Annotated in this window: 56 protein-coding genes, 3 tRNA genes and 2 pseudogenes (1 of these 61 cut by a window edge); 30 read left to right on the top strand and 31 right to left on the bottom strand. The window is 59.3% G+C overall.

The window, feature by feature from the left end:
- Positions 1 to 589: pseudogene (locus ACOMDU_RS04685) on the bottom strand (Fic family protein); the annotation flags it as partial.
- A 194-nt stretch (positions 590 to 783) separates the two neighbouring features.
- Between ACOMDU_RS04685 and ACOMDU_RS04690 the strand changes: the two are divergent.
- The 4 genes from ACOMDU_RS04690 (at position 784) to larC (ending at position 4,159) form a co-directional block, all read left to right on the top strand.
- Positions 784 to 1,101: a hypothetical protein gene (locus tag ACOMDU_RS04690; protein ID WP_421129285.1), complete on the top strand. Its 318-nt coding sequence runs from the start codon at positions 784 to 786 to the stop codon at positions 1,099 to 1,101.
- A gap of 334 nt (positions 1,102 to 1,435) precedes the next feature.
- A complete protein-coding gene (gene larE / locus ACOMDU_RS04695) occupies positions 1,436 to 2,185 on the top strand; it encodes an ATP-dependent sacrificial sulfur transferase LarE (RefSeq protein WP_421129286.1) in 750 nt (249 codons plus the stop codon).
- Positions 2,178 to 2,933 (top strand): nickel pincer cofactor biosynthesis protein LarB, encoded by a 756-nt coding sequence (gene larB, locus ACOMDU_RS04700; RefSeq protein ID WP_421129287.1) that lies wholly within the window; start codon positions 2,178 to 2,180, stop codon positions 2,931 to 2,933. Before larE ends, larB begins: the two co-directional genes overlap by 8 nt.
- A complete protein-coding gene (gene larC, locus ACOMDU_RS04705; RefSeq protein WP_421129288.1) occupies positions 2,930 to 4,159 on the top strand; it encodes a nickel pincer cofactor biosynthesis protein LarC in 1,230 nt (409 codons plus the stop codon). Before larB ends, larC begins: the two co-directional genes overlap by 4 nt.
- A gap of 114 nt (positions 4,160 to 4,273) precedes the next feature.
- Here the strand turns inward: larC and ACOMDU_RS04710 are convergent, their stop codons facing one another.
- The 6 genes from ACOMDU_RS04710 to ACOMDU_RS04735 form a co-directional block, all read right to left on the bottom strand.
- Positions 4,274 to 4,681, bottom strand: a complete 408-nt coding sequence (locus ACOMDU_RS04710; RefSeq protein WP_421129289.1) for a DUF3842 family protein — start codon at positions 4,679 to 4,681, stop codon at positions 4,274 to 4,276.
- Positions 4,682 to 4,789: 108 nt separating this feature from the next.
- Positions 4,790 to 6,085 (bottom strand): glucuronate isomerase, encoded by a 1,296-nt coding sequence (locus ACOMDU_RS04715; RefSeq protein ID WP_421129290.1) that lies wholly within the window; start codon positions 6,083 to 6,085, stop codon positions 4,790 to 4,792.
- Positions 6,086 to 6,107: 22 nt separating this feature from the next.
- Positions 6,108 to 7,379 carry a nickel-dependent putative hexonate epimerase gene (locus ACOMDU_RS04720; RefSeq protein WP_421129291.1) on the bottom strand — a complete coding sequence of 424 codons (1,272 nt, stop codon included), beginning with the start codon at positions 7,377 to 7,379 and terminating at the stop codon, positions 6,108 to 6,110.
- 1 nt (position 7,380) lies between these two features.
- The gene (locus ACOMDU_RS04725; protein ID WP_421129292.1) at positions 7,381 to 8,217 is read right to left on the bottom strand and encodes an SDR family oxidoreductase; all 837 of its coding nucleotides are present in this window, start codon (positions 8,215 to 8,217) and stop codon (positions 7,381 to 7,383) included.
- Between the two features lie 12 nt (positions 8,218 to 8,229).
- Positions 8,230 to 9,681 (bottom strand): decarboxylating NADP(+)-dependent phosphogluconate dehydrogenase, encoded by a 1,452-nt coding sequence (gene gnd, locus ACOMDU_RS04730; protein WP_421129293.1) that lies wholly within the window; start codon positions 9,679 to 9,681, stop codon positions 8,230 to 8,232.
- An 11-nt stretch (positions 9,682 to 9,692) separates the two neighbouring features.
- Complete coding sequence (locus tag ACOMDU_RS04735) at positions 9,693 to 10,775, bottom strand: PfkB family carbohydrate kinase (RefSeq protein WP_421129294.1); 1,083 nt, start codon at positions 10,773 to 10,775, stop codon at positions 9,693 to 9,695.
- 137 nt (positions 10,776 to 10,912) lie between these two features.
- On the opposite strand from ACOMDU_RS04735, the gene ACOMDU_RS04740 reads away from it, so the two are divergent.
- A complete protein-coding gene (locus ACOMDU_RS04740) occupies positions 10,913 to 11,728 on the top strand; it encodes a helix-turn-helix transcriptional regulator (protein ID WP_421129295.1) in 816 nt (271 codons plus the stop codon).
- 102 nt (positions 11,729 to 11,830) lie between these two features.
- On the opposite strand, the gene ACOMDU_RS04745 is transcribed toward ACOMDU_RS04740, so the two are convergent.
- Positions 11,831 to 12,871: a LacI family DNA-binding transcriptional regulator gene (locus ACOMDU_RS04745; protein ID WP_421129296.1), complete on the bottom strand. Its 1,041-nt coding sequence runs from the start codon at positions 12,869 to 12,871 to the stop codon at positions 11,831 to 11,833.
- Between the two features lie 327 nt (positions 12,872 to 13,198).
- On the opposite strand from ACOMDU_RS04745, the gene ACOMDU_RS04750 reads away from it, so the two are divergent.
- The 9 genes from ACOMDU_RS04750 to ACOMDU_RS04790 all read left to right on the top strand — a co-directional run bounded on the left by ACOMDU_RS04750 (position 13,199) and on the right by ACOMDU_RS04790 (position 20,741).
- On the top strand, positions 13,199 to 13,921 hold the full coding sequence (locus ACOMDU_RS04750; protein WP_421129470.1) for an amino acid ABC transporter ATP-binding protein: 723 nt from the start codon (positions 13,199 to 13,201) through the stop codon (positions 13,919 to 13,921).
- Positions 13,922 to 13,953: 32 nt separating this feature from the next.
- Positions 13,954 to 14,694, top strand: a complete 741-nt coding sequence (locus tag ACOMDU_RS04755; RefSeq protein ID WP_421129297.1) for a cupin domain-containing protein — start codon at positions 13,954 to 13,956, stop codon at positions 14,692 to 14,694.
- Positions 14,695 to 14,699: 5 nt separating this feature from the next.
- Positions 14,700 to 15,539 carry a sugar phosphate isomerase/epimerase family protein gene (locus ACOMDU_RS04760; protein ID WP_421129298.1) on the top strand — a complete coding sequence of 280 codons (840 nt, stop codon included), beginning with the start codon at positions 14,700 to 14,702 and terminating at the stop codon, positions 15,537 to 15,539.
- Complete coding sequence (locus ACOMDU_RS04765) at positions 15,530 to 16,366, top strand: sugar phosphate isomerase/epimerase family protein (RefSeq protein WP_421129299.1); 837 nt, start codon at positions 15,530 to 15,532, stop codon at positions 16,364 to 16,366. The genes ACOMDU_RS04760 and ACOMDU_RS04765 overlap by 10 nt, the downstream gene beginning before the upstream one ends.
- Positions 16,367 to 16,416: 50 nt before the next feature.
- On the top strand, positions 16,417 to 17,268 hold the full coding sequence (locus tag ACOMDU_RS04770) for a transporter substrate-binding domain-containing protein (protein ID WP_421129300.1): 852 nt from the start codon (positions 16,417 to 16,419) through the stop codon (positions 17,266 to 17,268).
- Positions 17,269 to 17,347: 79 nt separating this feature from the next.
- Positions 17,348 to 18,034: an amino acid ABC transporter permease gene (locus ACOMDU_RS04775; RefSeq protein WP_421129301.1), complete on the top strand. Its 687-nt coding sequence runs from the start codon at positions 17,348 to 17,350 to the stop codon at positions 18,032 to 18,034.
- Between the two features lie 16 nt (positions 18,035 to 18,050).
- Entirely contained in the window at positions 18,051 to 19,313 is a 1,263-nt protein-coding gene (locus tag ACOMDU_RS04780) for a nickel pincer cofactor-dependent isomerase, group 22 (protein WP_421129303.1), read from the top strand.
- Between the two features lie 238 nt (positions 19,314 to 19,551).
- On the top strand, positions 19,552 to 20,058 hold the full coding sequence (locus tag ACOMDU_RS04785; RefSeq protein ID WP_421129304.1) for an aminopeptidase P family N-terminal domain-containing protein: 507 nt from the start codon (positions 19,552 to 19,554) through the stop codon (positions 20,056 to 20,058).
- Entirely contained in the window at positions 20,055 to 20,741 is a 687-nt protein-coding gene (locus ACOMDU_RS04790) for a M24 family metallopeptidase (protein ID WP_421129305.1), read from the top strand. Before ACOMDU_RS04785 ends, ACOMDU_RS04790 begins: the two co-directional genes overlap by 4 nt.
- A gap of 338 nt (positions 20,742 to 21,079) precedes the next feature.
- On the opposite strand, the pseudogene ACOMDU_RS04795 reads toward ACOMDU_RS04790, so the two are convergent.
- The 3 genes and pseudogenes from ACOMDU_RS04795 to ACOMDU_RS04805 form a co-directional block, all read right to left on the bottom strand.
- A pseudogene (locus ACOMDU_RS04795) lies at positions 21,080 to 21,172 on the bottom strand (hypothetical protein); the annotation flags it as partial.
- Positions 21,173 to 21,394: 222 nt separating this feature from the next.
- Positions 21,395 to 22,273: a sigma factor gene (locus tag ACOMDU_RS04800; protein WP_421129306.1), complete on the bottom strand. Its 879-nt coding sequence runs from the start codon at positions 22,271 to 22,273 to the stop codon at positions 21,395 to 21,397.
- Positions 22,274 to 22,291: 18 nt separating this feature from the next.
- Positions 22,292 to 23,407 (bottom strand): DUF6076 domain-containing protein, encoded by a 1,116-nt coding sequence (locus tag ACOMDU_RS04805; RefSeq protein WP_421129307.1) that lies wholly within the window; start codon positions 23,405 to 23,407, stop codon positions 22,292 to 22,294.
- A 145-nt stretch (positions 23,408 to 23,552) separates the two neighbouring features.
- Here ACOMDU_RS04805 and ACOMDU_RS04810 point away from each other — a divergent pair, with 145 nt between their 5' ends.
- The 5 genes from ACOMDU_RS04810 to ACOMDU_RS04830 all read left to right on the top strand — a co-directional run bounded on the left by ACOMDU_RS04810 (position 23,553) and on the right by ACOMDU_RS04830 (position 29,154).
- Complete coding sequence (locus ACOMDU_RS04810; RefSeq protein WP_421129308.1) at positions 23,553 to 24,608, top strand: AAA family ATPase; 1,056 nt, start codon at positions 23,553 to 23,555, stop codon at positions 24,606 to 24,608.
- Between the two features lie 273 nt (positions 24,609 to 24,881).
- The gene (locus ACOMDU_RS04815; RefSeq protein ID WP_421129310.1) at positions 24,882 to 25,187 is read left to right on the top strand and encodes a plasmid mobilization protein; all 306 of its coding nucleotides are present in this window, start codon (positions 24,882 to 24,884) and stop codon (positions 25,185 to 25,187) included.
- A gap of 5 nt (positions 25,188 to 25,192) precedes the next feature.
- Positions 25,193 to 26,644, top strand: coding sequence for a relaxase/mobilization nuclease domain-containing protein (locus tag ACOMDU_RS04820; RefSeq protein ID WP_421129312.1), 1,452 nt, complete (start codon positions 25,193 to 25,195; stop codon positions 26,642 to 26,644).
- 2 nt (positions 26,645 to 26,646) lie between these two features.
- Positions 26,647 to 27,855 (top strand): tyrosine-type recombinase/integrase, encoded by a 1,209-nt coding sequence (locus ACOMDU_RS04825; RefSeq protein WP_421129314.1) that lies wholly within the window; start codon positions 26,647 to 26,649, stop codon positions 27,853 to 27,855.
- Positions 27,856 to 27,981: 126 nt separating this feature from the next.
- Complete coding sequence (locus ACOMDU_RS04830; protein WP_421129316.1) at positions 27,982 to 29,154, top strand: tyrosine-type recombinase/integrase; 1,173 nt, start codon at positions 27,982 to 27,984, stop codon at positions 29,152 to 29,154.
- Positions 29,155 to 29,271: 117 nt separating this feature from the next.
- Here the strand turns inward: ACOMDU_RS04830 and ACOMDU_RS04835 are convergent.
- Positions 29,272 to 29,348: transfer RNA gene (locus tag ACOMDU_RS04835), tRNA-Arg, on the bottom strand.
- 176 nt (positions 29,349 to 29,524) lie between these two features.
- Here ACOMDU_RS04835 and ACOMDU_RS04840 point away from each other — a divergent pair.
- The 3 genes from ACOMDU_RS04840 to ACOMDU_RS04850 all read left to right on the top strand — a co-directional run bounded on the left by ACOMDU_RS04840 (position 29,525) and on the right by ACOMDU_RS04850 (position 31,115).
- Positions 29,525 to 30,154 carry a redox-sensing transcriptional repressor Rex gene (locus tag ACOMDU_RS04840; RefSeq protein WP_022136103.1) on the top strand — a complete coding sequence of 210 codons (630 nt, stop codon included), beginning with the start codon at positions 29,525 to 29,527 and terminating at the stop codon, positions 30,152 to 30,154.
- Positions 30,155 to 30,232: 78 nt separating this feature from the next.
- Positions 30,233 to 30,379, top strand: a complete 147-nt coding sequence (locus ACOMDU_RS04845) for a hypothetical protein (RefSeq protein WP_022136104.1) — start codon at positions 30,233 to 30,235, stop codon at positions 30,377 to 30,379.
- Positions 30,380 to 30,512: 133 nt separating this feature from the next.
- On the top strand, positions 30,513 to 31,115 hold the full coding sequence (locus ACOMDU_RS04850; RefSeq protein ID WP_421129319.1) for an NUDIX hydrolase: 603 nt from the start codon (positions 30,513 to 30,515) through the stop codon (positions 31,113 to 31,115).
- A gap of 38 nt (positions 31,116 to 31,153) precedes the next feature.
- Here the strand turns inward: ACOMDU_RS04850 and ACOMDU_RS04855 are convergent, their stop codons facing one another.
- Together ACOMDU_RS04855 and sfsA are read right to left on the bottom strand one after the other, a co-directional pair.
- Positions 31,154 to 31,732 (bottom strand): manganese efflux pump MntP, encoded by a 579-nt coding sequence (locus ACOMDU_RS04855; RefSeq protein ID WP_421129321.1) that lies wholly within the window; start codon positions 31,730 to 31,732, stop codon positions 31,154 to 31,156.
- Positions 31,733 to 31,745: 13 nt separating this feature from the next.
- Positions 31,746 to 32,420 (bottom strand): DNA/RNA nuclease SfsA, encoded by a 675-nt coding sequence (sfsA, locus tag ACOMDU_RS04860; protein WP_421129323.1) that lies wholly within the window; start codon positions 32,418 to 32,420, stop codon positions 31,746 to 31,748.
- A gap of 239 nt (positions 32,421 to 32,659) precedes the next feature.
- On the opposite strand from sfsA, the gene ACOMDU_RS04865 reads away from it, so the two are divergent.
- The 8 genes from ACOMDU_RS04865 to ACOMDU_RS04900 all read left to right on the top strand — a co-directional run bounded on the left by ACOMDU_RS04865 (position 32,660) and on the right by ACOMDU_RS04900 (position 38,453).
- The gene (locus tag ACOMDU_RS04865) at positions 32,660 to 32,935 is read left to right on the top strand and encodes an OadG family protein (RefSeq protein WP_421129324.1); all 276 of its coding nucleotides are present in this window, start codon (positions 32,660 to 32,662) and stop codon (positions 32,933 to 32,935) included.
- Between the two features lie 20 nt (positions 32,936 to 32,955).
- The gene (locus ACOMDU_RS04870) at positions 32,956 to 33,300 is read left to right on the top strand and encodes a biotin/lipoyl-containing protein (RefSeq protein WP_421129326.1); all 345 of its coding nucleotides are present in this window, start codon (positions 32,956 to 32,958) and stop codon (positions 33,298 to 33,300) included.
- Positions 33,301 to 33,316: 16 nt separating this feature from the next.
- Positions 33,317 to 34,741 carry a sodium ion-translocating decarboxylase subunit beta gene (locus ACOMDU_RS04875; protein WP_421129328.1) on the top strand — a complete coding sequence of 475 codons (1,425 nt, stop codon included), beginning with the start codon at positions 33,317 to 33,319 and terminating at the stop codon, positions 34,739 to 34,741.
- A 12-nt stretch (positions 34,742 to 34,753) separates the two neighbouring features.
- Positions 34,754 to 36,205, top strand: a complete 1,452-nt coding sequence (locus ACOMDU_RS04880) for an oxaloacetate decarboxylase subunit alpha (protein ID WP_421129330.1) — start codon at positions 34,754 to 34,756, stop codon at positions 36,203 to 36,205.
- Positions 36,206 to 36,352: 147 nt separating this feature from the next.
- A tRNA-Lys gene (locus ACOMDU_RS04885) sits at positions 36,353 to 36,428 on the top strand.
- A 43-nt stretch (positions 36,429 to 36,471) separates the two neighbouring features.
- A tRNA-Glu gene (locus ACOMDU_RS04890) sits at positions 36,472 to 36,546 on the top strand.
- A 77-nt stretch (positions 36,547 to 36,623) separates the two neighbouring features.
- Positions 36,624 to 37,961, top strand: a complete 1,338-nt coding sequence (locus ACOMDU_RS04895; protein ID WP_421129331.1) for an MATE family efflux transporter — start codon at positions 36,624 to 36,626, stop codon at positions 37,959 to 37,961.
- 69 nt (positions 37,962 to 38,030) lie between these two features.
- Positions 38,031 to 38,453, top strand: a complete 423-nt coding sequence (locus tag ACOMDU_RS04900; protein WP_421129332.1) for an RrF2 family transcriptional regulator — start codon at positions 38,031 to 38,033, stop codon at positions 38,451 to 38,453.
- A 62-nt stretch (positions 38,454 to 38,515) separates the two neighbouring features.
- Here ACOMDU_RS04900 and ACOMDU_RS04905 read toward each other — a convergent pair whose 3' ends face one another.
- The 17 genes from ACOMDU_RS04905 to alaS all read right to left on the bottom strand — a co-directional run.
- Positions 38,516 to 39,523: a class B sortase gene (locus ACOMDU_RS04905; RefSeq protein ID WP_421129334.1), complete on the bottom strand. Its 1,008-nt coding sequence runs from the start codon at positions 39,521 to 39,523 to the stop codon at positions 38,516 to 38,518.
- A 127-nt stretch (positions 39,524 to 39,650) separates the two neighbouring features.
- Positions 39,651 to 40,778, bottom strand: coding sequence for a peptidoglycan-binding domain-containing protein (locus tag ACOMDU_RS04910; RefSeq protein ID WP_421129336.1), 1,128 nt, complete (start codon positions 40,776 to 40,778; stop codon positions 39,651 to 39,653).
- A gap of 16 nt (positions 40,779 to 40,794) precedes the next feature.
- A complete protein-coding gene (locus ACOMDU_RS04915) occupies positions 40,795 to 42,384 on the bottom strand; it encodes a DUF859 family phage minor structural protein (protein ID WP_421129337.1) in 1,590 nt (529 codons plus the stop codon).
- A 4-nt stretch (positions 42,385 to 42,388) separates the two neighbouring features.
- Positions 42,389 to 43,147, bottom strand: a complete 759-nt coding sequence (locus ACOMDU_RS04920; RefSeq protein WP_421129339.1) for a hypothetical protein — start codon at positions 43,145 to 43,147, stop codon at positions 42,389 to 42,391.
- On the bottom strand, positions 43,144 to 44,865 hold the full coding sequence (locus ACOMDU_RS04925; RefSeq protein WP_421129341.1) for a hypothetical protein: 1,722 nt from the start codon (positions 44,863 to 44,865) through the stop codon (positions 43,144 to 43,146). Before ACOMDU_RS04925 ends, ACOMDU_RS04920 begins: the two co-directional genes overlap by 4 nt.
- 15 nt (positions 44,866 to 44,880) lie before the next feature.
- Positions 44,881 to 45,240 carry a hypothetical protein gene (locus ACOMDU_RS04930; protein ID WP_421129343.1) on the bottom strand — a complete coding sequence of 120 codons (360 nt, stop codon included), beginning with the start codon at positions 45,238 to 45,240 and terminating at the stop codon, positions 44,881 to 44,883.
- Between the two features lie 10 nt (positions 45,241 to 45,250).
- Entirely contained in the window at positions 45,251 to 45,454 is a 204-nt protein-coding gene (locus ACOMDU_RS04935; RefSeq protein WP_022136120.1) for a hypothetical protein, read from the bottom strand.
- A gap of 159 nt (positions 45,455 to 45,613) precedes the next feature.
- Positions 45,614 to 46,828: a N4-gp56 family major capsid protein gene (locus ACOMDU_RS04940; protein ID WP_421129345.1), complete on the bottom strand. Its 1,215-nt coding sequence runs from the start codon at positions 46,826 to 46,828 to the stop codon at positions 45,614 to 45,616.
- A 15-nt stretch (positions 46,829 to 46,843) separates the two neighbouring features.
- The gene (locus ACOMDU_RS04945) at positions 46,844 to 47,320 is read right to left on the bottom strand and encodes a hypothetical protein (protein ID WP_421129347.1); all 477 of its coding nucleotides are present in this window, start codon (positions 47,318 to 47,320) and stop codon (positions 46,844 to 46,846) included.
- 24 nt (positions 47,321 to 47,344) lie between these two features.
- Positions 47,345 to 47,623, bottom strand: a complete 279-nt coding sequence (locus tag ACOMDU_RS04950) for a ribosomal-processing cysteine protease Prp (RefSeq protein WP_421129349.1) — start codon at positions 47,621 to 47,623, stop codon at positions 47,345 to 47,347.
- Positions 47,620 to 49,449, bottom strand: coding sequence for a portal protein (locus tag ACOMDU_RS04955; protein ID WP_421129350.1), 1,830 nt, complete (start codon positions 49,447 to 49,449; stop codon positions 47,620 to 47,622). Before ACOMDU_RS04955 ends, ACOMDU_RS04950 begins: the two co-directional genes overlap by 4 nt.
- Before the next feature lie 154 nt (positions 49,450 to 49,603).
- Complete coding sequence (locus ACOMDU_RS04960; protein ID WP_421129351.1) at positions 49,604 to 50,833, bottom strand: hypothetical protein; 1,230 nt, start codon at positions 50,831 to 50,833, stop codon at positions 49,604 to 49,606.
- 201 nt (positions 50,834 to 51,034) lie between these two features.
- The gene (locus ACOMDU_RS04965; protein ID WP_421129352.1) at positions 51,035 to 52,363 is read right to left on the bottom strand and encodes a terminase large subunit domain-containing protein; all 1,329 of its coding nucleotides are present in this window, start codon (positions 52,361 to 52,363) and stop codon (positions 51,035 to 51,037) included.
- Between the two features lie 33 nt (positions 52,364 to 52,396).
- Complete coding sequence (locus ACOMDU_RS04970; RefSeq protein ID WP_421129353.1) at positions 52,397 to 52,789, bottom strand: hypothetical protein; 393 nt, start codon at positions 52,787 to 52,789, stop codon at positions 52,397 to 52,399.
- Entirely contained in the window at positions 52,782 to 52,967 is a 186-nt protein-coding gene (locus ACOMDU_RS04975; protein ID WP_022136128.1) for a hypothetical protein, read from the bottom strand. Before ACOMDU_RS04975 ends, ACOMDU_RS04970 begins: the two co-directional genes overlap by 8 nt.
- A 326-nt stretch (positions 52,968 to 53,293) precedes the next feature.
- Complete coding sequence (locus ACOMDU_RS04980; protein WP_421129354.1) at positions 53,294 to 53,635, bottom strand: histidine triad nucleotide-binding protein; 342 nt, start codon at positions 53,633 to 53,635, stop codon at positions 53,294 to 53,296.
- A 244-nt stretch (positions 53,636 to 53,879) separates the two neighbouring features.
- Positions 53,880 to 55,636: the 3' portion of an alanine--tRNA ligase gene (gene alaS, locus ACOMDU_RS04985; RefSeq protein WP_421129355.1), read on the bottom strand. 892 nt of this gene lie beyond the right edge of the window; the window shows 1,757 of its 2,649 coding nt (coding positions 893-2,649); the start codon falls outside the window, past its right edge — the gene reads right to left on this strand; it ends in the stop codon at positions 53,880 to 53,882.

The following is a 55,636-nucleotide window of genomic DNA, read 5'->3' on the forward strand; positions in this document are numbered from 1 at the left end:
TGCGCTCCGGCAGCGCCTGCCAGGGAAAGCCCGTATGCTCCACCTTTGCGCCGATCACATACACGCTGTCATGCCGGTAGAAATGACCGGGCAGCAGCCGATCCTCCTCGGGTAGATAGGCACCGATGGCCATTTCATAGAGCTGGTGAATGGTCTCCTCAGTGATTTGATTCGCCGGGTCGCTGATGAACTCCAGTCCCTTTTTCATGCCGAAAATGCGGCTTTCGCTTTCGTCTGTGGGAGCAAGACCGGAGAGGATCTTGCGGACGCTGTCACGGGTGAAGTCCACCTGCTGCTCGATGGTGAAGGTGGAAACGATCTCCTCCTCCATGGCCTTGACGCCGTAAAGCTGTGTGCTGTTCTGCGGCGTCAAAAGCACCTTGGCGGCTGAAAGGCGCACCTGTGCAATGCTGCTCAGATAGACGATGTTCTGCCCGGAGAAATCCTTGAGCGGCAGCGAATGATAGAAACCGTTTTTCAGCAGCTCCGTAAACTCTTTGATGTCGGCCTGCGGAAATTTATAGCCGAGCCTTCTCAAATCCAGAATGTTCTTGTCAGACAGCATCTTGGTAAACAATGCGGCATCCATAAAAGCACCTCCACTCCTGATTGCAATTAGTATCAACAAGTATCAGTATAGTGGAGTATGCCCTGAATTGCAAGAGGGAAAACGGATTTGTGATGGTCAGCACCACACCATCCACGGAGTATGCCCATAGCGTCACTGCCCTGCATACGCACCTGGCATTCAAATATACGCCCAGTACTCTTTGCTAACGGGATATGGAGGCCGGAGCTGGAGCGTTACACCAGTCTGGTACAGCAAATCAAGGAAAAAGCCAGAGAGCGTACCGCACTTATAAGAGAGAAAAAGGAACTGCCTTTTCTCCGTATCATCTGCAGCCGGGAATTGCTGTTAGACTTGCAGAGCTGACGGAGGAATTGGAGGAACTGCGCACTGAAAATGCTCTGCTTCTGCAAAAATTTGAGCATGTAGAGGATGCAGGCGCGAAAGTGTTCCGCAGAGATATTGCCACCATGGAGGCCGGTCTGAAAAAGCTGGAGGCACAGGAACAGCATCGAAATTTCTCCAGAAAATGAAAAAGAAATGACCCTGAGCGGTAATCGTGTGATTGCTCGCATGTTTTGTTATCTGGGAATCAGTGCATTTAGTCTTACTCTTGTTGCTCAAGCAGGACTTCGGTTTCTCATGCTTGCCATGTGTTTTTCTGAAAAAAAGTGCTAAGTCGGTTGACACCGCAGCGTGCTTATTGTATTATAGCCCCAACATCGACTCAAGTCGATTGGCAACTGCCCAAGTACTTTCGCCATCCCAATACTTGAATTTATACAACCGTGTACCACAAGGACACGCAACCATCCTCAAAGGAGCGGTTGTGTGTCCCTTCTTATATGCAATTGAGGAGAATTGAAATTGGAATTAAAAGAATTCTTTGCAGCACACCCCAAAATCGCACTGGCCTTTTCCGGCGGTGTGGACTCCGCGTATCTGCTCTATGCCGCAAAGCAGCTGGGAGCCGAGGTGCGGGCGTATTATGTGAAAACAGCATTCCAGCCGCAGTTTGAGTTGGACGACGCCAAGCGTTTAGCCGAGGCGCTTCATGCCGACATGACCGTCTTACTGGTGGATATTCTCTCCGATACGAGGGTCGCCGCAAATCCCGCCAGCCGCTGTTACTTTTGCAAAAAGTCGATTTTCTCGTCGATCCTGCACGCTGCAAGCGCGGACGGCTTTACCACGCTTATAGACGGTACAAACGCCTCAGACGATGCAGGAGATCGCCCCGGAATGCAGGCGTTGAGGGAGCTGAAGGTATATTCCCCGCTCAGGGACTGTGGACTGACAAAGGCCGACGTTCGCCGCCTGTCTAAGGAGGCCGGCCTGTTTACCTGGAATAAGCCCGCTTACGCCTGCCTTGCCACCCGCATCCCCGCGGAAACGCCGATCACCCCGGAGGATCTGGCGCGGACCGAGAAGGCGGAGGACTACTTGTTCTCTCTGGGTTTTACCGATTTTCGCGTCCGGCAGATGGGAAACGCCGCAAAGCTCCAGCTTCCGGATGCACAGCTGGCACATATCGTGGAGGCACGGGAACAAATCGTCGCCACGCTGAAGCAGTGGTACAGCACGGTTTTATTGGATTTGGAGGTTCGAGATGAATAGTGAGATCAGGCTCATTTTGGAAGCCGTAAAGCGCGGAGAGCTGTCCGTTGACGACGCTGCGTTAAAAATCAAGATCAAGCCCTTCGAGGATATTGGCTACGCCAAGGTCGATCTACATCGCAAGGTTCGGCAGGGCGCTGCGGAGGTCATTTACGGCGCCGGAAAAAACGCCGAGCAAATCAGCGGCATCGCTTCTGCCATGAGGGGCAGCGGGCAGGATGTCGTTCTCATTACCCGGCTTTCGCCCGAAAAAGCGGAGCAGATCAAAGCCGTTCACTCCCTCGCCTACCACGCCGAGGCGGGGATCGGTGTTATAGGAGAGCTTCCCGCTCCGGACGGCATCGGCAGGATCGTAGTTGCGACCGGCGGCACCAGCGACATTCCGGTGGCAGAGGAGGCCTCCCTGACCGCCGAGGTTCTTGGCAATCGCGTCACCCGCCTGTATGATGTGGGCGTTGCCGGGCTGCACCGTCTGCTGGCTCATCTGGATGACATTATGGGAGCCAGCGTCATCATCGCCATCGCGGGCATGGAAGGCGCGCTGGCCAGCGTCATCGGAGGACTGGCCGACTGTCCGGTGATCGCCGTCCCCACCAGCATCGGCTACGGCGCGTCCTTTCAGGGACTGTCCGCATTACTCTCTATGCTCAACTCCTGCTCCAGCGGCGTTTCTGTGGTAAACATTGATAACGGCTTTGGCGCAGGGTATCTGGCAAGCATGATCAATCACATGGAGGCAAAATCATGAAAACTCTGTATTTGGATTGCGGCATGGGTGCCGCAGGCGATATGCTGACCGCGGCACTGTTGGAGCTGCTGCCTGACCCGGATGGCTTTGTGGACGAGTTGAACGCTCTCGGCATTCCCGGTGTGCAGTATCGCCGGGAGGCGTCCGTAAAGTGCGGCATCACCGGCACACATATGTCTGTTACGGTAAATGGTGTGGAAGAATCCGATCACGCACATGCCCATCACCACGACCATGAGCATACACATGAACATGAGCATACACATGAACATGAACACACGCCTCACCAGCACAGCAGCCTGCACAGGATCCGGCACATAATATCCGGCCTGCATCTGCCCGAGGCGGTGCAGCACAACGCGAAGGCCGTCTACGGACTTATCGCAGAGGCGGAGAGCCGCGCCCACAATGTCCCCGTGGCGGAGAGCCACTTCCATGAGGTTGGAACGATGGACGCCGTGGCAGACGTCGTTGCCGTTTGCCTGCTGATGGATCGGCTGGCGCCAGAAAGGGTTATCGTCTCCCCCATCCATGTGGGCAGCGGTCATGTCCACTGCGCGCACGGCATTCTGCCCGTTCCCGCTCCCGCCACCGCATATATCCTGCAGGGCCTTCCGATCTACGGCGGCAGCGTAAAGGGCGAGCTTTGCACGCCTACCGGCGCCGCGCTCTTAAAGCATTTTGCCACCGAATTTGGTGAGATGCCTGTTATGCGTGTCGGCGCCATTGGCTACGGTATGGGTAAAAAGGACTTCCCCGCCGCAAACTGCGTGCGGAGTATGCTGGGAGAAGCCGGCGAATCGTCCCACACGGTATGTCAGCTTTCCTGCAATGTCGACGACATGACGGCCGAAGCCATCTCCTTCTCCATGGATCGCCTGTTTGATGCCGGAGCCCTGGAGGTCTATACCACGCCTGCCGGCATGAAAAAATCCCGCCCCGGCACGCTGATCTGCGCCTTGTGTCCAGAAGCTGCGCGGGAGGCTGTGGTGGAAGCCATGCTGCGCCATACCACGACCATCGGCATTCGGGAGAGCCTCTGCCGCCGGTATGTGCTGGAGCGGCACATTGAAAGCATCGAGACGCCCTACGGGGTAGTACGCCGCAAGGATTCCTGCGGATACGGTGTCACCCGTTCCAAGTACGAATACGACGATCTCGCCCGCATCGCAGAGGAGCGGCGTATCAGTCTTTCCGAAGTGGCCGCGCTGGTGGAAGCCCTCTGACGGCAGCGTAAAGCTCCATCCCCGCAGCGCAAGGTCACCGGCGACATAAGCCGGAAACGAACAGCAAGCAGGAGGCGGCCAAATGGTCACCTCCTGCTTATTGCGGCTTGTTCTTTACTTTGCGATTTTCCTCAGTTCCTCCACCGTTTCACAGGCAATCTCGCTTATGGTAAGCTTCTTCGCGCCGATCACACGGTTGCTACAGCGATTAACGGGAAGAAGCAGCTTTACGGCCTTACTCTGCCCCACGGCAGCCGCCATGGCCGGTGTGACCTCTCCCAGCATAGAATCGGCAGATATGATGCCCACCGGACCGATGATCACATCGGCATCACGACTGGCAACAATGACGGGGTTCTCCCCGGTCGCGCCGTACATCGCTCCGCCCTTCAGCATGGTGCAGGTCGCAATGCTGTTCGTGCCAATGGCATACACTTCACAGTCCACATCGCTTTTTACAATGGCCTCGGCAATGCTCTGCCCGAGCTTACCGCCCTGCCCATCAATAATCACAACTTTCATAGTATTCTCCGTCTTGTCGGGACACTTGACCAGCTCACAATGCTCTCCGCTTTTTGAATGATGACACAGTTCTCGCTCCACGCCAGCAACTGCCGGTGTGGACGACCGTCATAGCCTTAAAAGAGCAGCGGCATTTTTCCAGCAGACATTCTCCACGATGCGCCCCAGTGCGGCAATATCTGCCGGATACTGGCCGCCGTCCACTAACTTACCCAACTTAGCGCACAGGATACGGCGGTAGTACTCATGCCGAGGAAATGAGGTGAATGACCGGGAATCTGTCAGCATACCCGCGCTGTGGGCCAGTAGGCCGGTTTCCATCAGCTCGTCCAACTGCGCATTGATCCCTCGCAGCGTGTCATTGAACCACCATGCAGCGCCGTACTGCACCTGCGGAGCGAAGTTCACAGCCATGGTGCTGAAAACCGCGCTCTCCGCGGGGTTAAGATTGTAGAGGATCACGCGCGGCAATCCACCGCCGCTTTCCAGCTTGGCCAAGAAATGCCCTAATGCCGCAGGATCACTGGTTGCACCGACGCTGTCGCCACCTGCATCATGGCCAACTGTCTCCAGCAGGCGCGGCGATTGATCGCGGATCGGGCCGAGATGCAGCTGCATGACCATGCCCCGGCGGCGATATTCCTCTCCAAGGAAAAGCAAAAGCTGCTCCCGCACCTCGTCAGCGCCGCCGCGCAGGCAGGACAGCCCATGGTCGGCGACCACGCATCCACAGGCCTGAAAATGGTCTAATGCCACACACAGCGCGTGCTTCAGGCCGTCTATATCCGCGATAGCAACGCCGGTTGACTCTGCCAGCCGCGACAGATGCTTCCGCGCACCGGGATGCTCCGGCTCCAGATAGCGATCCGGCCGAAAGGACGGCAGCACTTCAAAGGGGATCCCGTCATCCCGGCGGATCTGCTGATGCCACTCCAGCGAGTCCGCCGGATCATCGGTCGTACACAGAGCACGGACATTCTGCTGCTTCAGCAGGCTGACGGTATCCTGCTCCCGCAGCTTTTCCCGCGTTTCCTCCCAGATAGATGGTGCGGTTTCGGGCGTCAGTGGCGTGTGGATGTTAAAGTAACGCTGCAGCTCCAGATGCGTCCAGTGGTAAAGTGGGCAGCCGGCCAGTTGCGGCACCACAGACGCCCACGCCAGGAACTTCTCATAACCATCGGCATCGCCTGTGATCCGCCGCTCCTCTACGCCACAGGCGCGCATCGCCCGCCATTTATAATGATCGGTTTCCAGCCACAGTTCCGTCAGATCACGAAAGACACGGTGCTGGGCAATATCTCTGGATGACAGATGGTTGTGATAGTCGATAATGGGATTTCCTTCTGCGTGTTGATGAAACAGCGTTTTCGCCGTTTCTCCATGCAGAAGGAAATCCTGGCTCATAAATTCTTCCATAACACCCTCCTTAAAACCGCTCCCGGTTTATCCACAGGCCCAACGCAGGATTCGGGATAAAGTAAACCCGCTCTCCGTCTACCGTATTGTACCCGTATCGCAGCGTATCGGGATCGTACTTTGCCGCCATCTCGTCATAATCAGCGCTGCGGAATCCGACTGCCTCGATCTCCTCTCGGAAAGCATCCCTGACCGCATAGGTGATGGTAAAGCGCCCATCAGAGGAGCCGTGGATGAGATGGGCCGCCGCCCCCATATTGTCCCGCAGATCCTGATTCTCCGGCTTGTTGAATTCCTCCAGCGTATGCAGGCGGCCCCTATATCCGTACTTACGGATCAGCTTGTCCACCTGTGGATCCTCCCCAAATTTTGTAACGCCGGGTGCCAGCACGATCAGCTCTCCGCCATCTGCCATAGCCATACGGGTGCGATAGACAGCCTTGTTTCCCAGCCATGTGCTTTTGAATTCACCGGGATCCAGATAGACCACGCATTTTTTCAGTCCCTGCTCTACAAAATCGATATTTTTCTCCTGCGACAGCTTAACTGCCTCGGTCAGGCATTCGCGTCCCTCCCCGATAAACAGGCCATGGGTGCGGATGCTGCCTGCCGGAGCAGTGGTCACGGTCAGCACGAAGAGAATGGGGTGCTGGCGCAGGAAACGCTCCATCGAGTAGTCAAACAGCTTGCGCACCGGTGTGTGGTCCCTGCCCATCATCCGTTCCATGCCGTATACTGCGCCCACCATGTGACTTTTATTGATCATGTCGCTGCCGCCCACGCCTACAAACAGGTTTTTGGCATGGTTGGACATACCGATGACCTCATGCGGCACCACCTGACCCGGCGAGATGATCAAATCGTACTGTTCGTCCATCACCCGCCGATTGATCTCCACGCTGATCGGCTCATGCCACAGCCCCTCCGTGACATCCTCCAGATAACTGCTTGGAACCTCTCCCACCTTCAGCACGTCAGTGCGCCAGTTGTGGGGAATCAGCTTTTCGTAGGGTACGTCGCCGAACATGGCAAGGGCCTGTTCCTCTGTCATTGGCTCATGGGTACCCAGTGCCGGCATGATGTCCACCTCGGCCCCCATGTTTTGAAGAATATGGTAGTAGGTGTTGGTGATGAATCCGGCGTTGGAATGATACCGCGTAAAATCCGGTGGAAGGATCAGCACACGTCGTGGATGGCGGTCTTCCAAGCTCTGCCGCAGCGCGTGCGCGATCTCCTGCTGTGTTAGCCCGCTCTCGTTGTCCGCAATTTTGAAAATATTCATATTACACCCCGCTGTATGCGCTGAAACCGCCATCGATGGGCAGCACGACGCCGGTAACAAAGGAGGCAGCCTTGTCGTCCAGCAGGAACAATACTGCCCCAATCAGCTCCTCCGGCCGGCCAAATCTCCCCATAGGGGTAGCCGCTAATATCTTGCCGGTACGAGGCGTCGGGGAGCCGTCTTCATTCCACAGCAGTGTCTTGTTCTGCTGCGTAGACAAAAAGCCCGGTGCGATGGCATTGACGCGGATTCCCTGCTTAACAAAGTGAACTGCCAGCCACTGTGTAAGGTTGGATACGGCGGCCTTGGCACCGGAATAGGCAGGGATCTTTGTTAGCGGCGTATATGCGTTCATAGACGAGATACTCAATATGCTGCACCCTCCACGGCCCAGCATATCCTGTGCGAACACCTGCGTGGGAATCAAGGTGCCTGAGAAATTCAGCTGCAGCACGCTCTCTATATCCTCCGGCCGCAAATCGAAAAAGCTGCGTACCGGCGCATCTAAGTCGCCTGCCTCGTAATACTCATGCTCCGTGGTGGCCTGCGGCTTGTTTCCTCCTGCTCCGTTGATCAGCAGGTCGCACTGCCCAAGCTGTTCCAGTACCCGGCGATGGCAGTCCTCCACCGAATCACGGTCGCACACATCACAGACATAGGCGCGGGCCGTACCGCCCACCGCGGTGATCTCATCTGCTACCCGTTGCACCTTCTCCGCCGTGCGGCCCAGCAACGCGACCCGGGCGCCAGCCTCTGCCAGTGCCTTGGCCATAACCGAGCACAGGACACCTCCGGCACCGGTAATGACCGCAACCCTTCCGTCAAAAGAATGCTCCATGTGTTACCTCCATTAAGCGTTATAGGTGCCCGCGGCCGTGCTGCCGCCATGACCGGTCCAGTTAGTGTGAAACACCTGATCCGCCGATGCATCCAAGCGCCGGTAAGTATGTGCGCCGAAATAGTCCCTTTGCGCCTGCAGCAAGTTGGCAGGCAGGCAACGCGTCGTATATCCATCGAAATAACTGAGCGCGGCAGACATCGCAGGCGCCGGTACACCGCAGCTCGCTGCAGCGGAAACAACCGTGCGCCACGCAGGAAGCAGCTCCTTGATGGTTTTTTCAAAATAGGGATCCAAAAGCAGATTAGATAGCGCCGGATTTTCAATATAAGCGTCCTTGATCTTCCCCAAAAAAGCACTGCGAATAATGCATCCGCCCCGCCACATCAGCGCAATGCCTCCATAGTTCAGATTCCAACCGTATGCACCGGCAGCCGCCCGCATCAACGTATAGCCTTGTGCATAGGATATGATCTTGGACGCATACAGCGCCTGATGTATATTCTCAACAAACAATTCTTTGTCTCCGGTAAATGGGGGGATAATGCGATCAAAGACGGCGGCAGCTGTTACACGTTCGTCCTTCATAGCGGATAAGCAGCGGGAAAACACCGCTTCGCTAATCAGTGTCAGCGGAACACCCTCGTCCAGCGCAGCTGTGGCTGTCCATTTGCCAGTCCCCTTCTGTCCGGCGGTATCCAAAATGTGCTCCACCAGCGGGCTTCCATCTACATCCTTGTAGGCCAGGATATCGCGGGTGATTTCAATAAGATAGCTATCCAGCTCTGTATCGTTCCACGCGGCAAAGGCTTGGTGCATTTCGCCATCGGACATCCGCAAGTAATCCCGCATCAACTGATATGCTTCACAGATCAGCTGCATATCGCCGTATTCAATGCCGTTATGAACCATTTTTACAAAATGTCCGGCGCCATTTTCGCCGACCCACTCGCAGCAGGGGGAGCCGTCCTCCACCTTGGCGCAGATGGCCTGAAAAATAGGCTTGACATAAGGCCATGCCACTGGGCTGCCGCCGGGCATCATGCTGGGGCCCTTCAGCGCACCCTCCTCTCCGCCAGAAACACCGGTACCAATGTATAGCTTTCCCTTACTCTCCACATAGGCCGTGCGGCGGATCGTGTCGGGGAAATGGCTGTTTCCGCCGTCGATGAGGATATCATAATCATCCAGCAGGGGCAACAGCTGTTCGATCATGTCGTCTACGGCCTGTCCTGCCTTTACCATCATAAACACCTTACGAGGGCGCTCCAGCTGGCTGACAAACTCCTCCAGCGTATGGCAGCCGATGATGTTCTTTCCGGCAGCACGACCGGCAATAAACCGATCGGTTTTCTCCGTTGTACGGTTATATACAGCCACAGTGAATCCCTTGGATTCCATGTTCATCACAAGGTTCTCGCCCATGACGGCCAAGCCGATCAATCCGATATCTGCTTTCTTCATTACTTCTCCTCCTATCGCTGTACACGGGCATTACCCGCGTATACGTCCCATACCTGCTTTTCATCGGCAGGCTCTGCATAATCGTTGAGACTGGAGGCCGCCAATACGCCGGATGCCCAGCCAAATTGCAAACATTTTTCGCCGTTCCATCCATTCAGTACGCCGTACAATACACCGCCGGTAAAGCCGTCGCCACCACCGATGCGATCCATCACCTGGATGGGGCGGGGCTCCTCCACATACCATGTATCTCCATCCAACAGAATTGCACCCCAGAGATGCTCGTTGGCGGAGATCACCTGCCGCAGTGTGGTAGCAAACATACGGGCATTGGGATACCGCTCCTTGACCTGCGTGATCATCGCCTTAAAGCTGTCGATCTTCCCCTTCAGTTCTTTTCCCCCCGCTTCAGGGCCCTTGAAGCCCAGGCACAGCTGGAAGTCCTCTTCATTGCCCACCAGAATGTCGGCGCAGGAGGCAAGCGCGTGGAACGCGGCAGATAACTCCGCCTCGCGGCCCTCCCAGAAGGTGGCCCGGTAGTTCAAATCGAAGGAAACAAGCGTGCCATATCGCTTGGCCGCCTCGGCCAATGCAAGGCAACACTGTGTTGTCTCCGGGCTCATGGCCGCGATCAGACCAGAGATGTGCAGAATTCCCACGCCCTCGTGACCAAAGATGCGTTCCACATCGAAATCGTCTATACAGAGTGTGCGACCCACTTCGCCGGCTCGGTCATTCCAAACACGTGGTGCCCGCAGCCCAAAGCCGGAATCGGCAATATTGAACTGATGACGAAATCCCCACGGACCGCCCTGCTCTACCTCGACGCCCTCGAATCGAATATTTCGGGCGCGAAGCTGCTGTTTGATAAATTCAGCTACGGGACTGCCCTTGACAAACTTCGTCATAGCCAGGCAGCCCATACCAAGACTGGACGCAACGTTCAATACGTTTGTTTCGGCACTGGTAGCCTGCAAACGAAACAAGTCGCTATTGTGTACAGCCATCCTGTCAGGCGGCGTAATGCGCACACCAATAGAAGTTACGCAGGCGATGGCATGCAAAGGCAGCACAGCGCGGTCAAACTGCTTCATAAAGGGTTCCTCCTTGTTATTTGTGATCGTATAGCCATTGTAGTTTGAGCACAAAAGCAAGTCCATTGACATAATGCGCATATCATATTGCAAAAAAGCGCATTGCTGTGCTATACTTGTAAAAAGGAGGATGCGCCATGGAATCACATTTCTATTATCGGGACGAAGATCTGTTCGTCCACCACACATTGGACAAGCATCCGACGCCGGATAGCTTTCCCATGCACGCCCATGAGCGTATGGAAATATTCTACTTTCTCTCTGGCTGCGGCGCTTATCTGATCGAAGGTACGCAGTACGACCTGTGTGCAGGCGACGTATTGATCATGCGCCACGCAGAGGCGCACAAGCTGCTGATCCGCCCAGACGAGCCGTATGACCGCATTGCCATTCACTTTTCTCCCAGACTGCTGTCCTCACTGGATCCGGAGGGTGCGCTGCTCCGTCCATTTCTGAACCGTCCATTGGGACGGATGAACCGTGCGGCGCCAACAGTTGGAAAGCATGCCTCGCAGTTGCTGCAATTAGAGTCTCTGCGAGAGTCGCCTTACCAGACGAGACTGCGGATCATCAGCTGCCTCCTGCCTCTGCTGTGTGAGCTGAGCGACTCCTTTCAGGCCAATGCGTCAGATGCAGCGGACAGCGGCACGCAATCACTGGCTGCACGATTGACCGCCTACATAAACGATCATTTGTATGAGGACATCTCTCTGGAAGCCTTGTGTCAAGTTTTCTTTCTCAGCCGCTCGCAGATCAATCGGATCTTCACCGGCGCCACCGGAACGTCTATTTGGCGGTATGTGACCATCAAACGGCTGCTGGCGGCTCGAGCGATGATCCGCGACCATGAACCTGCCGGTGATGTCTGCACCCGCTGCGGATTCAACGACTATTCGGCATTTTACCGGGCCTATAAGGCGCGCTTCGGCTGCTCCCCTACGGAAGATATCTGAATTATATGCAATACATACAAATAGAGCAGTACCGCATCTCAAATGAGATGCGGTACTGCTTTGCAGCCTGTATGGTCATCATATACGCCCATTCCCTCTGCGTTATTTTTCTACAGAAAAATATGTTGAGGTGTGGTCCTTATTTATGAGATCAGGGCGGAAGGAATCTCGCAGCACCAATTCGGTTGAGATCACCACGCGGGAAGCCGGACGCTCGCCCCGAAGCACACGGAGCAGGATCTGTGTGGCTGTGGCGCATACTGTCTCAACATTGGTATCCATGCTGGTTAATTCCGGCGTAGTACACTGGGAAAACCGGGAGTTATTCAGTCCTACGATGGGAATGTTGATTTCTCTGGCTTGCAGTGCTTTTTGTGCGCCTACTGCCAAAATATCATCAGCCGCAATCAGCGCATCGAACGCAATACCGTCATCCAGCATTTTTTGGATCATTTCGCGAGAGGGCTGCAATTCGTCCTCTGTCTCCGGGATCTGCAGGATCAGCTCCCCATCATCCGGCAATCCGCATTGCGCCAAGCCCTCCCGGTATCCCTGAATTTTTTGAAAGCCACTGAATGAACAGGTATCATTCAAATACAAAATACGGCGGCATCCATAGTCAAAGAGCGTTTTGACCAGATTTTTTACACCCTCCCGCTCATCACTGAGTACACAATAGACGTTGTCCAGCTCCACCAAACCGTTGATAATCAGAATGGGTATCTCTGCTGCGATGGGTACAAAATGCTCATATTGGGTCAGTTCCTCCATCGTAGAGCCAATTAGAATAATAGCATCCACGCGACGGTTGTGGAGCAAATTCAGGGATTTTGCCTTGTTTTCACTGACGCTGTCGGTACAGCTCAGAAGAATATCGTACCCGGCATCCCGCAGCAGATGCTCCAATATCGAAACCGGTTTCACATGGTTTATATCAGAGATGATCGGGCAAAGGATCCCTATCGTTTTTGAGGCGGTCGAATTAAGGTTTCTGGCAAAGATGTTTGGCACATACCGCTCCTGGTCAATGATCTCCATGACCTTGCTGCGGTTTTTTTCGCTGACATTAGCGCTGTTATTGATAACGCGTGATACTGTTGCCACGGAAACGCCGGCTTTCTCTGCAATATCATAGATATTCATGCGTACAACCCCTGAGAATAAAATTTATCACTGATTTATAACAGTTTACCATACAGATACCGCCTTGTCATTGTACAAAAAAGAGAAAAATAATCGTGTCAAATGTTGAAAAGTGAACTATTGAAATCGGTTACAGCGCATGATGCAAGCATTTTTCAATAAATTGCAATGTTATTTCGTAGAAGCAAGAAATACAAAGCAACTATTTTGCCGCAATTGCGGTTAAAACCATTATTGACAATCGCATTTTTGCAATATATACTCCTGTGTAACGGGTTACAAATTGCAATTCAAGCACACAGCGGCAGAAATAGGAGGGCGCACATGCTGATAGAAGTAAAAAATCTGCACAAGTCCTTTGGAGAGAATCAGGTGCTTCGCGGCATCGACGTTTCCATCCAGAAAGGCGAAGTCGTCGTGGTTATCGGACCTTCCGGTTCGGGAAAGAGCACCTTCCTGCGCTGCCTGAACCTGTTGGAACAGCCTACCGACGGACAGGTTATCTTTGACGGCGTTGATCTGACGGATGGCCATGTAAATACGTTAGAAACATGCCGCCGCATGGGTATGGTGTTCCAGCGGTTCAATCTGTTCTCCAATCTGACGATTTTGGACAATGTAACACTGGCGCCTATGTTGGTAAAAAAGCAGTCACGCGCAGAGGCAGAAAAGCGGGCGCTGGCCCTGCTGGAAACCGTTGGATTGTCCGAGAAGCGCGACGCCTACCCCGAGCAGCTTTCCGGCGGACAACAGCAGCGCGTAGCCATTGCCCGCGCACTGGCAATGGAGCCGGAGGTCATGTTGTTTGACGAAGCCACCAGCGCTCTTGACCCGGAGATGGTGGGTGATGTATTAAGCATCATGCGCGACATGGCGCGTCAAGGCATGACCATGGTGGTCGTCACTCACGAAATGGGCTTCGCCCGCGAAGTGGGAGACCGCGTGTTGTTCATAGACGGCGGCGTGATCGTAGAAGAAAACACGCCCGATGAGTTATTCAGCAACCCCCAGAACAAGCGCACGCAAGACTTCCTGAGCAAGGTACTTTGATCAGGACGAAATAATGAAAGGATGAAAAACAAATGTCTGCCATCAAGTTTCACAAAGCAAGCGAATACAAGAAGGTATTCAACGAAAACGGTCTGGCTCGTCAGAGCGTTTTGACCGGCGAGTACAAGGATGTCGCCATCTATAAGTGTACGCTGGCTGCCGGTGCAAAATGGGAGCCGGAGCTGTATCCCCAGCAGGAGAAGGTGCAGATCCTGCTTTTCACCGAGGGTACCGGCTATGTAGCCACCCCCCACAAGGCATTTCAGATCGAAGAGGTCTCCGTGTTTGTCCCCCGCTTCGACCAGGAGAGCTTCTTTATTCAGGCCGATAGCGAGCTGAGCTTCCTGCAGATCGTCGCCAACCTTTCCGACTATGACCGCGAAAACATGGCCGACTCCCACATCGCCCTGCCCCGCTTCCGCCCCGTGTCTCAGGGCTGGCAGTACGAGGAGAACTTCAAGACCCGCGACATCGAATCCTACACCCTGATCGAGCACCGCTATTTCGGTCGTTTGTCCATGGGCGCCGTATACGGCAAAGGCCCCAACGAGGTCGGCCAGCACATCCACAACGAGCTGGAGCAGTGGTACTACGCCCTGCCCGGTGCAAAGTTCACTTACCATGTAAACGACGAGGAGATCCCCTTCAACGAGGGCGACCTGTCCTATACTCCCCACGGCAACTACCACGGCACCAGCGCCGAGGACGGCCAGCGCTTCGACTATATCTGGTTCGAGCTGTGCGAGAACGGCTATCCCGGCCAGCTGAAGTAAGCGCCATGCTGTCGCCAGACACGATCTTAGGCAGCAACGGATTTTACAGTCATTGGACGCTCCCTGCGTTTCTGACGGCGCAGCAGGAGATGGGTGTGCGCCGCATCGCTTTTCACCACGTCCCCGCGCACCTGTGGCTGGATCACTATCGCTGCGTGGGCGCAGAGACGCTGAAACAGCACTTGGCAGAGGCCGGTATCGCAGTGGATGTCTTTCACCCCGGCCGGTATCATTACAGCCTTTTCGCCTCAGCCGGAACCCGGCAGGATCTATGCACCCGCGAGTACCTGCGCCGCTGTATGGACGTCGCCAGCTCGCTGGGCTGCACCACAGTTTGCCTGCAGCCCGATGGCGCTCTGATAGACGACCAGAACAGCTTGTCGTCGTTGTGCCGCCAATTATCCGCGCTGTGCGGCGACGCCGTCCAGTATGGCGTGACCCTCTGTTTACAAACCGTTACCCCGGAAGACAGCGCCATCCTGCATACGCTGCCCCAGCTTCTCACGGTGTTGGACGCCGTTCCAGAGCTGGCAGCCGCGCTGGACACTGTACCCGTCAGCCTGGCAGGCGAGAGCATCCCCCAGTGGTTTGACAAGCTGGGTCAGCGTATCCGCTTCGTAAGATTTCAGGACGGCCGCGGCTGTTACGGCCGTATTTGGGGACAAGGCGTGTTCCCCAGTCAGGACTACGCGCACCAGCTCCTTCACAGCGGGTATAGCGGTCTTGTCAGCATCAACGGTCTTTCGACACGTTATCAAGAGGATCCAGCCGCCGCAGACCGACGCAACCGTGCCGCAGTTCTGGCCATGCTGTCCGGCAAGGAGGAAAGCAGCCTATGGATTTGATACAACGCCGTCAGGCAGCCGTCATGAACCAGCATTATCAACGGTACTCGCTGGACTATTTTCTGGATGCACAGCAGCGTATCGGCTTTACCAGCATCGAGCTTTGGTGCGGTGCCCAGCATTTTTGGCTGGACGACCAGCACTATGATGATGTACAATCGCTCTTGCGCAAAGTGCAGCGCCGTGGGCTGGAGGTGGTCTCCCTCACATGCCCCAGCTTTTGCTTCCAGTATCAGTATGCGCCATTTTCCCCAGAGGTAGCAGACTACTGCCTGTCCTATTTCAAAAAAGGGCTAGCTGTGGCAGAGGATTTAGGCTGCACCGTTATGACGGTCAACTCCGGCTGGGGCTGCATGGACCGGCCCCGCCAGGAATCCTGGAACGCCTCATGCGAGCTACTGCGGCAGCTGGCCGAGGAGGCGGAGCAGCGGCATATAACGCTGGCGCTGGAGTCCCTGCGTCAGGACGAGACAGATCTTGCCTATGATCTGCCTACCACGCGGCAGCTCATCGAGCAGGTGGGACACCCCAGCTTAAAGGTCATGGCGGACACCATCGCCACCGGTGCCTGCGGTGAAACGTTGGAGGATTGGTTTGCCGCATTCGGCTCTGATCTGGTGCATATGCACTTTCTTGACGGCGACCCCTTCGTACACAATATATGGGGCGACGGCAACTATCCGCTGGAGCAGATGCTGCGTTGCCTGCAAGCCAACGCATACACCGGCTATTTGGTGCAGGAGGTAGCGGACGAGCGCTACTTTGCCGACCCTGTCGCCGCCGACCTGCAAAACTACCGTGTGCTGAGCCGTTTCTTCTCTGATTGAGGCGGCTTGCAAAAAAAGAGAACAAACTTAAGAAAGGTAAGGAAAGCAAAATGAAAACGATGAAACGCGCATTGACCCTGATTATGGCGGTCATGATGGTCGCCGCGATGGCCGCCTGCGGCAATAAGCCCGCAGCGAGCAACGGTGACGAAACCACCGACGACGGATCCCTCAAACGCGTGCAGGATGCCGGCAAGCTGATCGTGGCCTGCGAGACATCATGGCCCCCCTTCGCCTACATTGATGACAAGCAGCAGCTGGTGGGCTACGACGTGGAAGTCGCTGCCGAGATTGCCAAGCGTCTGGGCGTAGAGATCGAGTACTCCAGCTCCAACAGCTGGGACGGCATCGTGGCCAGCCTTGACTCCGGCCGCGTGGACGCCATCTTCAACGGTGTGAACATCGCCGGCCGCGTGGACAAGTACGGCATGACCATCCCCTATATGCAGAATCAGCTGGTGCTGACCGTTGCCGCCGACAACGAGGACATCAAGAGCTTCGAAGACTTGGACGGCAAACTGGTAGCCAACGCACTGGAAGGCTCCAACGGTAAGCTGGCAAAGTCCTATGGCGCCGAGCTGACCCCCGCCGGTCTGGCAGAGGCCATGACCCTGCTAAAGGATCACCGCGCTGACGCACAGATCGAGGATCAGATCGTTATGGCCCTGTATCTGGAGGGCAAGCCCGACATGAAGCAGTACGTCAAGCAGGTAGCCTTCTATGAGCCCGCAGATATCACCGAGATGCAGGTGGCCGGCTGCTTCCGCATCGCCGACAAGGAGCTGGTAGAAGCCTGCAACCAGGCTCTGACTGACATGAAGGCCGACGGCACCCTGTATGATCTGGCTGTAAAGTATCTCAGCCAGGACGTGGCCGACAGTCTGGATGTGTTCACTAAATAAATAAACACCGAGCCGGTGGAGACGCTCGTTTCCAACGGGCGTCCCACCGGCTATTACCTTTCAGAAAGCGAGTGTGCGTATGAGCGATCAATTTATGAGGATCGTGGAGATTCTCCTCAACTCTTTCTGGCCTCTGTGCAAGGCAGCACTGAAATATACGATACCCTTGACCATTGTTTCTTTCGGCTGCGGCACAGTACTGGCTTTTATCACCGCGATCTTCCGCTTGTCGGGCGTTCGCATTTTGCAAGGCATTGCAAAGTTTTATATCTGGATCATCCGCGGCACGCCCCTTCTGGTGCAGTTGTTCGTGATCTTCTACGGCCTGCCCAGTCTGGGAATCGTGCTCAGTCCCTTTGTTTCCGGCGTACTGGGCCTGTCCCTGTGTCAGGGCGCCTATAACTCGGAGATCGTCCGCGCCGCGATCCTTTCTGTCCCCAGCGGACAATGGGAGGCAGCCAAGGCGCTGGGCATGACTCGGGCGCAGACCTATATGCGCATCGTCATTCCGCAGGCGGCGCGCACAGCCGTCCCCTCTCTGGGCAATCAGTTCATCGGGCTGACCAAGGACACCTCTCTGGCCGGTATGCTGACCATCCCCGAGCTGCTGCAGACCGGCCAGCAGATCACCGCAGTTGTCTACGAACCGCTGGCGCTGTATCTGGAGGTGGCGTTTGTTTATCTGCTGATGAACTCCGCTCTAACCGTGCTGCAGAGCAAGCTGGAAAAGCGGCTGAGCAAACACGTACAGCAGAGAACCAACTGAGAGGGAGGCAGCAGCAATGAGTGCAATCAGCGACATTTTGAAAGACATTCGTCTGCCGCGCATGGTACGAGTCCACCAGCAATTTGACTCTCAGGTGGTGGAGGACATCCCCGGAGAGATCACGCGACAGCTGTCCGGTGATTTTCCTCACGGAATCAAAGCCGGTATGTCTGTGGCGATCACCTGCGGAAGCCGCGGTATCGCCAATCTCAGCACCATTATGCGCACAGTTGTGGATTTCTGCATCCGCCAAGGCGCACACCCCTTCATCATACCCGCCATGGGCAGTCACGCAGGCGCGACAGCCGAAGGGCAGCAGGGTATGCTGGCCGCGTTAGGTGTGACCGAGGAGAGCTGCGGCTGTCCGATCATCAGTTCTATGGAAACAAAGGTCATTGGCCAGACAGCAGAGGGCCACGTGGTACAGATCGACCGGCACGCAGCCGAGGCAGACGGCATTATCGTCATCAACCGTATCAAGCCCCACCCCGTCTTTGTCGCGCCCTATGAAAGCGGCCTGATGAAGATGATGACCATCGGCTTAGGCAAGCAGAAGCAAGCCGAGGTCGTGCATCAGATGGGCTTTGAGAATTTCCATCACCTCATCCCCTTGTTCGGCAATGCCGTGCTGGATCACGCCAATATTCTCTTTGGCCTGGCCATCATTGAGAATGCCTATGACCAGACCAACCGCCTGGTAGCTCTGACACCGGAGTGTATCCGGCAGGAGGAGCCCAGCTTGCTGCTGGACGCAAAAGCCAAGATGCCCAGGCTGCTTTCCGGCTACGCGGACATTCTGGTCGTAGATAAGATGGGTAAGGATATCAGCGGTGATGGTATGGACCCCAACATCACCGGCCGCTTCTGCCAGTACTACACCGGCAAGCCGAACTTCACAGCCAAGCGCGTGGCGGTGCTCGACCTCACCGAGGCCACCCACGGCAACTTCATCGGTATTGAAGCAGCAGACGTGACCACTCGTCGAGTAATCGACAAGGCCGATCCAGAGCAGACATACCCCAACTCTCTGACATCCTGCGGCAACCAGCACATGCCCATGTACATGAAAAATGACCGTGAGGCTATTCAGTGCGCCATTAAGATCAGCACCGGCATCGACCTGAATGATGCCCGCATCATCCGCATCCCGGATACGCTGCACGTGACAGATATCATGGTCAGCGAGAATATGCTGCCGGAGATTCTGCAGCGCAATGATATGCAGGTGTTGGGCGAGCCCGAGGAGTGGCCTTTTGATGAAAATGGAAACCTCTGGTGAGTTTCAGACTCTACGCTTCTTGATAGGCAAAAAGGATCACCGCCCGGTCGGGCGGTGATCCTTTTTTGATACACGCTTGACGCAAGAGCTCAGTCCAGCAGTACATCGATGCCGGAGTTACGCATTTCTCCGCAATGACCTTTGTGGATGACGACCTTACCCAGACCAAGGAGAGTATGCAGCTCTTTGCGGAAGAAGTCCTTCCGGCATTTCGTTGAGAAGGGTCGGTGAAACGGGTATGGAGTTGAAAGCATTTCGCCGCCGCCGCGTGCAGGAGGCGATGAAGGATTCCAATGTGCAGATCCTGATCGCATCCCTTCCGCAGAACATCGCCTATCTGACCGGAGGATATGTGAGCGTAGGTCAAAATGTGCTGTGTTCATCACAGGCCTATGTCGCCTATCTGCTTCCGGAGGGTAAGCTATACTGCATCGTCGGTCACGCCGAGATCCCCTCCGTGTTGGAGTTTGAGGGCGGCAACGCAGAGATCGTGCCTTTTGGAGCCTTCCGCTTTGCATACGCCGATGCTCTTCCGAAGCCGCCAGATATTCCGAGTATTAGCAGAAAACAAAGAGCTCCGCACTACAGGCGCTTCTCGATACGCTTCGCGAGCTGGTCAAGACCGACGATATGCAAATCGCTCTGGATACCAGCCGTATGCCATACGAAACTACCGCCGGCATACTTGCAGCATTCCCCACGGCATCTGTTTCCGGCGCAGCAGTATTCTATAAGGCTCGCATGATTAAAGCTAAGGAAGAGATAGCGGGCATCGCACGTTCGGCGCAGATCGCTGAGCAAGCACTGCTCGCCGGCCTGAAGGATTTCCGTCCCGGCGACACAGAGCAGGACCTGGGGAACAGCTTCCGCCGCCATGCGGCACAGCACGGCGCGAAGGATATCTTCTGCGTGGCGACTGCCAACAAACGTGCGGCATTTTGTGATACCGTCAACCAGCCTGTTCCTATCGAACGTGGAAGTTTGATTCGTTTTGATTACGGGTGCGACTATCAGGGTTATACATCGGATCTGTCCAGAACGGTATGCGTTGGGACGCCGGATGAAAAAACCGTTCGTCTGTATGATGCGATTCGTGCCGGCACAGAGGCGGCTATCGCCGCAGCCCGTCCCGGCGTCCGAGCCTGTGAGCTGTTTCAGATCGCAGTAGAGACGACTCGCAGCAATGGTATCCCTCATTACAGGCGGCACCATGTGGGTCACTGTTTGGGTCTTGAGGTCTATGATGACCCGTCTATCACACCTGATAATCAGACTGTGCTGCAGGCAGATATGGCTTTGAACATCGAAACACCGTATTACGAGCTTGGCTGGGGCGGCGTTCAGGTAGAAGACACCGTTGCCATTACCGAGAACGGCGCTGTGCGTCTGGATGTGAGCGATAATCATCTGATTGTTTTGGATATCTGAAGGCTCTGCCACGATTCGGAAAGATGCAGCGCCGCTCTGGGTGTTACTGGTTAGTCTCTCCGCCTTAAACATCCGGCAGCGTGCATCTTTTGGGATAGGCTATGATGGCACGATCCCCTCGGCAGTCTAAGAGCGCGCTTCCCTTTCACACAGGGAAGCGCGCTCTTTCTTCATTTATTTGATGCAGCGGGAAGGAGTTTGTCACCTTTGCAGCACCGTCAATTCTGTCGGATGCAGCAGCAATACTTTCTTCCAAGAGTATGGTTGGTTTTTTTCGGACTTCTAAATATTACTCTGTCCTGCAAGTACACCTGCGCCGCATACTTTCCATTATCACGTCAGTCATCCAACCCCGTTTCATGCTTGAGGATCGCGCCGGTGGCGGCGTTGATCTCGTAGCTGTACGCCATGCCGCCGGACTTGAACTCGACCTCGTAGCACGGGAAGGGAGCTTTTGCATAAGCAAAAGCTCCCTTCTTTTATGTGGTTTCACCAAGCGCAGGTTATGTTATAGGCTTCCATCTCCTGTCATCCGTGTAATGCGCGGAAAGGGCGTTTTATTGCATTTGGACTTAAAAACTTTTTTGATCAAGCTCCGCTGAGCACCTCGTAAACGCGGGCCAACGCTGCTGTCTCATAGATAAAGCGAGCTGTCAGCTCCCGTTCCCCCCCCACCACGTCCTCTGCGGCGTTGTGTAATGCCCCGTCTCCTGCTCCGCCTCCGCCTTGGCGGCGCGGATGGCTTTCTGAGCGGAGAGCCACCGGCCGTAGGCCCCGCCATACAAGTCCTTTTTCAGTTTCCGCAGTGCGGCCTTGTACGCCTTCTCCGCTCCGCTGGGGCCGTTGTAGTTAAGATAGATCGCCAGCTCCTGAAAGGTCATGCCAACCTCGTCCGGCTGACCGATGCCAAGGTAGCTTCGCACCAGATTCAGCTCTCTGGGCGTCAATACTTGCTCCATCCGTTGCATCAGCAGCGTCCGGCGCATCAGGCGGTCATAGGCCACGGCAGGGTCGCCGCCGCAGCTGACGGAGAACACATCGTCCCCTAACTGCTGGACGCAAAACAGCGTCCGGTATTCTTTTATCAATGCCCCAGCTACCTTGACAGATACATTCAGTTCTCCGCACACCACCTTGACCAACTCAGCATCAGATGAGTCCCATCCCTCGGCACAGAGGTATGCCACCCTGCGCAGTTGATTGTACCGGCTGGTTGGGACGGACAGAGGAAAGGCGTACCGCGCGGCGTAGTCGGGCAGCGCCGCTTCTATCGCGGGCGTCGCATAGGTCAGCAGTTTTGTTCCGTAGGCGGGATCAAAGCGCCCTGCCGCGTCCAGCAGTGCCAGCGCCGCCTCCTGCTTCAAATCCTCCATCTCACACCACGGCGTGTACGCCCGCACCGGGTCGGTGAGGTAACCCTCGTTCTGTGCGACGAGCTGCTCCGCGGCGTTTTTGTCTCCGGCTTGTATTCGCAAAGCCAGCTCTTCATTGCAGGGGCCGCCCCCGGCAACGGTGTACATATTTTTCGTCACAGGAATGCCCCCCCTTCCTCATTTCAGCCGCTTCTCTGCCTCCGCGTAAATGTGTTCCAATTCCATGTCCCGCGCATATCCGTCAGCGGCATAGTCGTTGTCCATCAGTGCCTTGTCCCGGTAGCTCCCCGCCAGATACAGTGCCTCCCGCCGCAGGTCATCGGAGATCTTCCCTCTCTGGTGATGCTTGCGGATGGTGTCGGTGCGGGTATTGAACAGGCGGTAGACCGGGTGCTGTTTGTTCTGCTCCTTCTGGTGCATCATCGCGCCGTACTGCCGGCAGGTATAGCGATTGTCCTGCGGGGCGACGCCGTCGCAGTATTTAGGGATGTGGCCGTTGGTGGTCAGAAAGTATCTTCCGCAGCCTTGGCACTGGCTGGGCGCGTGGCCGTGGTGCAATCCGTTCATCAGGTCGAACACATAAAAGTCAATGGCACGCTTGCAAATCACACGCTGCGCGGTTTTCCATTTTTCCTCATTGTTCTCATCCTGAAAATATTTGAATCCTGTGATAACTCTTGGATAGGAGAAAAACTCCTCTACCCCGCCAAACGGCATCTGCTCCAACAGGATCAGAAAGCTGTCATCCTCATCAAAGCACTCATGCGCCGCCTTTGCGAAGGCGTCTGCATTACGCTGCTTCGATCCGCGCAGATATTTCCTTTCAAATGCGCGGATGAGCAGGCAAAAATTATAGATTGCCACCAAGCTTCTCAGGATCGGCTCACAAAAGGAAAGCGCCAAGTACGGAAGATGCGCCTCCTCTTCCTCGTAGTCCCGATCGAGCCGCTCCTCACTCAAAGCATGTTCAAGATTCTCATACGCGCGTTGCTCTTCGCAATAGCAAAACGGAGGACAAGTATACAACCATGAAACTGTGTTACGCAGCAGCGGTTTCAGTTGTGACGCAATATCATGGCGCTTGCTCTTTTCGGCTGTGCTCAAATCGTCCACGAGCGCCGTCAGCACAGCGATACGCTCCAGAAGAGGATCGTGGATCGCACCGGCAAAGTTCAAGATCTCCGCCGCAAAATGTCCCGCTGGAAATTCCTTTCCCTCGTAGTACACACGGTCATTCCAGCAGTCCATTGTCATGGTGTCAAATGTGTTATACTGATCCGTTCCGATCTTCAAAAGCCCGCCTCCTGTCCCATATCCGTTTTACAGCTGTCCTGCGATATTCTCATTCTATCAAAAAATACAGAATAATCAAGTGAAAGGGTTAGAGCCTCGACTGCAGCGAGGTCTCTGCCCTTATCCTTTTATCCGGAGGTTTTTTATGTCTCAAATCAAACGACTGCAAACCATTGACGCGGACACGCTGCAAAGCACCGCTTATGAGCCGGTCTCCTTCGTGGTCGACGATCTGCTGCCCCAGGGACTGCACCTACTGGCAGGCGCGCCGAAGATCGGCAAATCGTGGCTGGCACTGTGGCTGTGTCTCTGCGCCGCGCAGGGCAAGCCGCTCTGGACCTTCGCCACGCGCCCATGCGAGGTGCTGTACCTCTGTCTGGAGGACAGCTTCCAGCGTATCCAAAGCCGCCTCTTTGATCTCACGGAGGACGCGCCGCCCACGCTGCACTTCGCTGTCATGTCCCAGCAGCTCCACAACGGGCTGGTGGAACAGATCGAGCAATTCCTGAAAGAGCATCCGCAGACCAGGCTCATCGTCATCGACACGCTCCAGCGTATCCGCACCGTGGGCAATGACGCAAACCCGTATGCCAGCGACTATCGGGACATCGGCGTTCTGAAAGCGCTGGCGGACAAACACCGCATCGCCATTCTGCTGGTGCATCACCTGCGGAAGATGAATGACGATGATCCCATGAACATGATCTCCGGCACCACCGGACTCAGCGGTGCCACCGACAGCAACTTCGTCCTCCGCAAGAGCAAGCGCAGAGAAAACACCACCACGCTCTACTGCACCGGGCGGGACATCCCCTACCGGGAACTGGCATTGGAGTTCGATGGCGAGGATCATGTCTGGAAGCTGCTGTCGGATGACTGCGAACAGACGGAGCAGCCCAGTGAGAGAATTCTTTTTCTTCTCTCTGAACTGCTGCGCCAGCAGCCGGAGATCAGCGCCCCTGCCAAGGTGCTGCTGGAAAAGATCGACCCTGTCGGTACGGAGGGACTGACCCCCAACAGCTTTTCCCACCGAATCCGCAAAAGCGTTGACGCTCTAAGGCGAAACGGTATTACGGTGTCCTTCCGCAAGAGCAACGGCGACCGGCTGATCTGCCTGAAAAGGGCCGATGGGGTCGATGATCTCACTACCGAAAACATCGTCACCATCGACCCTGAGAACCCGCCGTGTTTCGGCGTGTGAGCCGCTGTGTGCGCGGTTCGGGGCTGGGGTGGTGGTGTACACGCCGAGAGCTGTTTACCGCACACGGCGCGGGACGCGGGAATCGTCGCCCACTCAGGTGGCGGCGACGGCCAGCATCGCATTTGTCTGGTCTGCGGCGAAGCCGCTGCCCTGCCAAATGCACTGGGCGGGGCGTGGCCCCACACCCCATTTTCGGGCAGAAGCCCACACCCACTTAAAGACCCCCAGATCTCCGAGGGGACGAGAGAAATCATTTCAGAAAGGTCATTGATTATGAAAAAAGATATCAAATTCAGTACGCGCATGGCGTCCGCTGACCGCGAGAAGATCAAAGCGCTGGCGGCGAAGGCTCATATGTCCATGAGCGAATACGTCACTGCCTGCTGCCTCGGCAAGCGGATCATTGTCATCGACGAGCAGAAAGAGCTGCTCCGCCAGCTCAAGGGCATTGGCAGCAACATCAACCGCCTCACCGTCCTTGCCAACATGGGCAAGGTGCAGGTCATCGGTCTCGACAAGGCCGCGCAGGAACTGTCCGAGGTCAGCGCCGCTCTGCGGTCAGTCTTGGAAGGTCGGTGAGCCGTATGGCCATCGTACATTTTGTGAACTACAAGCGGGGCACGCAGTCCCGCGCCGCCATGCGCGGCGTGATGCTCTACGTCATGCAGGAGAGGAAAACCGCATGGGAGGATGGGCCGCTCATCAGCGGCATCAACTGCCAGCCCCAAAGCGTCTACGACGATTTCCTGAACACGAAGCTGCTCTACCACAAGGACGGCGGCGTGCTGTTCTACCACATGGTGCAGAGCTTTCCGAAGGGCGCGGCGGTCGATCCCCGGCAGGCCCACGAAGCCGCGCGGCGGCTGGCGGAATACTTCGCCGGCTGCGAGGTGTTGGTCTGCACCCACGTAGACCGGGAGCACATCCACTCCCACTGCGTCATCAACTCCGTTAACTTTGAGACCGGCAAAAAGCTGCACATGGCAAAGGAACAGATCCAGGAGCTGATGCGGCGCAACGATGCGATCTGTCTGGAAATGGGCCTGCCGGTCTTTGAGCCGACCACGCAGCAGGCCCGCGGCATGGGCGGCGCGGAGTATCATACAGCGCTGAAAGGCCAAAGCTGGAAGCTGCGGCTCATGAACGCCATCGACGAGTGCATGAAATATGCCGCCGACAAAGATGCGTTTATTTCTCTGATGGAATCTGAGGGCTATCAGGTACGATGGGAAAGCGGACGCAAGTACATCACCTACACCACGCCGGAGGGCATGAGGTGCCGGGACAGTAAATTACACGAAGAAAAGTATTGCAAGGAGGTCATGGAGCATGAATTCAGAGTACGAGCGGAGATTATCCACGGACGAGCTGAAGGCCCGCAACCGCGCCGATGCGGAGAAGCCGAAAAATCTGCTGAGCAGCGCACCGCCGAGTACACCGACACAGCCGATGCACCCCATCGTGATCCAATGTCCGCTGCCGCAGGCTATGAGCAAGCTGACACAGCAGGCGGATGGAATAAACTGGGAGCTGGAGGAAATTCGGAATATGCTGCCGGAGTTGAAAACGCACACCGACCTGTCCGGGGTGCAGAGGTCGCTCACGGAGATGCAGAAATCGCTGACGGAGATGAACGAACTGCTGGAACGGGTTGGGAACCTGAGCGAGAAATATTCCTCCGAGTGGATCGACTGGCTCCCGAACTTCAGCCTGCTGGTGGCCCTCAAGTGGATCATGCTGATGCTGATCCTTGGCACAGCGGCACTGGCGGGTTGGTATGGCGCGGCGGCGATCCGCGGCCTGTTCCTCTGATGCCTGCCGTGGCCGGACTGGCTGTCGCGGGGACATTGATGGACGAGGATGAGGACGCCGAGGAAAAGCGGCGGCGCATGGAAGCGAAGATCGCCGCCGAAAACCTCGGTGCTGTGATCGGCTTCGCCGCAGGCGCAGCTCTGGCAATGAAAGGAAAATTGGATGAACAGGCTGCGCAAGAAGAACAGAAAAAGCAACAGCAGCAGACCATGGGAGGATTGTAAGAATGGCAAGCATCAAGCAATTGGATGAGCGACGGTATAAGATCACCGTCAGCAACGGCTACCGACCCAACGGCAAAAAAATCAGCAAGGCGAAGACCATCCAAGTCCCGCCCGGTGTCCCCAAGCGCGGCATCGGGCAGTATGTCGCCCACGCTGCCGAAGAGCTGGAGCGCAGCTTCAAGACTGGCTACGCCGAGGACGGCGAGATGACCTTTGAGGAATTCGCCTCCCGCTGGCTGAAGCGGCAGACGAAATATGCCCCCAGCACCATCGCTGCATACCGCCGGATGCTGGAGGTGGTGTATCCCATGATCGGCGGCATCCGCCTCAATAAGCTCCGACCGATGGCACTGGAAAATATGCTCTCCGAGCTGCGCAAGCGCAAGCACCACGGAAAGCGCATCAACGAATCCACCGCGCAGCGATACCTCTCTGTGGTCTCCGCCGTACTCAGCGACGCCAAGCGCAATGAGATCATCGAGAAGAATCCCGCGCGGATGTTAGACCTCCCCACACCGCAGCGCACGGTGCAGCGTATCCCCACGCGAAGCGAGGTGGAAAAGCTGCTGGACGCGCTGGCAAAGGAGCCGCGGAACTACCGCCTGTTCTATCTGCTCTCCATGTACACCGGCTGCCGCCGGGGCGAGCTGTGCGCTCTGCAATGGTCGGACTTCACCGCCACGCAAAATGGTCTCCTGCTCACCGTCAGCCGCTCCCGCAGCAGCGTTCCCGGCAAGGGCATCGTGGAAGGCAGCACCAAAAACGGCAAGAGACGTGAAGTCTATCTCTCCTCCGATCTGCGCGGCATCCTCCTCGCCTACAAGCGCCGCAAGCAGATGGAGGCGGACAAGCAGCGCCGCAGGCTCAGCCCCCACCTCTTCACCGACGAGCAGGGGCAGCTCATCCACCCGGACACCTTCACCAAGCGGCTGCGGAAGATTTATGAATCCATCGGCTTTCCGCGGGAGTACCATCTCCACACCCTGCGCCATTACTTCGTGACATCACTGCTGCACTGCGGCGTGGACAAGCAAACGGTGGCAGATATTGTCGGCCACGCTGATACAGGATTCTTAGAGCGCACCTACTGCCATCCACAGCAGAAACAGAAAGAACAGGCGGCAGCCTCCATGCGCACCATGCTCCGGTCGGACGGCAGTCCGATTTTTAATCTGGCTGCTGGTTGTTCCCAAAGACGGCACAGCGCCTGATTGTCGCTTTCGTAGAAATTCGGTTTTCGGATAAATTACAGTAGCTTTGCCTATGCGCTTGCAGTATGTTGTGCTTGCAAAATCCACCTCAACTGTATTGAGGTCAAATGAAAGCGAGGTCATTTTATGGCAAGCATCCGCAAGCGCGGCAGCAGCTATCTCATCGTAGTCTCCATGGGCTACGACTACAACGGAAACCGCATCAAGCCCCAGCAGAAAACCGTACACCCGCCGGAGGAACTGACGCCCAAGCAGGTGGAAAAGTGGCTCAACGAACAGGCCGTCCTCTTTGAGCGGGAATGCCGCCACACGCCGCAGCCCGTCCAGCAGCTCACGCTGGCAAAATACATCGACCTGTGGCTGGAGACGGTTGCACCCAGCAAGCTGGCAAAGTCCACCATCCGCCGCGACCGGCAGGACATCGAGCGCATCCTCCCGGCGCTGGGCCACTACAAGCTCACCGAGCTGCGGCCGGAGCACTTCCGGAATTTCTACGCCGAACTGCGAAAAGCTATCCGTCCCGACACAAAAAAGCCACTCTCCGAGTACACCATTGAGGGCGTGCACGCTACGCTGTGCAGCATCCTCTCTGATGCCGTGGAGAGTGGCTTTCTTTCGCATAATCCGGCGTGGCGCACCTACCGCTACGCCGGGCGCAAGTGCGAAAAGAAGATCGCGGACGAGGAAACGGCGCAGAAGATCATCGCCGCGCTGGAGGGCGAGAGCATCAAGTATGAGACCTACTTCAAGCTCATCATCGCCACAGGAATGCGGCGGGGTGAGTGCTGCGGTCTGAAGTGGTGCGACATTGGTTGGGAGCAGCGGTCCATCCACATCTGCCGCAACGCGGTCAAGGTGACGGACGAGGAGATCTTCGTCAAGGAACCCAAGACCTGCGCGGGCAACCGCTATGTGTACTTCTCATCCGAAATGGAAAGTCTCCTGCGGGAGTACCGGCAGGAATGCGCATACATCACCGAGACCTACGATCAGCGGGAGCTGACCGCCGATGACTTCCTGTTCCGCCGTCAGGGAGCGCGGCTTCCCATGACGCCCACTACCTTCACCTACCGCTTCAAGCTGATCCTCAAGAAAAACGGCTTGCCGCAGGAACTGAACGTCCACTCCCTCCGGCACACCGCCGCCAGCCTGATGATTGCAGGCGGCACGGATGTGGCAACGGTGGCGGGCATTCTCGGCCACAGCCAGCCCTCCACCACGCTGGACATCTACACCCACGCCTTCGACAAGAACAAAAAGGCCGCCAGCGCGGAACTGCAAGGGATGCTGGAGATATGACATAGCGTAATAGCTTAGTTGGATCGCAAAATGTGCAGTAGTGGTCAAATCGGGTTTCAATTCTCCTAACTTTCCGCATATAAAAACCGTCTCAAGCGATATGTTTGAGACGGTTTTTGGTACGCCCGACTGGATTCGAACCAGCGGCCTTTAGAGTCGGAGTCTAACGCTCTATCCAACTGAGCTACGGGCGCATATTCTGTTTTATCAGCTTACAGCCCCATTACTATACCACCTTCCCGGCACAAAGTAAAGAAAATTTTTTCTTCCGACTTTGTTAAAAAAGTTGACAACTTGACAGACTTGTTGTAGAATAACCACAATACATCGAGCGCTGTGCGCCGCATTCCACACAAAAGAAGGTTTTTCTATGAAGAAGCAAAAAATCTCCGATGCTGTCATTCATCGTCTTCCCCGGTACTATCGGTATCTGGACGATCTGTACAACAAAGGCGTGGTGCGTATCAGCTCCAACTCTCTGGGCGCCAAGATGGACATCACCGCCTCCCAGATCCGGCAGGACCTGAGCTGCTTTGGTGAGTTCGGCCAGCAGGGCTACGGCTACAATGTGGCCGAGCTGCGTGCGGAGATCGGCCACATCCTGGGTATAGACAGCGGCCACCGCATCATTGTGATCGGTGTGGGCCATCTGGGTCACGCCCTGCTGCAGAATTTTGATTTTGATAAGGTCGGTTTCCGGATCGACTCCGCCTTTGATGTCTCCCCCGCGCTGATCGGCACGGAGATCCGCGGCGTCTCGGTCCACTCGATGGATGAGCTGGAGGAATATGTCGCCAACTATCACCCCAACGTGGCGGTCCTGACCGTCCCGCAGAATGTAGCCCAGCCGCTGGCGGACCGTCTGATCGGTCTGGGTGTGCGCGGCTTCTGGAATTTTACCAATGTGGAGCTCTCCACCAAGGAGGACGGCGTTTTCTTCGAGGACATCCACTTTGTGGACACCCTGCTGACGCTCAGCTATCGCATCTCGCAGCTCTGAGGCGCACACTTTACCGCAGCCGGCATACTATGAGAATGAGACCGATGTGGCGGTCAAATTTTCATAGGAGGTTACGGTATGTGTAATCAGAATTCCTGCTTTGGCGGCAGCAGCTGCTGCTGGATCATCATCGCCATCATCCTGCTGTTCCTGTTCTGCGGCAACGGCTGCGGCAATGGCTGCGGCTGCGGCGGCAATAACGGCGGCTGCGGGTGCAGCTGCTGAGGATCTACCGCGCATTACGCGTCCCCGCCGCAAGGCGGGGACGTCTTTTTTCGCAGGCCGCTCTGCGATACAACCAAACATCGATAAAAACAATGCGGACAAGCTCCGCTTTTGACCGAGAGGAGGCCCGATCATGGATATTTCCCCCCTGCGCGGCTACTACGCGGCGCATACGCCCACGCTGATGGGTGAGAGAGGCGGCTCCGCCGTGCTGGTCCCCCTGGTCCGTCAGGACGGCGAATACTGCCTGCTGTACGAGATACGCTCCGCCAGCGTCCGGCAGCCGGGCGAGGTGTGCTTCCCCGGCGGCAAGCGCGAGGCGGGGGAAACGGCCATCCAGTGCGCCCTGCGGGAGACCTGGGAGGAGCTTGGCATCCCGGAAAGCGCCGTGACCGTTATCGGCGAAATGGACTTCATCCACATCCGTGCGGGCAGCCTGCTCCGGCCCGTGCTGGGTGAGGTGGACCCTGCGGCACTGGCAGCCATGCGCCCCGCGCCGGAGGAGGTAGCCGGCACCTTCCTGCTGCCCCTTCGGGAGTTGAAGGCGCATCCGCCGGAGGTCTACCTGTACCGGCAGCCAGTGGAGGCCCCGGATTTCCCCTATGCGGACGCCGGCGTCCCTGCGGACTACCCCTGGCGTCCCTGGCGGCTGGAGGTCCCGGTGTATCACGGCCTGCCTTACCACCTGTGGGGCATCACCGCCCGCATTACTATGGATCTGCTCGCACATCTGTAAAAAGATCCCCCGGCGATATACATCGCCGGGGGATCTTTTTACAGCACGCCAAAATGCTCCAGAATGATCTTCACACCTATCAGAATCAGGATAGTGCCTCCCACGAATTCAGCCTTATTCTTGTACTTTGCGCCGAACACATTGCCCACATACACACCGCCCAGGGAGATCAGGAACGTGGTGCAGCCGATAAGACAGACGGCCATCCAGATGGACACAGACAGCTCCACCATGGAAAACGTGACGCCCACGGCCAGGGCGTCAATGCTGGTGGCCACGGCCAGCACCAGCAGCTCCTTGTGCTTCACCTGCCCGTCGGAGGGCTGCTCGTCCTCCTCTTCCTCAGCGCGGCTCTCGCGAATCATATTCCCGCCGATCCATGCCAGCAGCACGAAGGCGATCCAGGGCGCGAACCGCGTCACATAATGGGCAAACTGTGAGCCCAGCAGCCAGCCCAGCGCGGGCATGACCGCCTGAAATACGCCGAAATACAGGGCGATGAGAAACGCGCTCCTCTTATGCACCTTGTCCGGCATGGCCAGTCCCTTGCATATCGCCACGGCAAAGGCATCCATACTCAAACCGATGCCGATCAGGAATATCTCCAGCAATGTCATACGGACACTCTCCTCACAAAACCACCGGCACAGGGTGATCGATATACATGGCGTCCGGCGCAACACGGCAGCTGTAAGCGGCAATGCTGACCCCCGCCTCGCGCGCCTGCCGCAGGGCCGCGCCGAATGCGGGATGTGTATCATCGTTGGGCGCAAAATCAACGACCTCCGCCATCTGGATGACGAAGAAGGCCGTAGCCCGGCAGCCCTGCTCCACAGCGCGTATCAATTCATGCACGTGCTTCACGCCCCGCTCCGTAGGCGCATCCGGGAAGCGGGCGTGGCCGCCCTGCTCCAGCGTGACCCCCTTGACCTCCACCAGGTGCAGCCCGTCGGGCCGCGTCAAGCAGAAATCAAGCCGCGACTCGCCAAAGCGAAACTCCGGCCGGATGCTCTCGGCCTGCGGGTCGAAGGTCCGTGCAAACTCCGCAAACGCCCGGTTCGGTGCCTGGGCGTCCATATTGATCAGTCTGCCGCCCTTATTCACCGCGACAAGATCGTAGGGTGTCCTACGCCCCGGCGTGACACCCGGCACCAGATACACCTCAGCCCCCGGTACCAGCAGTTCACGACAGCGTCCGGTGTTCTTCACATGGCAGACCGTCTCGGCGCCGTCCAGTTCCACCAGCGCAATGAAGCGATTGGGGCGCGAGAGAAAGCGGCCCTGCACCACATTTTCGTACCGCATAGCCGCGCCTCCCCTGCTTTCGGAATAGAAATACAGTATAGCACAGACAATAGCGGATGGAAAGTATTTTCTTCCAAGGAAAGGTCGTTTCCCTGTGGTTTGTGTATTCCGTCAATGAACCAAAAAATTTTTTAGGACTTCTCACAATTTTGCAGTTTTAGCCGTTTTCGGATTGCATTACTACCAAATGTTTGGTACAATGTGGGTAATCTATATTAGTATGGGAGGAGATCCAAACCATGCCTGAATATTCCAACCTGTTCGTCGTGCTGATGGGCCTGGGAACGGTGTTTGCCGGGCTGCTGTGCATCATACTGCTGGTCACACTGATGAGCTGGGTATGCGCCCGCACCTCCGCGCCCAAGACCGTGCCCCAGATGCCGGCGGCTCCCGCCGCCATGCCCGCACCCGGCGCCGTCACCCCCGCGATGATGGCCGCCGTAGCCGCTGCCATCGCCGAGGACATGGGGACCGATGTCTCCGCCATCCGTATCGTATCCATGAAGAAAGTGTAATGTGTGAGGAGGATTTCACCATGAAAAAGTACAGAGTCAATGTCAACGGTACCGTGTATGAAGTCGAGCTGGAGGAGATCACCGGCGCAGCTCCCGCTGTCTCCGTGGCCGCCCCTGCGGCTGCTCCCGCCCCCGCCGCAGCCCCTGCCGGCGGCGAAAAGGTCTGCGCTCCCATGCCCGGCAACATTCTGGCGGTGAACGTGTCCAACGGCAGCGCCGTCAAGAAGGGCGACGTGCTGATGATCCTGGAGGCCATGAAGATGGAGAACGAGATCATGGCTCCCTGCGACGGCACCGTTACCTCCGTGTCTGTGACCAAGGGCGCCGCCGTGGAGTCCGGCGCGATGCTGTGCACCATCGGCTGACGCCGGAGGACTGCACATGGAAGCTATTGCCAATTTCTTTGTAAGCACCGGCTTTTACCAGTTCTTCCAGGGCGACAACTGGAAGAGTGCCATTATGCTGGTCATTGCCGTTGTGCTGCTGTTTCTGGGTATCGTCAAGAAGTTTGAGCCGCTGCTGCTGGTACCCATCGCATTCGGTATGCTGGTGACGAACCTGCCCGGCGCGGAGATGTTCCACGAGATCCTGTTCGCCGGCGGACACGTCCACTGGGACCTGTTCGGCGGCGAGCCCATCACGGCACAGTTCCTCTCGGAAATGCTGGCAAACGGCGTATCTGCCGATATGCTCCAGCCTTACGCCGACTCCCTGATGACGGCGGCGCAGAGTACGTTCGACCCCGGTGTGCTCGATAACCTGATGGCACAGCTTGCCGCCAGCGGCTCCGAGGCCGTGGGCACGCTGTCCAACCAGCTGGACGCCCTGGTAACTGCCGAGCAGTACCTCGCCTCCTATGGCATGACCCTCAGTAATGTCACTGTCAGCGTCGGTCTGATCGATGTGCTGTACCTGGGTATCAAGCTGGGCATCTATCCCTGCCTTATTTTCATGGGCGTGGGCGCCATGACCGACTTTGGCCCCCTGATCGCCAACCCCAAGAGCCTGCTGCTGGGCGCTGCCGCCCAGCTGGGCATTTTCCTCACCTACGTTGGCTGCCGCCTGCTGGGCTTCACCGGCGCCGAGGCCTCCTCCGTGGGCATCATCGGCGGCGCGGACGGCCCCACGGCTATCTTCGTCACCGCCCTGCTGGCCCCGGCCCTGCTGGGCCCCATCGCCGTGTCGGCGTATTCCTACATGGCCCTGGTGCCCGTTATCCAGCCGCCCATTATGAAGGCGCTGACCACCAAGGAGGAGCGCCAGATCGTCATGAAGCCCCTGCGTGAGGTCAGCAAGAAGGAAAAGATCTTCTTCCCCATCGTGGTCACGGTGTTCGTGGCCCTGCTGGTCCCCTCCGCCGCACCGCTGATCGCCTGCCTGATGCTGGGCAACCTGGCCAAGGAGTGCGGTGTGCTGGATCGCCTCAGCAAGACCATGCAGAACGAGCTGATGAACATCGTCACCATCTTCCTGGGTATCAGCGTAGGCGCCACCGCTACCGGCGCTACCTTCCTCAGCCCCAAGACTCTGGCTATCATGGGCATGGGCGTGGTGGCCTTCGGCTTCGGCACCGCCGGCGGCGTCCTGCTGGCCAAGTTCATGAACCTGTTCCTCAAGGAGAAGATCAATCCCCTCATCGGCTCTGCCGGTGTGTCCGCCGTACCTATGGCCGCCCGTGTCAGCCAGAAGGTCGGCCAGGCGGAAAACCCCGGCAACTTCCTGCTGATGCACGCCATGGGCCCCAACGTGGCCGGCGTCATTGGCTCGGCCATCGCCGCGGGCGTGCTGATCTCCCTGTTCGGTTAATAGGAGGTAACTATGGAATTTCTGTCTAATAAGCCCCTGCTCATCACCGATACCATCCTCCGCGACGCGCACCAGTCCCAGGCGGCCACCCGCATGACCATCGAGGATATGCTGCCCGCACTGGAGCAGCTGGACACCATCGGCTACTACTCTCTGGAGTGCTGGGGCGGCGCCACCTTCGACGCCTGTATGCGCTTTTTGAACGAGGATCCGTGGGAGCGCCTGCGTACCATCCGCAAGCATGTGAAGAACACGAAGCTGCAAATGCTCTTCCGTGGCCAGAATATCTTGGGCTACAAGCACTATGCCGACGATGTGGTGGACGCCTTCTGCGCCAAGTCCATCGAAAACGGCATCGACATCATCCGTATTTTCGACGCGCTGAACGACGTGCGCAATCTGGAGCAGGCCATCAAGTCCACCAAGAAATACGGTGGACAGGTGGAGGCCACCCTCAGCTACACCATCTCCCCCATCCACAGCGAGGCCTACTTCGTCAAGCTGGCCAAGGAACTGGAGGACATGGGCGCTGACGCCATCTGCATCAAGGACATGGCCAACCTGCTGCTGCCCATGGAGGCCTATTCTCTGGTCAAGGCACTGAAGGAGACGGTCTCCGTCCCCATCCACCTGCATACCCACAACACCTCCGGCACCGGCGACATGACGCTGCTGATGGCGGCCTACGCCGGCGTGGACATTGTGGACACCGCTCTCTCCCCCATGGCCAACGGCACCAGCCAGCCCGCCACCGAATCTCTGGTGGCCACGCTGCAGGGCACCGTCCGTGACACCGGCCTGAGCCTGGAGAAGATGTCCCCCGTAGCCGCCCACTTCCGCAAGGTGGCCCAGCGCCTGCAGGATGCCGGTATCCTGGACCCCAAGGTCCTCCGCGTGGACACCAACACCCTGCTGTATCAGGTGCCCGGCGGCATGCTCTCCAACCTGATCTCCCAGCTGAAGCAGGCTGGCAAAGAGGATAAATACTATGACGTACTAGCAGAGATCCCCCGCGTCCGCAAGGACTTCGGCTATCCCCCGCTGGTAACGCCCTCCTCCCAGATCGTGGGCACCCAGGCCGTGATGAACGTCATCATGGGCGAGCGCTACAAGACGTTCCCCAAGGAGTCCCGCGCCATGCTCAAGGGTGAATACGGCAAGCTGCCCGGCGAGGTCAACGAGGAGGTCCGCACCAAGGCGGGCATCGCCCCTGAGGATGTCATCACCTGTCGTCCCGCCGATTTGCTGGAGCCGGAGCTGGAGAAGTACCGCGAGGAGTTCAAGAGTCTGGCCAAGTCCGACGAGGATGTGCTGAGCCTGGCGCTGTTCCCCCAGGTGGCGCCCAAGTTCATCGAAAAGCGTGACCACCCCGCTGCCGAGGCGCCCGCAGCTCCCGCGGCCGCCCCCGCCAAGCCCGCCGATGATAATGCCGTCCGCGAGCTGTATGTGGAGTGGAAAAACTGACAGTTCTTCTTTCCTTTCCCGCAGAGAGCCGGAAAAGCCCCCGCTTTTCCGGCTCTCTCCCTGATTTCAAAGAAATCCTGTTCTTTTCGCAAAAAAAGCTTGCAATATCGGTGCACATCGACTATAATAACACCGTTAACAGGATATGCACCTTTAGCTCAGTTGGTAGAGCACCTGACTCTTAATCAGGGTGTCCAGGGTTCGAGTCCCTGAAGGTGTACCAGTAATAGCGAATCACCGACCCGACCGCCGGTGATTTTCTATACGGCCCGTTGGTCAAGTGGTTAAGACAGAGGCCTCTCACGCCTTTAACATCGGTTCGAATCCGGTACGGGTCACCAAGTTCAAACTCCGCCTTCGGCGGGATGATTTAGCTCCATCTTTATGATGGAGCTACTTTTTTCGACAGGAGGTTTTTATGTCCAAGCTCATACGGCTGTCCGATCATTTCACGTATGGCAAGCTGCTGCGCTTCACGCTTCCCTCCATCTGCATGATGGTCTTCACGTCCATCTACGGCGTGGTGGATGGTCTGTTCGTCTCCAATTTCGTGGGCAAAACGCCCTTTGCCGCCGTAAACCTGGTCATGCCCTTCGTGATGATCCTGGGCGGCATGGGCTTCATGATCGGCACCGGCGGCACCGCCCTGGTGTCCAAGCTGCTGGGCGAGGGCAAGCAGGAGGAGGCCCACCGTACCTTCTCCATGCTGGTACTGTTCACACTGCTGTTGGGCGCAGTGCTGTCCGCCGTGGGCATCCTCACCATGCCCGCCGTGTCCCGTCTGCTGGGCGCGTCTGATGCCATGATGGCCGACTGCATTCTCTATGGCCGCATCGTCACCGGCTTCACCTTCGCCTTCATGCTGCAAAATGTGTTCCAGAGCTTCTTCATCGCCGCCGAAAAGCCCCGCCTGGGCCTTTTCGTCACCGTGGCCGCCGGCATCACCAACATGGTGCTGGACGCGCTCTTCATCGCCGTTTTCGACTGGGGTGTGGCCGGCGCGGCCATCGCCACCGGTCTGAGCCAGTGTGTGGGCGGCGTACTGCCCCTGATCTACTTCCTGCGGCCCAACACCAGCCTGCTGCGCCTGCGGCCCGCCGCACTGCGTCTGCGCCCCATCCTCCAGTCCTGCGGCAACGGCTCCTCCGAGCTGATGAGCAACATCTCCTCCTCCCTGGTGGGTATGCTCTACAATTTCCAGCTCATGCGCCTGATCGGCGAGGACGGCGTCTCCGCCTACGGCGTTCTGATGTACGTCCAGTTCATCTTCGTAGCCATCTTCATCGGCTACTCCATCGGCAGCGCGCCGGTGGTCAGCTTCCACTACGGCGCGCAGCACCACAGTGAGCTGAAAAATCTCCTGCGGAAAAGCGCCCTGCTGATGGCCATCGGCGGCGTGACCCTGACGGTCCTGGCCCGTGTGCTGGCCGCCCCCTTGTCCCGGCTGTTTGTGGGCTACGATGCCAGCCTCTACGCTCTGACCACCCATGCCTTCCGGCTGTTCTGCTGGTCGTTCCTACTGGCAGGCTTCAACATCTTTGCCTCCGGCTTCTTCACCGCCCTGAACAACGGTGCCGTCTCCGCCGCCATCTCCTTCCTGCGGACGCTGGTGTTCCAGGCCGGCTCCGTTGTCGTCCTACCCATACTTCTGGGCGTGGACGGTATCTGGTGGGCCATCACCGCCGCTGAGATCTTTGCCTTTATCATCTCCGGCGTCTTTCTGGTGCTCAAGCGGAATACGTACCACTATATGTGAGCGTTTTCCCCTTGCAATCGCATAAACATAGTGCTATACTATGTTTACTAACACAAGGGAGGTCTTCCCATGCTCGTATCTACCAAAGGCCGTTACGCCCTCCGGGTCATGCTGGAGCTGGCTCAGGACGACAGCGCCGCCTATCTCCCCCTGCCCGCCATTGCCGAACGGCAGGGCATCTCTGAAAAATATCTGGAGAGCATCATCTCCGTGCTGTCCAAGGCCGGCCTGGTGGACGGCCTTCGTGGCAAGGGCGGCGGCTACCGCCTGAACCGCCCCGCCGCCGACTACTCTGTGGGCCAGATCCTCCGCCTCACCGAGGGTTCTCTGGCCCCCGTCACCTGCCTTGAGGGCGACGAAAACACCTGCCCCCGCGCCGGTCACTGCACCACGCTCCCCATGTGGGAAAAGCTGGACACCATCATCAACGACTATCTGGACAGTGTCTCCCTGGCCGATCTGCTGACGCAGACCGACGGCGGCGCCCTCTGAAAGCATACCGAAAAACCTCCCGGACCACACAGTCCGGGAGGTTTTTGTTTTTCAGGTCCGACTCAGCCCTTGTGCTCCGTCTTGGCCGTATCCGTCTTGCTGGCAGTGTCGGTCTTATTGGCGGCAGCATCCTCCACCGCAGAGACATTCGCGGCAGCGGCCGCGGCGTCTGCCGCTGCCTTGTCCTGGATACGGTCCGCCGGGATACCGGCAGCCTCGGCCTCACCGCGGGTCATGGTGATGGGCGCGGCGGAGTCCTCCACCAGCTTTGCCATCAGCAGATAGCGGTGATGATCGTCGCCGTTCTTGCACACGGACAGCACCACCACCTTGTCGCCCGCCTGGGGCAGGTTGGTCTTGTCCACGTTCACGCAGCCCTCGGCACTGTAAAAGGCGTTCTGGTTGGTGTCGCTCTTGTACTTAGGATCGCTGGCCGCCTTGCCCAGCGCCTCAAAGAATGCGTTAAACACCTTCTCGTCCTTGAAGTCGTGGTAGTACAGGATGTGGCTGGTATCATAGGGGATGCATGCGAAGAACTTATAGGTCAGCTGACGGCCCGGCTGATAGATGTACATCACGGCGTTGTCGTCGAACTTCAGCGTCTCACCGTAGCTCTGCAAACCGCCGAACATGGTCCGGTTGGCCATGTTGTGGCCGTAGATCACCGTCATGGGGTCGCTGAGGTCAGACTTGTTGTAGTACGCCTGGATGTACAGCGAGCCGGCCTTGTTGGTCTTGCCGTCCAAATCGCGCTGCAGGTAGTAATCGTCGTCATACCCGGTGCTGCTCTTAGTGGACTTGGGACTCTGCGCCAGATAGTGGCCCTTGCTGATGGCGCACTGGGTGGCGTTGGGGATCTGGATGAACCCGAACACGTCCGGGTACTTCTTCTCATCGAAGCTGACGCCGTCCGGCAGCTGGATGGGCTCCGGCTCCACGATGACCTCATCCTTGGGGTCCGGTTCCGGTTCCTTCTGCTCGCCGCAGCCCACCAGCACGGCAGAGCCCAGCGTCAGCAGCGCCATCACAAGCGCCATTCGGCGTAAAAAGTGCTTCTTCATCTTCTCCATTGCTGCTCCTTCCCGCGGCTCCTCTCTTCCTCTCGAGCCGCTGCGGCGTGTCCGCCGCGTCGCAATATACTTTGATATGATACCATACAGCGTCCCTGATTGCAAGCACTTTTCCTCTATCCGCCCCTTATGCCAGCGTCATGCCGTACTGCCCCAGCAGCTTCTCAAGCCGCTGCCGCTGCGCCGGTGTCATGCGGGCCGTATACTGCGCCGCCAGCGCCTGGGCCAGATCGCCGTTGCCCCGCTTCAGATAGTTCCCCACGGCCCGCTGCAGGCTCTCCGCCGCCGTAGAGCTCAGGCTCTCGCTCCTGCTGCCGGTATCTCCACTATCTGTAAGACGGACGCCGGAGGCGGAAAGTTTCCTCTCCTGCTCCGCTTTGTCGGAAAAATGTGCCAGCAGCGCCTGATACAGTCTCTGATCCCGGCTGCCCGCGTCCTCATACGCCGCCTGAGCCGCCTCCAGCTGCTTCTGCCAGTCGCCACGCGCCTCCTGCCAGCGGTCATAGTCCGCCTTTTCCTGCGCGTCCAGCATACTGTACTGGTTCTGCAAAGCCTTGCCCTCCTGCTGATACTCCGCCAGCGCCGCCTGCCGCAGCTCCGGCACCATCGCTGCCAGTTCCTGCAAATAGCCGTTGTACGCCTGCTGCCCCGCGCTCTGGGCGTAGCTGGAGGCATACCCGCCAGTCAGGGCCGCCGCCTTGCCCAGCGTGTCCTCCATGGCCGCCGCGCCGCGGGCGGCATACAGTCTGGCATACCGCTGGTACGACTCGTCCTCCTCCGGATCGTAGTCAAAGGCCTCCCGCCCCGCGATCTGGTCATACAGCGCCTGCAAACGCTCCTCGAACCGGGACCGGTACGCCTCCGGCTCCAACGCCGCCACGCTGTCCCGGTAGGCCTGCGCCGCCGTCACCTCGTCCGATGGCGTATAGCCCCTCTCCAGCTCCTGCAGACGCCGCGCCGTGCCCGCCGTGACCTCCGCCCTGGGTGCCGCCGCCTCTGCTGCCGCAGCAGCCTGCGCCGCCTGCTCCGCCGCCGTAGGCGCGGACAGCAGGCTCCCCCACGTCTCGTCGCCGGCAATGCCGTCCACCATCGTCAGTCCGTTCTTCTTCTGATAGTCCCGTACCGCGGCTCTCGTCTTCTTGCCGAAGATACCATCCTGGTCCAGACTATACCCCCGCTTGTTCAATTCATTCTGCAGCTGCCGCACCGCGCTGCCCTGTGAACCGTATGCCACCATCGTATACGTCGATGCCATGCCTCTCTCCTCCTCGTCATGTCGTGCGCCGCCAGCCATACACGCCGGCGATGCCTGTCTCCACGCTCTCCCACGCTGCGCCTGCCGGTGTCTCCGGCGCCGCAGGGCTGTCTGTCAGGCGCACGCTGCCCACCGGGAACAGCATCGCCTCCACTGTCTGTCCGTTCACCGTCAGTGCGCCGGATACCGCCACATCCCCATAAAACACCGCCGGCCACACGCACTCCAGCGCCTCCTGCTCCGCATATTTGCCGAAGGCCGCGCCCATTCCGCCGGCGCGCAGATGCAGCGTCACCCGGCTGGTGGCCGCCGTATACCGCACCACCCGCACGTTGCCCACCGTGTCCTCCGCGCTCAGCTCCACCTCATAGGAGGTCCCGCCGTCCAGCCCGCCGCCCAGCAGCTGCTCTGCCCCCGGCAGCAATGTCACATAGCCGTTCCATGCGCCGCCCACGGGCCGGAAGCGCGCCCGCAGGACCACCGTATTGTGCCCCTGCACATCGGCGCACTGTGCCGCGCACTTTACCTTCAGATACGCCCCGTCGTCCTTCTCTGTGCCGTCCGCGGCGCACCGCGCCGCCATGGACGCCGTGATGGCCGGCGGATAGTACGCCGCCACCGTCACCGCCTCGCCTGTCACGGTCACTGACCGTCCCCGGCTGTCCGTCACCGTGACCGTGGGCCGCAGCGTCCCGCTGATACCGATGACCGCCGTCGTCCCGGTCGTGCCGGTCAGCTCCTGCCCCGCAAAGCGGAACTGCACCGACCGCACGGACGCGCCGCCCTGTGCCGCCGCCGTCGCCGCGTACCGTATCCGGCTGATGCCCTGCACACACAGCCCCCAGCTCTCCGCTGCCGTACCGTCGTTTACCACCTCCGTGGTCAGCGCCGCCGTGGGCCGCATGGTCTCCGGCACATACGCCGTGAACGCCGCGCTCAGACTCCCCACCGGCGTACCGCCGCTGTACACCTTCACCGTCACCGTCCCGGTGCCGTGCGTCGTCTCCGGCAGCTCCCCGGCCAGCGACTCCGGCACCGTCCACTGATACACCACGCGCCCCGCGCTGCTGCTCACCGTCCGCAGCGCGCCGCCGCTCAGCGTTCCGGAGGCCGACCCCAGTGCGTAGCTGAACGTAAAGCTGTACCCATACCCGGGCCGCGTCAGTGTCAGCGTCCCTGTCTGTCCGATCACCGCATCTCCCGCCGTCAGCGAGAAATCTCCAATGTCCTCCACGCGCTCCACCGGCAGCGCATAGCCGTAACTGTCGTCTCTGGCAGACCCGGAGCCGCTGTACAGCCGTATCCCCAGCGGCGCGGTGCCCACCGCCCCCGCCGCTGTTACCCAGCCGCTGTCGTACTCGATCGCGCTGCTCCACCGGCTGGGCGATGCCGCCTTCAGCGTATGCCCGCTGCACACACTTCCGCCGTCCACCGTCACCGACAGATAGATAGGGTACCCAAAATACGATGCCCCTGTCAGCGGCGCCACCGTCACATAGATCCTGTACTGCATCACGCTGCCGCTGCGTCGGCTGTCATAGCCGAAGCTGACGCCGATCTTCGGCACGCCGCCCCACTGGATGCTGTCCAACGCCGTATAGCTCACACACTCACCCTCCGATCCACCGGAAGGCCAGTCCGCCCTCCGCCGCCTCCATGCTCCACTGTCCTACATCGATACCGCCCAGCACCGTAATGTTCGTGATGTACAGCCGGTTGTTGGACACATAGGCCACCTCCGTGGCATCCTGCCAGAAGGACAGCCGCGTGGCGGTGAACACCGCGCGAAAGTTGTTCTGCTCCACCACCTTTTCGCCGTCCACCTCTCTGCACGTCAGGTCCTGTCCCACAGCCACGCCGTACACCGGCGCGGCCCCGTCGTAGTACACGATACCCGTGCGGATATACCCCTCCGTGTCCAGCTTATAGTGTGCAAAGGCCGCGTCCACCTTCTCCACGTTGGCCTGCAGGTCAGAGAAAAAGCTGTAATACTGCGTCACCGCCTCCGGTGCCGCCTCCAGCTGGGCGCTGAGCTTCGCCACATAGCTGCCGAAGTCCGAGCTCGCCACATACTCCTCCTCCAGCTTCGCCGTCAATGCCGCCGTGGTCTTCTGTACCTGGTCCGCCGTCTTCAGGATCATGCTCCGCAGCGTCTCATACTGCCCGTCCGCCGTCTCCGATGCCGCCGGGCCCAAGCGCCCGTTGGCCTGCCGCCGGGCGGAGGCCTCCCCTACCCCGCCGCCCAGCGCCTCCAGCTGTCCCAGCGCCAGGTTGAGCTGCTGGGCCATCTGCACCAGATACGCATACTGCTGCGTCACCTGCTCCTGCACCGATCCCGCCGGTGCCATCGGCAGGGCAAGCACGCTCATGGCCCGTCACTTCCCTTCTCATACACCGCTGCCGCGCTGTACACCCGGCACGGTCCGTCCCCGGCCAGCTTCAGCCGCAGGTGTCCGCACCGCCGGGGCCGCACCTGCAGCACCGCGCCGCGGGTCTGCCCCGCCTCGCCGGATACACCGCCCACCTGTTCCCAGACGTTGTCCCCGTCATAGCAGACGTACGCCTTCACCGTGCTCCCGGCCGCCGCCTTCAGCCGCAGCTCCAGCCGCGAGAGATACTTGTGCTCCGGCGTGTACAGTCCCAGGTCGCCGCTTTCGGCGCTCCAGGAGAACCCCGTCTCCGCCGTTCCCAATGTACCGCTTGTATCCAGCAGCCGTCCGTCGCTGCACAGTACTGTCATCTCCCCGTTCCACCGGGCAAAGGCCACCGCCGCCGTATTGTCCTGTCGGTGCCACAGCCGCTTCTGCGTGTCGTACACCAGCAGCTCCGTCTCTCCCGCCGCGTCCACGGCGGACAGCCAGTACCGGCCGCTTTCCCCGCCGGCCACGCCGCCGGTATACCGCTTGTCGCCCAGCGCCCGGGATACGCACACCGGCATACTTCCGTCAAAGGCGTACACCCCGTCGTTCCCCAGATAGTACACCACACCGTCCGCCACGGCCACGGTCCTCTCCGCACCCTTCCGCACGCCGCTGCACGGCACCGTCACGATCTGGTGCCCGCCGCCCGCCGCCGGATAGATGCGCTCCATGCAGCTCTCCTTGAAGAACACCACGCCGCCCATGCAGGCCGCCGCCCCGGTAAAGGGTCCGTCCGAGCCTCTGGCGGCGGCGTAGCTGTCGGTGCTCAGCCCCGCAAAGCTGTTCCAGTTGCGGAAATCTCCCAGCGCGCAGGCGTATATCTCGTTCACCGCCTGACCGTCCACGATGCCGTACTTGCACCCCCACAGCCGGTTGCCCTGCTCCACCACAAAGTCCATCTCCGGCATCAGCCGCATCACCGTCACCGCCGCCGTCTGACTGTCCAGTGTCCGGCACAGCGCCGGCACCAGCACCCAGTCGTCCTCCGCCGCCTGCAATACGTGCAGGCCGTTCAGCTCCGCCGCGCCGCAGCCTGCCACCGTCACGCCGTCCCCGGCGCGGAAGCCCAGTCCCACGCCCACGGCGGTGATCTTTGTGTACACCTCCGTCAGCGCCGTCCATGTGCTGCCGTCATACCGCCGCATCACGCTCTCCGATCGCTCCGTGTCCAGCCACAGATCCCCCGTCCGGGGCTCCTGGGGCGCCTCCGTGCCCGCCGCGTAGCTGCCCAGGCTCTCCCCCGTCCCGTCGCACAGGGTGAACGTCACCTCTCCCGTGGTGGTCCGCACATTCTCCATGCTCCCGAAATCCGTCAGGTCCTGGGTATTGATGTACTTCTTGTCCGGAAAGATCAGCAGATACGCCCCCATGCTCACCAGCTGCTTCCGGCTGTCCGTCAGCACCAACCCCGTTTTCGCGCCGTTCACATACAGCGCCGTGCCGTCCACCCAGAACAATCCGTCCTTCTCCGCCATGCCGTTGGGCTTTTCCAGCTGCGTCACCGTCCGCCGCAGTGGCCGCGTCTCCAGCGCCGGATACCCGCTGCTCCACAGGTTCTCCATCTGCTCCAGGCTCCCCGCGCCGCTGCCCGGACGGCGGTCCAGTCCCCCGAACTGCTCTACGCCTGCCCGCTGCTGCGCCGCCGCCTTCAGCTTGGGAAAATACATCTCCGCCGCCCCCTTTCAGCACAGCCGCAGCGCCGACGCGCCGCCCTCCGGCACCGCCGTCCTGGCCCGGTAGTCCCGATAGGTCAGAAACGCGTTGTTCCACAGACCCGCCGCGCTGTTGTACCGCGCCGTCTCCCCGTTGGCATAGTGCACCTGCGCCTCCACATAGTGCCGGTACAGCTCGTCAAAGGGCGGCTCCGCCGTCAGCTCCGTCTCCTCGGTCAGCACCGGCAGTTCCCCCGTCTCCCGGCACAGCTCCCGCCGCACAAAGCCCTCCGCCTGGGCCAGCCACCGCAGCTTCTCCGCGCGCGCATACCCATTGGGCAGCAGCGCGTCCACCCGGTCCAGCACCTGCTTTGCCGTCGTCCTTGCCATGGCCGCCACCTCAGGAAGCTCTCTCGTCCACATAGCGCCGGGCCGCCTCCGCCATCATGGCGGCGTTTTCCAGCACCTCCGCCACGCACACCGGCACACGCACCTCCACGCCGCGCATGATCTTCCAGCTGCGTCCGTTGACAGACACGATGACAAAATTCTCCTCCTGCTTTCTGCCTCTGGGCAGCAGCACCGTTGTCATTTTCTCCTTCATCTCGCCCTTCTCCTTTCCTCATGTAAGACCTCGCCCCGCCGTCCGCCCGCGTTCCCCAGGGGGCGGTGGCCTCGGCGTCCCGTCAGCGCGGCGTGGCCGCGCTGACGGCGGCATTTCCCGCAGGGGCGGACGACCCGTCCGCCCCTGCTTCACGCTCCCTCAGTTCGCCTTATCTTCGTCCGAATAGCTGCTGCCGCACTCCACGCGCACCATGTACTCGTCGTACAGGATAGCCGCGGCGTGTACGCCCTTCCAGCCCACGCTGGAGCGCTGGTCCAGCGGGTCGGCGGTGCCGGAGCTGCCGCGGGGCTTCACGATGACCTCCGTGCCCTCGCTCAGGTCCACCACGCCATAGGCGCCCTTGCCCAGGAACAGGCAGCCGTACACGGCGCAGCCCTGCTTGCCGCCCTCACCGGGGTAGATGACCTCCTTGTCGCCCACGGTGACGGTCTTGTCCAGCACCAGCTTCGCGTCGGTGTTGCTCACCACCCGGCAGCGGGTGCCGCCCAGCACCACATAGCGGCCCGCCAGCGCGCCGGCGGCCACGGTGCCGCCGTTGAAGGTCACGTCGGTGCTGGCCATAACGTTGCCGTTCACCTTCAGCGTGCGGCTGTCGGCGGCCAGATCCTCGCCGCGATAGATCTTCGCCTCCGTGGTCTCCACGAAGCGCACGCCGTGCAGCTCACCGATCTCGCCGGAGAAAAGCTCCGTAGCCCCGGCATACTGGTGGGCGGCGATCCACGCCTCGTCCTGGCGCAGGTCAAAGGCCACGCTGGGGTGGATGATGCACACATACTTGCCGTCAAAGGTGGGCGCGTTCATCTTCTTCAGCTGGGTCGCCGCCTTGGCCACCAGCTCGCTGGTCATGCGGCAGTCCTTGTCCAGCGTCATGCGGCTGGTCACGTCGGTCTTGGTGCCGTCGCTGCCGATCTTGGGCGCGTAGATCACCTGCTTGCCCTGCTGGATCTCGTTTCGGGTCACCGTGTCCAGCGTCAGGCCCATGTTGCTGCCGTGGCGGTCGGTGATCTCCAGCACCACGTCGTCGATGGCCGTCAGATCCAGCATATCCGACACGGTGGTGTAGTCGCCGTACTGCGCCAGCTCCTTGGTGATGTAGCTGACGGAGATACCGCTGCCGTCGGGCGTCACGCCCTCGGTCAGGGGCTTCAGCGCCTTGTCAAAGGCGCCGAACTTACGCCACTCCACGGTCTTGCCGCCGCCGGCAGGCAGGCCCTTCGTGGCCGCGAACTGGTTGTGCACCAGCTGCGGCTTGGCGTTCTCCAGCAGCTCCATGCCGTAGTAGGTCTTCATCTCCGCGCTCAGGCCCGCCGTGGTCTGGGTGTTCTCCGCAAACATCTGCAAATTCATCTCCATGTTTTCTCTCCCTTTCTAAAATCTGATCTTCTCTCCATCCTGTACTCTCTTCCGTATCGCCGCCAGCTCCGCACCGCTGAGCCCCCTCGGGTCCCAGCGGCTGACGCTTCTGCGCCGTCCGCCGTTCTCCGCCACGCGGCTGCCGCCGCTGGCGATGGCCTGGGCCATCTGCTGCCGCGCCCGGATCACCGCGAATTCCATCGCGGCCTGCAGCTGCGCCTCCTGCTCCCGCTGCCGCGCCGTCTCCGCCGCGGCCGCCATCTCCCGCAGCCTCTCGTTCTCCTGCCGCAGTCCCCGCAGCCGTCCGTCCAGTATCCGCCGCACCCGTGCGTCGAATTCCCCCTTGTATCGGCCGCGTATCAGCGTCTCGAAGTCCTCTTCCCCGCCGGGTACCCCCTGTTCCCCGTCAGGTACCTGCTGCTCCCCGGCGTCGGGAGCCATTCCGCCCGTCTCCTCCGCAGTCTCCTGCGCCGTCTTTTCCCGCTCGTCCATCCGAACTCTCCTCCCCGTGGTAGGTCACGACCCGATCTCCACCCTGTCAGGGTATTGCTGCGCCAGCAGCGCCAGCCCGCACCGCACCAACGCGAACTCCCGGGCACAGTCCCCTGTCCCCGCGATCTCCGCGTATCCCGGCGCGCTTTGGAACCGTTCCAGCCGCCCTGTCTCCCGCAATCTCCCCGCCAGCGCGTACACCAGCGCGGACGCCGCCGCGCATACGATGTCCTTCCCGTACTCGCCGTACCCGGCGTGGCCCCGCACCGTAAGGTGCGCGCCGCCGCAGCTGGCCCGTATCATCTGGGCCGTACCGCCTGCCGCGTGGCCTGCCGCTGCCGTGTCACCGCGTCGCTGCTCCGGCGCACCGCCGCTTTTCCGCCGCTGCTCTCCCGCTTCTCCAGCTCTCGCTCCAGCGCCTCCGCCAGATGGGTCCCCTGGCTCTTGTCCAGCAGCGTCACCGCCCGCCGCAGCGCCTCCGTCAGCCACGCCTTCTGGTCCGTCTCCTTCTGTCCCTGCCGGATGACCTCCGCCAGCGTGTCCTTGCTGCGGAACTGCATCAGCTCCAGGCACCGCAGCGCCTGCTCCGCCATATCGCTGCGGAAGAACCCCATCTGGAACAGCTGCAGGGCCAGCTGGTTGTACTCCATGGTCTGGTACGGCGTCTCGTCCTGTGCCATCACCTCCAGATCGAACTCCGGCACGCGATAGCCCCCGGTCAGCAGCGCCCTGGGCCGCAGGCCCCCGTTGCCGTAGGCGACGAACGCCCCGCCGTCCCGGCCCAGCAGCCGGAACTGCCGCGGCACGTCGTAAAACTGCCGGATCAGCTCAATGCACAGCGTCACCACCTGTGAAAACGCCTCATACCCGTCGTCGATCATGTTCCGCGACAGCTTGCCGCCCGCCTCCTGCAAAGCCGCAATAGCCGTGGCCGCCGTCACGCCGCCGGCGGTGCCGCCGCTCATCACGTCCCGGTTGCCCGCCGTCTCCTTCATCTCCGCGATCTTGTTCTGCAGCACCGCCACATACACGCTGTCCAGCGCCGGCACCCGGATCGGTGCGATGGAGTCCGCACCCAGGTTCCCGTTGGTGTGCACGAAGGGCCTCGTCCAGTCGGCATACTCGTTCTCGTTCACCGCGCCGTCCGCCCGGATGAAAAACCGCGGCGTCGCCGCCGCCAGCGTGTTTTTCAGAATAGCCTGGTTCATCAGGTCGATCTGCTTCTGCGCCGACTTGCACAGATCCACATACCCATACCCGCAGGGCGTCCCCTCCTCGGGAAACAGCGTATCGAACACGAACGGGTACTTCCCGTGGTCGTACCAGCCCCGCGCCGCCATCTCCGGGTCGTTCTCCGTGGCATACAGCACATTCTCCCCCACGAACTTGCAGTACTGCAGCACCTGCCGCCCCTCACGCTCCGTGTGGTAGTACCAGTCCACCACCAGCGACTGCTCCGACGTGTCCACCTTGTCGTCGAACAGATACCGGCTCACCTGCGCGCCGCCGCGCCCCAGCTTCCCCTCCAGCTCCGGCCATCTCCGCACCAGATGGTTGTTGGGCACCAGCTCCGTGCAGAAAAAGTGCTCCGACTCCTGTATGTCCGTGACCCCCGGCTCCCAAAACAGGTTCAGCACGTCCATGCTGCGGATGCTCACGTCTCCCAGCCCGTGCAGCTTTTCGTTGTCCCAGAACACGCCGTACACGGCGCACCCGGACTTCAGCTTGTCCCACCATGCCTTGGAATACGTCCGCCTGAACCGGTCGTTTTTCAGCAGCACCGGCAGGATACGGCTCAGCGTCTCTGCCTCCTGCCGGTCTCCCGGCTCCCGGGGCAGCACCGTCGGCTCCGGATAGCAGTCCATGGCGTCCGCGTGCTTGCTGAGGATGCAGTTCACCAGCCAGCCGCTGGCCGGCCGCACGTCCTCCGGATTGCCGCCCTCGCCCGCCTTCTCCATCTGCTCCCAGTGCCGCAGCTTCCAGAACTGCTCGTTGTCGATGATGCGCCTGTCCAGATTTTGCTTGCCCGCGCGATAGCGCCGCAGCACCTCCGCCGCGGCCCGTACCGCCTCCGCCCCGATCTTCACCGGAGCACCGGCGTCCCGCGCGGTCCTTGTCTCCTGCTCCATCCGAGCACCTCCCTTTCATGTTCTGTCCCTGCCCCCGTCCAGCCCGAAAGTTGCCCGCAAACGTGCAACGCCCCCAAATTTTTTGTCCCAGCCTTCCCACCAAAAAAAGCGCAAAAAAAAGAAAGCCCTTACGGGCTTTCTTTTTTATTTGCTCTTAGTGACGCTTTTTAGCGGTCCACGCCATGCCGGTCACGGACAGCACTGCCGTCACCGCGTAGATACCCACACCCGCGTCAAAGGTCTTGGGAGAACCCTTGGTGGTGGTATCGGGGGTGGTGGTGCTGGGGGAATAGTAGTAATAGGAGGTGGGCTTGGTGTAGGTCACATTGCTTTCCTTGCTGTACTTAGTGCCATTGATGGTCACTTCGCCCTTGACCACGGTCAGCGTATCGCCGCCGTTCATGCTGTTTACCGCGCTCTCGATGTTCGCAGCGCCGACGTAGTAGACGCCCTTGAGAGAGGCTACTGCCGTGCCCTCGGTAGCATAGGCGCTGACGTCATCAGCGAAAACGCCGCCGGAAATACCAGCAGTTCCTGTGTACAGCACATCGCCATTCTCTCCCTTATAAGTGACCTCAAGCATTTTCTGCCTATCCGCCGCGCGTTCAAACGTACCGTTTTTGATTGTCAGCTCGCCTACGGCTACGTTCTCTGCATATTTTGCCGTGAACAGCACCGCATCCGCAGAGGACAGCGCCTTAAAAGAGCCGCCGTTGATGGTTGTCTTATGCCAGTTCATAACAACGAACTGGGATGTATTAGAGAAATCACCGCCGTTGATGGTCAGCACACCCGCTTCATCGTTCTTGATTGCATTTAAGCCGCCGCTGAATGTGCCGCCATTGATGATCAGGGTAGATGCACTCGTTCCCCCATTGCGGATCATGCTGGAAAAGTGGCCCACATTTGTCACTCTAACGCCTTCATTGATGGTCATCGTAGCGCCATTATCGCTCAAAATGGTATAAAAGCTGTTTTCTCCTGCACTACCCTTATTGTTTTCAGGATCTTCCTTACTGCGGGTATATGTACCACCGTTCAGTGTCGCCGTACCGTTGTTCACGATAGCAGCGCGCTGATGGGTCACATTGTCCACAGTGCCGGTGCCGGTGATGGTCAGAGTACCGTTATTGGTGATGGTATGCTGGCCATCCGTATTGGTCAGCGTGTGGCCATTCAGATTCAGCGTGACATCCTTGCCCGCAGCGATAGTAATGCTGGCAGTGATGTTAGCGCCCAGCTTGATGGTGGTCACGCTGCTGTCATTCAAAGCCTGTTCCAATTCCTCTTTGCTATTCACCGTTGCTTCGCCGCCTGCCCAGACGGTAGCGGTGAGTCCCAGCGCCATGACCAGCGCCAAAATGGTTGCCAATATCTTTTTCATTTTCCTTACCCCGGGTTTTTTAGATTTCCGCAGGGTGCTTCGTTTTAACAAGCTTAAAACGCCAAAGCAGGAGTACTCCTGCGGATAATCAGATTATAGCACAGCTGCATAATTTGTCCAGCCTTTTTATGGAAATTTTACACATTTTCGTCGTCTGCGGAATTTGGACCGGGGGAGGGGCGCAGCCCCTCCCCCGGTTTCTCACGGCTCCCGCCGTATCTCCGTCCTCTCCCGGGGCGCGATGGGCCGCATCATGCAGAAATACCGGCTCTCGTCCGCCGCGTGGTCCTCCTGTCCCGTGTCCACATCCTCCGGCGCCGTGGTGCTGTACGACAGCCCCGGTACCGTCCGTATGAACGCCCGGCAGTTTTCGAACACATACAGCATGGGGTACCCCTCCCCGTCAAAGCTCATCCGGTAGTGCAGCTGCATCCACCCCGGTATCCGCCGGTTGTCCCCCTTCTCAAAGAACAGCCGGTGCTTCAGCGCCGTCTCATAGATGCTCTCGCCCCGGCTGGCGTCCCAGATGGCCGGGTCCGCCACCCCCCGTATGGTCCGTCCCCGCAGATATGGGTGCTCGTCCTCCATCCGCCGTATCTCCGCAAACTGCCGCTCCGGTGTCCACAGCACGCCCTCGTCCGGCGTTCCCGTGCAGCCGTACAGCTCCAATATCCGGTACACGCACCCGTCGAAGTCCACCGCCCACCAGCCGCAGGAAAAGGGCTTGGCGTAACCGAAGTCGTAGCTTCTGTACACGTTCCACTCCCGCGGGATGTCAAAGGGCTGGATCACGTGCGTCCACCGCCGGTCCGCGTAGTGCGCCGGGTCGTCCGTGAACTCCTGGAACACCTGTCCCGCCAGCACGTCCCACCGCCCCTCCAGCCACGCCGCCCGCAGCTTCGGCGGCAGCGCCTCCAGCTGCCGTATATACTCCGGCTGCCGCGCCAGCAGCGCCCCGTTGTCCGTCACCCGCGCCGGTATGAACGCGTACTCGCCCCCGTTCTCCCCCGGCTCATACCGCCGGTCGATAAACAGCCGCTTGATATACCCATGCCCCGGCCCGCCCGGGTTGCACGTGTAGTAAATGCGCTTGGGAAATCCGTTCACGCCGCGCACGCACGCCGCCAGCTTCCGCATCCACTGCTCCTTCAGCTGCGTGGCCTCGTCGAAAAAGATCACGTCGTACTCCGCGCCCTGATAGCGATCCGCGTCCCGGTCGCAGGCGCAGTATCCGAACTGCAATACGCTCCCGTTCCCGAACACGAACCGTCTCTCCTCCGCCCGGTATACGGCCGTACCCGCCAGCTCCAGCCGCAGCGTCTCCAAATGGTTTGCCTCGATCTCCGGCATGGTCCGCCGCACCAGCAGCATCCGTATCCCCGGATACCGCTGCGCCAGCAGCTTGGCCTTGCACCGCACCGCCCAGCTTTTCCCGCCGCCCCGTGCCCCGCCGAAAGCGACGTACTTCTTTTTGCACCGCAGAAATTCGTCCTGCTTTGCGTTCGGCGTCCCGATGTATATATCCTCCATGTTCTCTCCCCCTTGTCTCTCTTCTCTCCGTGCTTACTCGCTCAGCTCCCGTACCCCCTCTCCCATCAGCACCTGCACCGTCTGCGCCGCGGTCCCGCCGCCCAGCTCCTTCTCCAGCCCCGCCAGCGTCTGCAATATCCCCGCCAGCTCCTTCAGCTCCTTGGTGCACGCCTCACCTTTTTCCGCCTCCTCGGCCGCCCGCTTCGCGCCCCGCATCAGCGCCCGCGTCATTTCCAGCAGGCAATCCCTGCTCTCCGCCCTGCGCCGTCTCTCGTTCCGGCACCCGCTGACCCAGTTCTCCTTCCGCGCGTGCCGCCCCACGCTCTGCACCGAAACGCCGTATTCCTTCGCCAGCTGCATATAGGTATATCCGCCCGCCTCGTACTTCTCCCGCAGTTCCTCCCAGGGTGCCGCCGTCTTATGCATCCGCCTCACCTCCGACCACCTCATACGCCGCCAGTATCTGCGCCGCGAAATCTGCCAGGCAGCCCCTGCACACGTTCTCACCGCTGATCCGGTAGTATCGCTCTCCCCGCCGCAGCTCTCCGCCGCACAGGTCGCACTGTCCGCACACCGCGTCCGTCCCGTTCTTTCTGTACTTCATATCCGTACCCCCTTATCAAGATCGTCTATACCCCATTCCCCGGAAAGCAAAAAAGTTGCCCGCAAACGGGCAACACCCCCAAAATTTTCCCCCAGCCTTCCCCTTAAGGGCACGTCCTCCTAAGCCTTCCCCCTGGGGTTCGCGGTGTTGAATGACAGGCCGGTGGTCTGTCAGATCCGCGAACCGACCGACCCGCAGGGAGACAGGTGCCCCCACAGGGGGCGGATAAGGTGTAGCCGCGCAGCGGCGTAAAACGCCCCCGTCCCGCCCCGCCCCGCCGCACAGAAAAAAGGGCCGGCACCCGCCGACCCTTTTTCTGTTCTCCTTTAGCCCGGAGGCCAGGTCATATCCCGCCCCGCCAGCACATGGAAGTGCAGGTGCTTCACGGTCTGTCCCGCCTGATCGCCGCAGTTGTTGACGATTCGGTAGCTCTCCACGCCCAGCTCCCTGCAGATCTTGGCGATGACCTCGAAGCAGTGGGCCACCACACCGCTGTTGTCCGCCGTGATGGCATTGGCGCAGCAGATATGTGCCTTGGGCACCACCAAAAAGTGTACCGGTGCCTGCGGCTCGATATCATAAAAGGCATAGCATTGTTCGTCCTCATACACCTTTTTGCTGGGGATCTCTCCGTCAATAATGGCGCAGAACAGGCAATCGTTCTTCATGGTCGCATCTCCTTTCGGATATAATATAGTATAGTGGTCGTTCAACCTGCCGGAAAAAGTCTGTCATTGCGAGCCAGTGTTCACACTGGCTCGGCAATCCGTCTCCAAAATGCACAGCTCTTACATTTTGCAGATTTCAGCTAAAAGAATACGGATTCCCACGTCGCTTCGCGCCGCGAAGCAAGTGCCCTTGGGGTACTCCTCGGAATGATGGGAACGACTTTTCCGGTAGTCTTGCGCGTTCTTACTTCAGCTTTTCTGCCACGAAATCGTCCACGGCCGCCAGCGCGTCGTCCACCTTCAGCAGATCGGTGCCGCCGCCCATGGCGCTGTCCGGCTTACCGCCGCCCTTGCCGCCGCACACGGCGGACACGGTTTTAACCAGATCGCCAGCCTTCACGCCCCGCGCCACGGCCTCCTTGCCGCACACCGCCAGGAACGTGACCTTCTCGCCCACGATGCTGGCCAGCACGCCTACCACATGGGGATCCTTGTCCCGCAGGAAGTCGCCCATCAGCCGCAGGGCGTTTGCGTCCAGACCCTGACGGGTGCCGGTGATGACGTGCAGCCCGTCCACGGTCTTGGCGGAGGCCAGAATCTGCTTGGCCTCGCCCATGGACGCCTCGCTCTTGAATTTCTCCAACGCCTGCCGCAGAGCCTTCATCTCGCTGGCCTGCTGCTCCAGACGCTCCATCAGCGTCTCCGGCGCGGACTTGAAGAACTGGGACGCCCGGTTCAGCAGCCCGCGGCTGCGGCGCATGTCCTCCATGGTGACCTTTCCGGTGGTGGCCTCGATGCGGCGCACACCGGAAGCCACACTGCTCTCGCTCTTGATGCGGAAGGGGCCGGCCTTAGCGGTGTTGTCCAGATGAGTGCCGCCGCACAGCTCCATGGAGAAGTCACCCATGGTCACCACCCGCACGGTCTGACCATATTTTTCGCCGAAGGTAGCCACCGCACCCCGCGCCTTAGCCTCGGCGATGGGCAGTTCTTCGGTGGTAATGAGCAGCCCGGACAGAATAGCGTCGTTGACCAGATCCTCCACCTCATCCAGCTGCTGGGGCGTGATGCCCTCGAAGTGGGTGAAGTCGAAGCGCAGACGATCCGGCTCCACCAGAGAGCCAGCCTGATGCACATGGTCGCCCAGCACCTTCACCAGCGCCGCGTCCAGCAGATGGGTGGCACTGTGGGCCCGGCGGATAGCGGCGCGGCGGTCGGTGTCGATGGACGCCGTCACACTGTCGCCCACGGCCACGCTGCCGCTGAGCAGCTTGCCGTAGTGCATGAACTTGCCGCCCTTGTTCTTCTGTACGTCACTGACCACGAACTCCATGCCGTCGCCGGTGATCACGCCGTGGTCGGCCACCTGACCGCCCATTTCGGCGTAGAAGGGGGTCTTGTCCAGCACCAGGATGGCCTCCATACCGGACACGATCTCGTCCACCAGCTCGCCCTCGGCCACGATACCCAGCACCTTCGCGCCGTTCACCGTGTCGCGGTCATAGCCCACGAACTCTGTGGCCGGCATGTCCTTGCCGAACTCCACGCCGGCCCAGCCCAGATCGCCCAGCGCCTTGCGGGCTTCGCGGGCACGCTCCTTCTGCTGGGTCATCAGGGACTGGAAGGCATCCTCGTCCACAGTCATGCCCTCCTCGGCGGCCATCTCGGCCGTCAGGTCGATGGGGAAGCCGAAGGTGTCGTACAGCTTAAAGGCGTCAGCGCCGGAGAACACCGTCTCGCCCTTCTCCTTGTGGGAAGCCAGCATCTCGTTGTAGATGCGGATGCCGCCGTCAATGGTGCGGGCAAAGTTCTCCTCCTCGGTGCGGATGACCTTGGTGATGTAGCTCTGCTTTTCCTTCAGGTCGGGGTACTGCCCCTCGTTCTCGTGTACCACGGTGTCCACCACCTTGTACAGGAACGGCTCGTTGACGCCCAGCAGCTTGCCGTGGCGTGCAGCGCGGCGCAGCAGACGGCGCAGCACATAGCCGCGTCCCTCGTTGC

The organism is Vescimonas sanitatis (assembly GCF_049060325.1).
Taxonomy (GTDB): domain Bacteria; phylum Bacillota; class Clostridia; order Oscillospirales; family Oscillospiraceae; genus Vescimonas; species Vescimonas sanitatis.

Bases quoted from the DNA above. Each gene is read 5' to 3' on its own strand.
- ACOMDU_RS04855 (WP_421129321.1), bottom strand. From the start codon at position 31,732: ATGACATTGCTGGAGATATTCCTGATCGGCATCGGTTTGAGTATGGAT.
- ACOMDU_RS04775 (WP_421129301.1), top strand. From the start codon at position 17,348: ATGAGCGATCAATTTATGAGGATCGTGGAGATTCTCCTCAACTCTTTC.
- ACOMDU_RS04900 (WP_421129332.1), top strand. From the start codon at position 38,031: ATGCTCGTATCTACCAAAGGCCGTTACGCCCTCCGGGTCATGCTGGAG.
- ACOMDU_RS04950 (WP_421129349.1), bottom strand. From the start codon at position 47,623: ATGATACGGGCCAGCTGCGGCGGCGCGCACCTTACGGTGCGGGGCCAC.
- sfsA (WP_421129323.1), bottom strand. From the start codon at position 32,420: ATGCGGTACGAAAATGTGGTGCAGGGCCGCTTTCTCTCGCGCCCCAAT.
- ACOMDU_RS04960 (WP_421129351.1), bottom strand. From the start codon at position 50,833: ATGAAAAAGATATTGGCAACCATTTTGGCGCTGGTCATGGCGCTGGGA.
- ACOMDU_RS04875 (WP_421129328.1), top strand. From the start codon at position 33,317: ATGGAAGCTATTGCCAATTTCTTTGTAAGCACCGGCTTTTACCAGTTC.
- ACOMDU_RS04765 (WP_421129299.1), top strand. From the start codon at position 15,530: ATGGATTTGATACAACGCCGTCAGGCAGCCGTCATGAACCAGCATTAT.
- ACOMDU_RS04755 (WP_421129297.1), top strand. From the start codon at position 13,954: ATGTCTGCCATCAAGTTTCACAAAGCAAGCGAATACAAGAAGGTATTC.
- ACOMDU_RS04690 (WP_421129285.1), top strand. From the start codon at position 784: ATGGAGGCCGGAGCTGGAGCGTTACACCAGTCTGGTACAGCAAATCAA.
- ACOMDU_RS04815 (WP_421129310.1), top strand. From the start codon at position 24,882: ATGAAAAAAGATATCAAATTCAGTACGCGCATGGCGTCCGCTGACCGC.
- ACOMDU_RS04780 (WP_421129303.1), top strand. From the start codon at position 18,051: ATGAGTGCAATCAGCGACATTTTGAAAGACATTCGTCTGCCGCGCATG.
- gnd (WP_421129293.1), bottom strand. From the start codon at position 9,681: ATGAAGAAAGCAGATATCGGATTGATCGGCTTGGCCGTCATGGGCGAG.
- ACOMDU_RS04850 (WP_421129319.1), top strand. From the start codon at position 30,513: ATGGATATTTCCCCCCTGCGCGGCTACTACGCGGCGCATACGCCCACG.
- ACOMDU_RS04840 (WP_022136103.1), top strand. From the start codon at position 29,525: ATGAAGAAGCAAAAAATCTCCGATGCTGTCATTCATCGTCTTCCCCGG.
- ACOMDU_RS04935 (WP_022136120.1), bottom strand. From the start codon at position 45,454: ATGAAGGAGAAAATGACAACGGTGCTGCTGCCCAGAGGCAGAAAGCAG.
- ACOMDU_RS04825 (WP_421129314.1), top strand. From the start codon at position 26,647: ATGGCAAGCATCAAGCAATTGGATGAGCGACGGTATAAGATCACCGTC.
- ACOMDU_RS04910 (WP_421129336.1), bottom strand. From the start codon at position 40,778: ATGGCATCGACGTATACGATGGTGGCATACGGTTCACAGGGCAGCGCG.
- ACOMDU_RS04925 (WP_421129341.1), bottom strand. From the start codon at position 44,865: ATGTATTTTCCCAAGCTGAAGGCGGCGGCGCAGCAGCGGGCAGGCGTA.
- ACOMDU_RS04870 (WP_421129326.1), top strand. From the start codon at position 32,956: ATGAAAAAGTACAGAGTCAATGTCAACGGTACCGTGTATGAAGTCGAG.
- ACOMDU_RS04785 (WP_421129304.1), top strand. From the start codon at position 19,552: ATGGAGTTGAAAGCATTTCGCCGCCGCCGCGTGCAGGAGGCGATGAAG.
- ACOMDU_RS04920 (WP_421129339.1), bottom strand. From the start codon at position 43,147: ATGAGCGTGCTTGCCCTGCCGATGGCACCGGCGGGATCGGTGCAGGAG.
- larC (WP_421129288.1), top strand. From the start codon at position 2,930: ATGAAAACTCTGTATTTGGATTGCGGCATGGGTGCCGCAGGCGATATG.
- ACOMDU_RS04715 (WP_421129290.1), bottom strand. From the start codon at position 6,085: ATGAGCCAGGATTTCCTTCTGCATGGAGAAACGGCGAAAACGCTGTTT.
- ACOMDU_RS04770 (WP_421129300.1), top strand. From the start codon at position 16,417: ATGAAAACGATGAAACGCGCATTGACCCTGATTATGGCGGTCATGATG.
- ACOMDU_RS04735 (WP_421129294.1), bottom strand. From the start codon at position 10,775: ATGAAGCAGTTTGACCGCGCTGTGCTGCCTTTGCATGCCATCGCCTGC.
- larB (WP_421129287.1), top strand. From the start codon at position 2,178: ATGAATAGTGAGATCAGGCTCATTTTGGAAGCCGTAAAGCGCGGAGAG.
- ACOMDU_RS04970 (WP_421129353.1), bottom strand. From the start codon at position 52,789: ATGCATAAGACGGCGGCACCCTGGGAGGAACTGCGGGAGAAGTACGAG.
- ACOMDU_RS04940 (WP_421129345.1), bottom strand. From the start codon at position 46,828: ATGGAGATGAATTTGCAGATGTTTGCGGAGAACACCCAGACCACGGCG.
- ACOMDU_RS04945 (WP_421129347.1), bottom strand. From the start codon at position 47,320: ATGGACGAGCGGGAAAAGACGGCGCAGGAGACTGCGGAGGAGACGGGC.
- ACOMDU_RS04895 (WP_421129331.1), top strand. From the start codon at position 36,624: ATGTCCAAGCTCATACGGCTGTCCGATCATTTCACGTATGGCAAGCTG.
- ACOMDU_RS04810 (WP_421129308.1), top strand. From the start codon at position 23,553: ATGTCTCAAATCAAACGACTGCAAACCATTGACGCGGACACGCTGCAA.
- ACOMDU_RS04710 (WP_421129289.1), bottom strand. From the start codon at position 4,681: ATGAAAGTTGTGATTATTGATGGGCAGGGCGGTAAGCTCGGGCAGAGC.
- ACOMDU_RS04740 (WP_421129295.1), top strand. From the start codon at position 10,913: ATGGAATCACATTTCTATTATCGGGACGAAGATCTGTTCGTCCACCAC.
- ACOMDU_RS04975 (WP_022136128.1), bottom strand. From the start codon at position 52,967: ATGAAGTACAGAAAGAACGGGACGGACGCGGTGTGCGGACAGTGCGAC.
- ACOMDU_RS04880 (WP_421129330.1), top strand. From the start codon at position 34,754: ATGGAATTTCTGTCTAATAAGCCCCTGCTCATCACCGATACCATCCTC.
- ACOMDU_RS04905 (WP_421129334.1), bottom strand. From the start codon at position 39,523: ATGGAGAAGATGAAGAAGCACTTTTTACGCCGAATGGCGCTTGTGATG.
- ACOMDU_RS04790 (WP_421129305.1), top strand. From the start codon at position 20,055: ATGATTAAAGCTAAGGAAGAGATAGCGGGCATCGCACGTTCGGCGCAG.
- ACOMDU_RS04820 (WP_421129312.1), top strand. From the start codon at position 25,193: ATGGCCATCGTACATTTTGTGAACTACAAGCGGGGCACGCAGTCCCGC.
- ACOMDU_RS04845 (WP_022136104.1), top strand. From the start codon at position 30,233: ATGTGTAATCAGAATTCCTGCTTTGGCGGCAGCAGCTGCTGCTGGATC.
- ACOMDU_RS04760 (WP_421129298.1), top strand. From the start codon at position 14,700: ATGCTGTCGCCAGACACGATCTTAGGCAGCAACGGATTTTACAGTCAT.
- ACOMDU_RS04745 (WP_421129296.1), bottom strand. From the start codon at position 12,871: ATGAATATCTATGATATTGCAGAGAAAGCCGGCGTTTCCGTGGCAACA.
- ACOMDU_RS04965 (WP_421129352.1), bottom strand. From the start codon at position 52,363: ATGGAGGATATATACATCGGGACGCCGAACGCAAAGCAGGACGAATTT.
- ACOMDU_RS04980 (WP_421129354.1), bottom strand. From the start codon at position 53,635: ATGAAGAACGATTGCCTGTTCTGCGCCATTATTGACGGAGAGATCCCC.
- ACOMDU_RS04955 (WP_421129350.1), bottom strand. From the start codon at position 49,449: ATGGAGCAGGAGACAAGGACCGCGCGGGACGCCGGTGCTCCGGTGAAG.
- ACOMDU_RS04830 (WP_421129316.1), top strand. From the start codon at position 27,982: ATGGCAAGCATCCGCAAGCGCGGCAGCAGCTATCTCATCGTAGTCTCC.
- ACOMDU_RS04725 (WP_421129292.1), bottom strand. From the start codon at position 8,217: ATGGAGCATTCTTTTGACGGAAGGGTTGCGGTCATTACCGGTGCCGGA.
- ACOMDU_RS04930 (WP_421129343.1), bottom strand. From the start codon at position 45,240: ATGGCAAGGACGACGGCAAAGCAGGTGCTGGACCGGGTGGACGCGCTG.
- ACOMDU_RS04865 (WP_421129324.1), top strand. From the start codon at position 32,660: ATGCCTGAATATTCCAACCTGTTCGTCGTGCTGATGGGCCTGGGAACG.
- ACOMDU_RS04720 (WP_421129291.1), bottom strand. From the start codon at position 7,379: ATGAATATTTTCAAAATTGCGGACAACGAGAGCGGGCTAACACAGCAG.